The sequence below is a fragment of the Micromonospora thermarum genome, assembly GCF_012034245.1.
GTDB classification, from domain to species: Bacteria; Actinomycetota; Actinomycetes; order Mycobacteriales; family Micromonosporaceae; genus Micromonospora; species Micromonospora thermarum.
Map to the genome: position 1 here is coordinate 1 of NZ_JAATEO010000024.1, position 57259 is coordinate 57259.

Genomic DNA, 57259 nt, shown 5'->3' on the forward strand with positions numbered 1-57259 from the left:
TGGTCCCTGATATGGCCTGGTATGGGAGTTATGCCCGGGCAGAAAGCGCAAGATCGCGGGGAGGGGTTGGAGCGGCGCGCTCAGCTGACCGTCCACAGCAGGTGGTTCACCGTGAGGGCGGTGAGCGCTTGAGCCGTGAGCCACCAGCGGTGCGTGCGCGCCGGCAGGTGCGTGGTGGCGACGAGCAGCCAGACCGTGAACGGCAGCCAGATCCGCTCCACCTCGGCCTTGCTGAGGCCGGACAGGTCCGCCGCGACGATGGCCAGCGCCGCCGTCACCGGGAGCACCACCGCCGGCCCCGCCGCCCGGACGGCGTGCGCCACCGCCGACCGCCACCGCCCCACGTGCCCAGCGTGGGCGACCGAGCCCGACCGCGACGTCTTCGACGCCGGCGGGGCCGCGAGGGCGGCGCGTACCGGTCCGGTTGCCGCCACCAGCGCCCGGCGCAGCGCCGGCCCCACCGCCGGCCCGGCGGACAGCAGCAGCGCGGCCAGGTTCGCCCACACCCAGTAGACGTACGGGCGGTCGGCCGCCCACCCCTGGTAGTAGCGCTCGACCACCAGGCGGTAGCCGTCCCACCACCAGAACCCAGCGGCCGTGAACGCCACCACGACGGCGGCGACCCCGGCGACGGCGGCGGCCAGCGCTCCCCACCCGTCCCGGGCGCGCAACGCCAGCACGGCCACCGCCAGCAGCCCGACCAGCACGAACCCGTACGACAGGTGCAGCGCGAAGCCCAGCACGAGCCCGCCGGCGAAGGCGACCCGCCGGCCGCCGATCGCGAGCAGGGCCAGGCCGGCGGCCACCACGCCGGTGAACAGCCCGTCCGCCGACGCCCCCACCCAGACCGCGCCCGGCAGCAGCACCAGGAACGGCACCAGGGCCCGGGCGGCGCCGGCGGCTCCCAGCGCCCGCAGGGTCACCGGCACCGACACCGCGAGCGTCGCGCCGAGCAGGACGCAGGCCAGGCCGGCCGCCGCGCCGCCGCCCAGCCCGATCCGGTCGAGCCACACGAAGACCAGCAGCGCCCCCGGCGGGTGCCCGGCCGTGTGCGTCGACCACGAGTCCGGCTGGAAGTCGAGGATCCGCCCGGTGAAACCGGCCAGCACGGCGGACACGTCGGTGATCCGGGGCACCTCGTGCAGGTACTCCGCCTGCGGGGTCAGCCGCTCGGCGAGCCCGGCCGACCAGCCGTCCACCAGGGCCAGCGACAGCGTCCACGCGACCGAGGCCAGCCAGCCGGCGACGAGCAGCCGGCCCCAGCGGGCGGTCCGCGCCCACGGGACGCCCCAGCCGAGCACCGCCACGGCGACCAGCACCGCCGCCGGCGTCCCCCAGCCGACGTGCGGGCGCCAGGTGGCGTAGAGCGGGGCGGCGTCCGCGTACAGGCCGGAATCCCGCGCGTTGAGCGCCGCGCCCACCACCACGGCGGCCGCCAGCAGCGCCGCCTCCACGGCGAGCACCACCAGGTCGGCCCGGCCTCGGCGGGCGGGCGCCGCGGGGCCGGCGGCGGCTCGCGTCGGTGTGGACGTCATGACGACCGCACGGTACGGGCTCCGGCGCGGCGGCGCAGGCGAAGCGCCGTCCCGTCACCGGTCGGTAAGAATCTGTCGTCCGGTAAGCGGTCCGTAACCACGTTCCGGCCGCCGCCGGTCCGCGACCGCCCTAGCGTCGAGGCATGTCCACACAGATCGACGTGGTCCTGCCGTGCCTGGACGAGGCGGCGGCACTGCCGGGCGTCCTCGCCGCGCTGCCGCCCGGGTACCGGGCGCTGGTGGTGGACAACGGGTCGCGGGACGGGTCGCCCGAGGTTGCCGCCCGGCTCGGCGCCCGGGTGGTGCACGAATCCCGCCGCGGCTACGGCGCCGCCGTCCACACCGGGCTCCTCGCCGCCGAGACCGAGCTGGTGTGCGTCCTGGACGCGGACGGTTCGTTCGACCCGGCGGAGCTGCCGGCCCTGGTCGCCCCGGTGGCGGACGGCTCGGCCGACCTCGCGGTCGGCCGCCGCCGGCCCGTCTCGGCGTCCGCCTGGCCGTGGCACGCCCGGGCCGGCACCGCGCTGGTCGCGGCGCTGCTGCGCCAGCGCGGCGTCCCGCTGCGCGACCTGAGCCCGATCCGGGTGGCCCGGCGCGAGGCGCTGCTCGGCCTCGGCGTCACCGACCGGGCCTTCGGCTACCCGCTCGAACTGCTGATCCGCGCGGCCACGGCGGGCTGGCGCATCCGCGAGCTGGACGTCACGTACGCGCCGCGCGCCGCCGGCACCCGTTCGAAGGTCTCCGGCTCGGTCCGCGGCACCCTGCGGGCGACCCGGGACTTCGCCGGGGTGCTGCGCAGCATGGGCGGCACCCGGTGACCGTCCTGCTGGTCGTGGCGAAGGCGCCGGTGCCGGGCGCGGTGAAGACCCGGCTGTGTCCGCCCGCCACGCCCCGCCAGGCGGCCCGGGTCGCCGCCGCCGCGCTGCGGGACACGCTCGCCGCGGTCGCGGCGACCCCCGGCGTGACCCCGGTGCTCGCCCTGCACGGGCGGCTCGCCGACGGCGTGGACGCCGACGCGCTGCGGGCCGCCGTCACCGGCTGGACGGTCCTGCCCCAGCGCGGCGCCGGCCTGGGCGACCGGCTCGCCGCCGCGTACGCGGACGTGGCGGCCGCGTACCCCGGGCAGCCGGTGCTCCAGATCGGCATGGACACGCCCCAGGTGTCCCCGGTCCTGCTCGGCGCGGCGGCGCGGCGGCTGGCCGGCGCGGACGCCCTGCTCGGCCCCGCCGCGGACGGCGGCTGGTGGGTGCTGGGCCTGCGCGAGCCCGGACACGCGACCGCCCTTCGGGGCGTGCCCATGTCCACCCCGGCGACCGGGCGCCGCACCGTCGCGGCACTGGCCGCGCGCGGCCTGCGGGTGGAGCCGCTGCCGATGGCTCGGGACGTCGACGAGTGGGCCGACGCGCTGGCCGTGGCGGCGACCGTGCCCGGAAGCCGGTTCGCGCGGCAGGTCGACGCCGTCCGGCCGGTCGCGGAGACGGTCCTTCTGCCCGGCGGCCGGCGGTGACCGTCCTCGCCACCGACCCGGGCGGGTCCGGCTTCGCGGCGGCACTCACCACCCCGATCGGGACGCACTGGCTGGTCGACACGCACGGGCGGCGGACCCGCCTGCCGGTCGACCGCTGGCACGCGGCGGCGGAACCGGCGCTGCGGGCGGTGCTGCGGCGCTGCGCCGGCCCCACCCTGGACGTCGGCTGCGGGCCCGGCCGGGTCACCCGCGCGCTGGTGGAGGCCGGTGTGACCGCCGTCGGGCTCGACGTGTGCGCCGAGGCGGTCCGACGTACCCGGGCCCGGGGCGCGGTCGCGCTGCGCCGGGACGTGTTCGACCCGCTGCCCGGCGAGGGGCGCTGGGCGCACGTGCTGCTGATCGACGGCAACATCGGCATCGGCGGCGACCCGGTCGCCCTGCTGGGCCGCTGCCGCGACCTCCTCCGTCCGCGGGGCACCGTCGTGGTGGAGGTGGAGCCGGCCGGCCCCGGCCTGTGGCGCGGTGACAGCCATCTCGCGTACCGGACGGCCGACGGCGTGTCCCGGCGGGGCCCGTGGTTCCGGTGGGCCCGGCTCGACGAGCGGGCGCTGCCTCCCGTGGCCGCCGCGGTCGGCCTCGCGGTGCACGAGCTGGCCGACCGGGACGGCCGCCGGTTCGCCGTCCTTCGACGCCCCTGACGGCGACGGGTGGCGGGTGCCGGGATCAGCCGGGCGGGCCGGCCGCCGCGGCGCGTGGGTCGAGGGCGGGGGAGAAGGTGGTGAGGAAGCGGTCCCGGAAGGCGTCCATCCGCCACACCGGAGCGTCGGGTCCGGGTCGCAGGCCGTCCTGCCAGTTCCAGCCGGCGATCCGGTCGAGCACGGCCCGGTCCCGGGTGATGAGGTGGATCGGCACGTCGCGGCTGGCGTCCGGGCCGGTGACGATCGGCGCGGGCTGGTGGTCACCGACCACGATCAGCACCAGGTCGTCGTCGCCGTACCGCTGGACGTACGAGATGAGGGCGCCCAGCGTGTACTCGATCGACCGGCGGTACCCGAGCCGGGGCTGCTTGGACGAGCGGCGCTCGGTGGCGTCGTGGAACACGCTGCCGTCGCCGAGCGCGTTCCAGTCCAGCAGCCGGGGGATGTGCGTCCAGGGGGAGTGGCTGGAGATGAGGGCCAGCTCGGCCATCACCGGACGGCGGTCGGTGGCGGCGCGTTCCCGCTGGTGGAACACCGACAGCGTGTACTGGTCGGGCATCGGGGCGAAGCTGAACCGCGGTCCCCGGTAGCCGAGGCTGTGCTCGTCGTAGAACTGCTCGTAGTCGTAGAACGCCCCCTCCGGCCACGCCTGGTTGGCCGCCGGCATCACACCCACCGTCCGCCAGCCGGCCCGCCGGAAGGCGGTACCGAGGGTGCTGCGGTCGCTGGCCAGCAGCGTGCGGTGGCGCTGGTCGTTGTCGATCCACAGTCCGGAGAGCAGCGTGGCGTGCGCCAGCCAGCTGCCGCCGCCGGTGGTGGGCGAGGTGAGGAACGCGCTGCGGGTGCCGTAGCCGGCCGCGGACAGGCGTCGCTGTCCCTGGTCGAGCACCACGCCGACGTTGGCGAACTCCTCCTCCTGCACCGCGTCACGCCCGTAGCTCTCGACGAAGGCGACCAGCACGTCCTTGCCGCGCAGCGCGGTGAGCAGCCGGTCGCCGGGCGCGCCGCCGTACGGGTCGGCGTCGACCTCGCCGACGAACACCGCCCGGTCGCGCAACCGCGCCTGCACCTGCGCGGCGTGGGCGTTGACCAGCACGGTCGCGGAGGCGTCGGCCACCGGCCCGGCCGGCGCGATGCGCACCCCGGTGGCGGCGCCGACGAGCCAGAGCACCACCAGCGCCGCCAGCGCGCGGCGGGACCGGTCCGGATCACCGGCCAGCAGGCGGGACAGCCGCAGGACCGCCCAGGTCAGGGTGGCGAGCAGCCCGACGGCCAGCAGCACGGCGCCGACGGCGGCGGCGACGGCGCCGGCCCGTCCCACCGAGCCGCTCATGAAGGTGAACGCCTCGTCGAGCAGCGCCCAGTCGAGCACCAGGTCGAACGGCCGCCCGAGCGCCGACCCGAACCCGAGGTCGGCGGCCTTGAGGACCACCAGTAGCCCGAGCGCCACCCCGGCCAGCGTCGCCACCGGGCGGCGGGCCCGCGTGGGCAGGACGAGCAGGACCGCCGCCAGCACCAGGCCCTCCAGCGGGATCCGGACCAGCGCGGCGGGCGTCAGGTGACCGGGCCGGTGCGGCGCGCCCAGGGCGACCAGCACCAGCAGCACGGCCGCCGTCGTGGCCAGCCACCCCGCGACCCGCCGCCACCGCGCCGGCCGGTCCACGTGCCCGGGGGTACGCCCCGAGCCCGGCTCGGCGGTCGGGACGGTGGTCGCGTCGGGCCGCAGGGCGCTCTCGTCGGGCCGCAGGGCGCTCTCGTCGTTCTGCACGGTGCTCCTCGGTCAGTCGTGGACGGCGACGAGTTCCCGGCGCGTCGCCGGCCGGTCCGGGCGGGATTCCGCCGCCACCGGCAAGCCCGGGATCGGCGCGCCGGCGACCGGCATCGCCGGGTGCCCGACGGGTGCCGCGACCGGCGTCGGGTCCGGCGCGGACCGGTGCCGCCAGAGCCAGAGGACGTCCCGACCGAACGACTCCACCTGGAGCGCCAGTGCCCCGACGAGCAGCATCACCGCGGCCACCGGCGGCAGCACCCGCGACGCGGCGACCAGCAGCACCACGCCCAGCGCCGCCGCGGTGACCTTACGCCAGTACCGGGCCGGCAGCGGCCGGCACAGCCACGGCAGCGCCCAGCCGGCGGCGACGAACGCGTACCGCATCGCGCCGAGGGTGAGCACCCAGACCCCGACCGCCGGCGCGACGTGCAGGCTGAGCACGGCGACGAGGACGCTGTCGATCTCCATGTCGAACCGGGCGCCGAGCGCGCTGGCCGTGCCGGTGCGGCGGGCCACGTACCCGTCCACGCCGTCCAGCGCGAGTGCCACCGCGGTGAGGACGGTGAGCAGCCCGACCGGCACCGGCCGCCCGGCGAACCCGTCGGCGACCAGCCCGGTGACCGCCCCGACGAGCACCGCCCGGGCCAGGGTCACCCGGTCGGCCGGCCCGAGGGCGGTCGCACCGGCCCGGTGCAGGCCCAGAACGAGCGCCAGGCACACCACCAGCCCGTACGCGAGGCCGGCGAACCAGCCGGCGGGGCCGAGACCGACCGTCCCGGCGAGCCCGGCCAGCAGGACAATCTGGACGACCAGCCCGATCAGCGGACCGTTTCGAACCGTGGCCACCGTGCCTCCGTGTCTATGATCGACAGCTCCCTGACTGGGTAGTACGCACGAAACGACGGTCCGGTTCGCCCGGGACGCGGAAAGGAGCAGCCGGTGACGCGGACGGCCCGGGCCTTCTGGCTGCGGACACCCGGCCAGGGCGAGATCCGGCCGGCGCCGCTGCCCGCCCCCGTCCCGGGCGAGGTGCTCGTCCGGGCGCGGTACTCCGGCGTGAGCCGCGGCACCGAGACGCTGGTGTTCACCGGCGGCGTCCCCACCGGCCAGTACGCGGCGATGCGTGCCCCCTTCCAGGAGGGCGACTTCCCGGCCCCGGTCAAGTATGGCTACCTCAGCGTGGGCGTGGTCGAGGAGGGCCCGGAGGAGCTTCGCGGGCGCACCGTGTTCTGCCTGCACCCGCACCAGACCGCGTACGTGGTCCCGGCCGACGCCGTGGTGGTCGTACCCGAGGACGTGCCGGCGTCCCGCGCGGTGCTGGCCGGCACGGTGGAGACCGCGGTCAACGCGCTGTGGGACGCGCCGCCGCTGGTCGGCGACCGGATCACCGTGGTCGGCGCCGGCATGGTCGGTGCCACCGTCGCGGCCCTGGCGGCCCGCTTCCCCGGCGTACGGGTGCAGCTCGTCGACCTCGACCCGGCGCGGGCGGAGGTGGCGTCGGCCCTCGGCGTCGAGTTCGCCGCGCCGGCCGAGGCGGCCGGCGGGCGCGACCTGGTGGTGCACGCCAGCGCCACCTCCGCCGGCCTGCGGCGGTGCCTGGAACTGGTGGCGCCGGAGGGCACGGTGCTGGAGTTGAGCTGGTACGGCGACCGCGAGGTGACCCTGCCGCTGGGCGGCGAGTTCCACTCCGGGCGGCTCACCCTGCGCAGCAGCCAGGTGGGCCGGATCGCGCCGGCCCGGCGGGGCAGCCGCACCTACGCCGACCGGCTCGCGCTGGCGCTGGACCTGCTCGCCGACCCGGTGTTCGACGTGCTGCTCACCGGGGAGTCGCGCTTCGCCGACCTGCCCGACGTGCTGCCCCGGCTCGCCGACGGGCGGCTGCCGGCCCTGTGCCACCTCATCACCTACGACGGAGAGGGATAACCGTGTTCAGCGTGACCGTCCGTGACCACATGATGATCGCCCACAGCTTCCGGGGCGAGGTGTTCGGTCCGGCCCAGCGCCTGCACGGCGCCACCTTCGTCGTCGACGCCACCTTCCGCCGTGCCGACCTCGACGCCGACGGGATCGTGGTCGACATCGGCCGGGCCACCGATCAGCTGCGGGCGGTGCTCGGCGAGCTGACGTACCGCAACCTCGACGACGAGCCGGCGTTCGCGGGCGTGAACACCACCACCGAGGTGCTCGCCCGCACCGTCGCCGACCGTCTCGCTGAGCGGGTGCACGCCGGTGACCTCGGCGAGGGTGCGCGCGGCCTGGCGGGGATCACCGTGACCCTGCACGAGTCGCACGTGGCGTGGGCCAGCTACGAACGGCCGCTATGACGGGCACCGTCCACGCGGTGCTGCCGGGCGACATCGACGACCCGGCCACACCGAGCGGGGGCAACCGGTACGACCGGCGCGTCCTCGGCGGCCTGGCCGCCGCCGGCTGGACCGTGCACGAGCACCCGGTGCCCGGTGGCTGGCCGCACCCCGAGCCCGCCGACCGGGCCGGACTCGCCCGGGTGCTCGACGCGCTGCCCGACGGGACGGTCGCCCTGCTCGACGGCCTGGTCGCCTCGGCCGTGCCCGAGGTCCTCGCGCCGCGTGCCGGGCGGCTGCGCCTGGTCGTGCTCGTGCACCTGCCGCTGGACCACGACGCCGAGCGCGCGGCGCTGGGGTGCGCGGCGGCGGTCGTCACCACCAGCGGCTGGACGCGGCGCTGGCTCATCGACCGGTACGCGCTGCCCGCCGGGCGGATCCACGTCGCCACGCCCGGTGTCGACCCCGCGCCCCCGGCACCCGACTCGGCGACCGGCGGGGAACTGCTCTGCGTCGCGGCGGTCACCCCGCTCAAGGGGCACGACACCCTGGTCGACGCGCTCGCCCGGGTCGCCGACCTGCCCTGGCGCTGCGTCTGTGCCGGGTCGCTCACCCGGGACCCGGCGTTCGTCGACCGGCTGCGACGGCGCGTCGCCGACCAGGGCCTCGCCGGGCGGGTGCACCTGGCCGGCCCGTACGCCGGGGCCGAGCTGGACGCCGCGTACGCTGCGGCCGACCTGCTGGTGCTGGCGTCGCGCATCGAGACGTACGGCATGGCGGTCACCGAGGCCCTCGCCCGGGGCGTACCGGTGCTCGCGACCGCGACCGGCGGGCTGCCCGACACCCTCGGCCGCGCCCCGGACGGCACCCCGCCGGGGCTGCTCGTACCCCCCGGTGACCCGGCCGCACTGGCCGGCGCGCTGCGGCGCTGGCTCACCGACCCGGCGCTGCGCGGACGCCTGCGCCGGGCCGCGCACGAGCGGCGGGCCACCCTCGACGACTGGACGACCACGACCACCGCGCTGGCGACGGCGCTGAGAGGAGCGGCTTGACATCCTCCACCGCCCTGAAGGGCGGGGATCCCATCGGTCACCCGTGGGGGTTCCTGCTTCACCGGGTCGTGCCTTCACCGCTTATGCGGGTCGGGTCTTACCGTCCCTCCACAGGCGTTTTACCTCTCCGCCAGCCCGGCGGCGAGGATGTTCCTGGCGGCGTTCACATCTCGGTCGTGTACGGCATCGCAGCCGGGGCACGTCCAGGCGCGGACACTGAGGGTGAGGGTGGTGTTGATCCGTCCGCATGCCGAGCAGGTCTTGGACGAGGGCAGCCACCGGTCGACGGCGATCACCGTCCGCCCGTACCAGGCGGCTTTGTACTCCAGCATGCTTCGCAACTCGGCCCATGCCGCGTCGTAGATGGCGCGGGCCAAGCTGTGGTTGCGGACCATGTTGCGCACGCTGAGGTCTTCGATCACGACCGTTTGGTTCTTGCGGACGAGTCGAGTGCTCAGCTTGTGCAGGTGGTCCCGTCGCCGGTCGACGATGCGGGCGTGAATGCGGGCGACCTTGAGGCGGGCTTTGGTCCGGTTCGCGGAGCCATTCTGCTTGCGGGCCAGCGCCCGCTGCGCCTTGGCCAGCTTGCCCCGGTCGATGCGTTCGTGCCGCGGGTTGGCGATTTTCTCACCGGTGGAGAGGGTGACCAGGCTGGTGACGCCCGCATCCACCCCGACCGCGAACTCCGTGGCGGGCAGCCGTTCGATGGTGGTCTCGACCAGGATCGACACAAACCAGCGGCCGGCGGAGTCCCGCGACACGGTGACGGTGGACGGCTGCGCCGCCTCGGGCAGGGGCCGAGACCACACGATCGACAGCGGGGTGTCCATCTTGGCCAGCGTGAGCTGCCCGTCACGCCAGCGGAATGCCGACCGCGTGTACTCCGCCGACACCCGGGATTTGCGCTTGGACTTGAACCGCGGGTAGCGCGCCCGCTTGTCCCAGAACGCCGCAAACCCCGCCTGCAGGTGCCGCAGCGCCTGCTGCAACGGAACCGAGCTGACCTCGTTGAGAAAGGCCAGGCCTTCGGTGCGTTTCCATTCGGTCAGCCACGCCGACGTCTGCACATACGTGATGCGCTGCCGGTCCACCGCCCATGCCCGGGTACGCGCCTCCAACGCCCGGTTGTACACCAGGCGCACACAGCCGAACGTCCGGCTCAGCTGTTCGGCCTGTTCCGGCGAGGGATAAAAGCGGTACTTGTACGCCCGCTTCACCACCTCACCCACACCGCACATTCTAACAATCGTCCATACAAAACGATCATTGAAGGGAGGGAGCGGCGTTTCCTCACCCGCCTCAAGGCGAGGGTATTCACGCCGCGACCCCGATGACCACCGATGCGCTGCGGAACCCCGGACCCGTGGTGGACCTGCCCGCGGACTTCGCGGACTGGCTCACCCTGCGCGAGCCGGCCGACGCCGCGGCCCGCGCGACGGACCTCGTCGACCGGGTCCGGGCCCGGCTCACCGGCAACCCGCTGGTCGTGCACGACCTCGGCTGTGGCACCGGGTCGATGGGCCGCTGGCTCGCCCCGCTGCTGCCCGGTCCGCAGCACTGGATCCTGCACGACGGGGACGCCGGCCTGCTGGCCCGCGCCGCCGCCGACCTGCCCCCGGCGGCCGCCGACGGCGCCCCGGTGACGGTCGAGACCCGCCGCGGTGACCTGACCCGGCTCACCGCCGCCGACCTGGCCGGCGCCTCCCTGGTCACCGCGTCCGCGCTGCTGGACATGCTGACCGCCGAGGAGGTCGAGCGGGTCGTCGCCGCCTGCGCGGGCCGGCCCGTCCTGTTCGCCCTGTCCGTCGTCGGCCGCGTCCGGTTCGATCCGGTCGACGCCCTCGACGCCGAGATCGCGGGGGCGTTCAACGACCACCAGCGCCGTACCGTCGGCGGTCGTAGCCTCCTCGGGCCGGACGCCGTCGACGTGGCGGCCGCCGCCTTCGTCCGGCACGGTGCGGACGTCGTGCTGCGGCCGAGCCCGTGGCGGCTCGGCCCGAAGGAACCGGACCTGTTCGAGGAGTGGTTCGCCGGCTGGCTCGACGCGGCCTGCGAGCAGCGGCCGGAGCTGGTCGGCCCGGCCGGGGCGTACGCGCGGAGCCGCCGCGCCGATGTCGCGGCCGGCCGCCTCTCGGTGCTGATCGACCACCGTGACCTGCTCGCCCTGCCTACGGTGAACCCGTGACCGTCGCCGTACGTGCCTACCCACGGGGAAAGATCGTGAGGGAGGTCCGGATGGACACGGCGGCGACCACCGCACCCGCAGCGGGCCGGCGGGCGTGGGCATGGGCCCGGACGCTCGGCGGTCTCGGCATGCTGGCCGGGCTCCTCTGCTGGGTCGGCGCCGGCCCGTTCCTCGACGGGCTGCGCCTGATCGACGCTCCCGCGCTGGCGGCGGCGCTGGCCATCGGCGTGCTCACCACGGTCTGCTGCGCGTGGCGGTGGAGCCTGGTCGCCGGCGGCCTCGGCGTGCGGCTGCCGCTGCGTACGGCCGTGGCGCACTGCTACCGGGCGGTGTTCCTCAACGCGACGCTCCCCGGCGGGATCCTCGGCGACGTGCACCGTGCGGTCCGCCACGGGCGGGATTCCGGCGACGTCGGGCGGGGTATCCGTGCCGTCGTGTGGGAGCGAACCGCCGGACAGGTCGTGCTCGCCGCGGTGGCGATGGTGGTGCTCGCCGCGTTCCCGTCCCCGGTCCGGCCGTACCTGCCGGCGGTGGCGGCGGCCCTGGCCGCGATCGGACTCGGCGTGTTCCTGCTGGCCCGGGCGCTGCCGGTGGCCGGCCCGTCCCGCTTCGCGCGGGCGGTCGGCGCCGCCGTCGCCGACGTCCGCGCCGGCCTGCTGGCCCGCCGCACCTGGTGCGGGGTGCTGCTCGCCTCCGCGCTGGCGGTCGCCGGGCACCTGGCGACGTTCGTGCTCGCCGCCCGCACCGCCGGCTCGACCGCGCCGCTGTCCCTGCTGGTGCCGTTGACGCTGCTGGCGCTGCTCGCCATGGGCGTGCCGGCCAACGTCGCCGGCTTCGGGCCCCGCGAGGGCGTGGCCGCGTGGGCGTTCGGCGCCGCCGGCCTCTCCGCGGCCGAGGGCGTCTCGACCGCGATGGTGTACGGAGCCCTGGTGCTCGTCGCGAGCCTTCCCGGTGCCGCCGTCCTGGTGGCCCGTCGTGTCCGCGTGCCGGCCGTGCACCGTCGGATCGAGATGTGGTGGGCGCTGGCTCGGCCGTTGGGTGCCGGGTCGGCCCGTGTTGTTGTTCGACGTGGCGGCGTGGCGCTTCACGTACGGCCTGGAAGTAGGAGCGGTCTTTGGCTGCGGCGGTCTGTCGTGATCGACCCCGGGTTGGGGGATCGGGGGTGCGCAGGTCGATGCGGAGTGTCGGTGCGGTTGGGCATGATGTGCGGCGTGGGTAGGGGCAGGAAACGGCCGAAGGGCGCGCCGACGTTCGTGGCGACGTTTCGGATCGCGTTTTCTCCATCGCAGCGTCGTAGGGTCGGGGCGAGGTTCAACGCGGGTACCGCGCTGTATAACGCGGCGTTGCGGGAGGCCCTGGATCGGGTGGGGCGGATGCGCAGCGATTCCCGCTGGGAGAAGGCCCGCAGTCTGCCCAAGGGTGATCCGGAGCGTGGGCGGCTGTTCGCTGAGGCGCGGGCGGCTGCCGGGTTCGACAGGTCGGCGTTGGCATCGTTCGGGTCGCGGCTGCGGGTGGGGTGGCTGCGTGAGGGTGTGGCCGCGCAGGAGGCGCAGGCCCTCGCCGAGCGGGCGTTTGCCGCAGTCGAGTTGTGGGCGTACGGGTCGCGCGGGCGTCCGCGGTTCAAGTCGATGCGCCGCGGTATCCGGTCGATGTCATCGAAGGACCGCAACGGCGCGATCCGGATCGCCGCGACGGGTCGTCAGCTGCAGTGGGGGCGTGGCTTTGTCGCCCCGCTGGTTATCGACCCGGCCAACCCCGTCCACTCGCATGCTCTGGACGCGGTCGACGCCGAGCGGGTGTTGTCGGTGCGGGTCGTCCGCCGGGTGATCAAAGGCCGACAGTATTACGAAGCGCAACTGGTTTGTGACGGCCAGCCGGCCCAGCGCGACCAGGTGGCCGATGGCATGGTCGGGGTGGATCTTGGTCCGTCCACCGTGGCTGTCGTGTCAGACACGCGCGTCTTTCTGGAGCAGTTGTGCGCCGGGCTGGATGCCAATCACGCGGAGGTTCGGCGTGTGCAGCGCAAGCTGGACCGGCAGCACCGGCGCGGATCACCGGGCTGTTTCGACGGTGCAGGCCGGCATCGGGTGGGGCACTGCGCCTGGGTGCGGTCCGGTCAGGCAGGGGCGACAGCGGCCCGGCTGGCGGAGACGCACCGCCGGCAGGCCGAGCACCTTAGGTCACTGCAGAGCAATCTGGTCAACCGGGTGCTCGGGCAGGGCTCGACGGTGCATGTCGAGCGACTGTCCAAGATCGCATGGCAGAAGAGGTTCGGCCGCCAGGTGGGGTTCCGCGCGCCGGGAATGTTCGAAACCCTGCTGCGCCGCGAAGCCGCGAACGCTGGCGGCGCAGTCGTGTTGATCAACCCGTACCGCGCTCGTCTGTCGCAGGCGTGTGTTTGCGGGGCGATGGTGAAGAAACCGTTGCGCCAGCGTGTCCATACCTGCGTGTGTGGGGTGGCCGAGCAGCGGGATGTGTGGTCTGCATTCCTGGCCCGACATTCGTCGGGTCAGGCCCCTGATCTGGTCGCAGCTTCCCAGGAGTTGCGGCGCCGCCACGACGTCGGTGGGGCACCGGGATCGGGTGGGAGAAACCTGCGAGTGCCAGCCGCTCGTCGGCTGGTCCCGGCGGCGGCCGGCAGAGCGGGTGGTGCCGTATGAGCAGCAACCGGCGTGATACCGGACATCGTTCGGGGAGCGCACGGGGAGGCTCAGAAAACTCGGCCCATCAGGGCCGAAAGGACGTCAAGAGGAGTCTGATGCATCCCGTACCGCCCACCACCACGATCCGCACTCAGGTCACCGTCCCGCTGCGGTTCCCCGACGGGTACTCCACGACGGCCCGGGTCTTCACCTTCAAGGGCCTGGCTGATGGGCGGGAACACCTTGCGTTCGGGCTCGGTGACCGGTCCGATCCGGTCGACGCGGTGGCGGCGCGCCGGTCCGTGCCGCTAGTCCGCCCGCACAGCGAGTGCCTCACGGGGGACGTGTTCGGAAGCCAGCGCTGCGACTGCGGCCCGCAACTGCGAGAGGCGGTCGACCGCATTGCCAGCGCTGGCGGCTACCTGCTCTACCTGCGCCAGGAGGGCCGTGGCATCGGCCTGTACGCCAAGCTGGAGGCGTACGCGTTGCAGGAGGCCGGGCTCGACACGTACGAGGCGAATCTCGCGCTCGGCCACGGCGAGGACGAGCGGGACTACACCGTCGCCGCGCAGATGCTCACCGCCCTCGGCGTGGACCGGGTCAGGCTGCTCAGCAACAATCCCGACAAGGCCGGGCAGTTGCGCCGGCTCGGGATCACCGTCACCGAGCGGGTGTCCACCGGGGTGTACCTGTCGCCGGCGAACGCCGGCTACCTGGCGGCGAAGGCAACTCGCGGCGACCATGCCCTCGACCTGGCCTCCGTCCATGACCGAGACGTGGTGAGTGCAAGCTCGGCCATTCAGGGCAAGGGTTAGCCGTGTTGTGCGACGGAGCGGCGTGGGGCTTGGTCGCAGCTTTGCAGGAGTTGCGGCGCCACGATAGGGGCACCGGGATCGGGTGGGAGAAACCTGCGAGCACCACCCGCCCGTCGGCCGCTCACGGCGCGGCCGGCAGAGCGGGTGGTCCCGGATGAGCAGCAACCGGCGTGATTTCGGACACCGTGCGGGGCGCCCACGGGGAGGCTCAGAGATCTCGGCCCTTCAGGGCCGGGAGAACGTCGATGAGCGTCCCTACGTCCTGCTCAGCTGCGCGGCGTCGATCGACGGCTACATCGACGACGCCACCGGCCAACGGTTGGTGCTGTCCAACGACGCGGACCTGGACCGGATCGACGAGGTGCGGGCCGGGTGCGACGCGATCCTCGTCGGCGCGGGCACGGTCCGCCGGGACGACCCGCGCCTGCTGGTGCGCTCCGACGCGCGGCGCGCCGACCGGGTCGCCCGGGGGTTGCCGGCCTCGCCGGCGCGGGTGACGCTCACCGGCTGCGGCGACCTCGACCCGGAGGCCCGGTTCTTCACCGTCGGTGACACCGACCGGCTCGTCTACTGCGCGACGTCGGCCGTCGAGAAGACCCGCGAACGCCTCGGCGACCGGGCCACCGTGGTCGACGCCGGGGACCCGGTCGACCTGGCCTCGGCGCTGGGCGACCTGGCCGCCCGGGGCGTACGCCGGCTGATGGTGGAGGGCGGCGCGAGTGTGCACGCCCAGTTCCTCACCGCCGGGCTCGCCGACGAGCTGCACCTGGTGGTCGCGCCGTTCTTCGTGGGCGACAGCCGCGCCCCGCGCTTCGGCGGCGATGGCTGCTTCCCCTGGCACGCCGGCCGCCGCGCCCGCGTCGCCGAGGTCCGCCAGATCGGGGACGTGGCGCTGATGCGCTACGCGCTCTCCGACCGCTGCGCCGACTGAGCGGCAGCCAGCCCGGCTCACCGTGCCGTGCGGCAGCCCGGCCGACCGTGCCGTGCGGCCGGGCACCGCCGCCGCGCGCCGGTAGTTGTCACACGGCATACTTTCCCGGTCATGTTCGGGCCGGGGGGCGACGCCCATCGGCGGCTGCGCGAGGTGGTACGGGATGGTCGAGAAGACGGCGCCGCGGCGTGTCCCCGCTCCGGCTGGTCCGGCGGGGGTGGCCGACCCGGGGCTGCGTCAGCTCCTGGCCGGCCTGACCGCGGTCCGGGACGGCGACTTCGGCACTCGCCTGCCCGAGGACGCCGACGGCCTGCTCGGCGAGATCGCCACGGTCTTCAACGGGATGGTCGACCAGCTGTCGCTGTTCACCTCGGAGGTCACCCGGGTGGCCCGCGAGGTCGGCACGGAGGGCCAGCTCGGCGGCCAGGCCGAGGTGCCCGGTGTGTCCGGCACCTGGAAGGACCTCACCGACTCGGTGAACGCGATGGCGGGCAACCTGACCGACCAGGTCCGGGACATCGCGCAGGTGGCGACCGCGGTGGCGCGGGGTGACCTGTCGCAGAAGATCACCGTCGACGTGCGCGGTGAGATCCTGGAGCTGAAGGTCACCATCAACACGATGGTGGACCAGCTGTCGTCGTTCGCCGACGAGGTGACGCGGGTGGCCCGGGAGGTCGGCAGCGAGGGCCGGCTCGGCGGCCAGGCCGAGGTGCCCGGGGTGGCCGGCACCTGGCGGGACCTGACCGACTCGGTGAACTTCATGGCCGGCAACCTGACCAGCCAGGTCCGCAACATCGCGCAGGTGACCACGGCGGTGGCGCGGGGCGACCTGTCGCAGAAGATCACCGTCGACGCGCGCGGCGAGATCCTGGAGCTCAAGAGCACCATCAACACGATGGTGGACCAGCTGTCGTCGTTCGCCGACGAGGTGACCCGGGTGGCCCGGGAGGTCGGCACCGACGGGCGGCTCGGCGGTCAGGCCCAGGTCAGCGGCGTGGCCGGCACCTGGCGCGACCTGACCGACTCGGTCAACTCGATGGCCGGCAATCTCACCGACCAGGTGCGCAGCATCGCGCAGGTGGCGACCGCGGTGGCCCGGGGCGACCTGAGCCAGAAGATCACCGTCACCGCGCACGGCGAGATCCTGGAGCTGAAGAACACCATCAACACGATGGTGGACCAGCTGTCGTCGTTCGCCGACGAGGTGACGCGGGTGGCCCGGGAGGTGGGTACCGAGGGCCGCCTCGGCGGTCAGGCCGACGTCAAGGGTGTCTCCGGCACCTGGAAGGACCTCACCGAGTCGGTCAACGTCATGGCCGACAACCTGACCGCCCAGGTCCGCAGCATCGCCGAGGTGACCACCGCCGTCGCGAAGGGCGACCTCACGCAGAAGATCCGGGTCGACGCGCGGGGCGAGATCCTGGCGCTGAAGGAGACCATCAACACGATGGTCGACCAGCTCTCGGCGTTCGCCGACGAGGTGACCCGGGTGGCGCGTGAGGTGGGCACCGAGGGCCGGCTGGGCGGCCAGGCCCGGGTGTCCAACGTCGGCGGCACCTGGAAGGACCTGACCGACAACGTCAACGAGATGGCGAACAACCTGACCAACCAGGTGCGCTCGATCGCCCTGGTCGCCACGGCCGTCGCCCAGGGCGACCTGAGCCGGAAGATCACCGTCGAGGCGAAGGGCGAGGTGGCCGTCCTCGCCCAGACGATCAACACGATGGTCGACACGCTCGGCGCGTTCGCCGACGAGGTGACCCGGGTGGCGCGTGAGGTGGGCACCGAGGGCCGGCTCGGCGGCCAGGCGCGGGTGCCGAACGTGGCCGGCACCTGGAAGGACCTCACCGATAACGTCAACTCGATGGCGAACAACCTCACCGGCCAGGTGCGCAACATCGCCCAGGTCACCACGGCGGTGGCGCAGGGCGACCTGACCAAGAAGATCGACGTCGACGCCCGCGGCGAGATCCTGGAGCTGAAGACGACCATCAACACGATGGTGGACCAGCTGTCGTCGTTCGCCGCGGAGGTGACCCGGGTGGCCCGGGAGGTCGGCAGCGAGGGCCGGCTCGGCGGCCAGGCCGAGGTCGAGGGCGTCTCGGGCACCTGGAAGCGGTTGACCGAGAACGTCAACGAGCTGGCCGGCAACCTCACCCGGCAGGTGCGGGCCATCGCCGAGGTGACCAGCGCCGTCGCCACCGGCGACCTGACCCGCTCGATCACCGTGGACGCGCCGGGCGAGGTCGGCGAACTCAAGGACAACATCAACTCGATGGTGGAGTCGCTGCGCGAGACCACCCGTACCAACGAGGAACAGGACTGGCTCAAGACCAACCTGGCCCGCATCGCCGGTCTCATGCAGGGTCACCGGGACCTGGGCGTGGTCGCCGGCCTGGTGCTGAACGAGCTGGCCCCGCTGGTCTCCGCGCAGCTCGGCACCTTCCTGCTGGTCGAGGAGGGCGGGGTCGCGCTGCGCGTGGTCGGCGGGTACGGCCACGACGCCGCCGGCCGCCGGTACGCCCTGGGCGAGTCCCTGGTCGGGCAGGTCGCCGTGAGCAAGCGGGCGATCGAGGTGGACGCGGTGCCGGTCGACTACGTGACCGTCTCGTCCAGCCTCGGCGCCGCCGCGCCGCGGTACCTGGTGGTGCTGCCGATCCTCTTCGAGGACCAGGTCCTCGGCGTGATCGAGCTGGCCAGCATGAGCCGCTTCACCGACATCCAGCGGGCCCTGCTGGATCAGCTCACCGAGACCATCGGCGTCAACGTCAACACCATCATGGCCAACGCCCGGACCGACGTGCTGCTCACCGAGTCGCAGCGGCTCGCCGCCGAACTCCGGACCCGGTCGGAGGAGTTGCAGGCCCGCTCCGAGGAGCTGCAGCGCTCCAACGCCGAGCTGGAGGAGAAGGCGGCCCTGCTGGCCCGGCAGAACCACGACATCGAGACGAAGAACTCCGAGATCGAGCAGGCCCGCCAGGAGCTGGAGACCCGGGCGCAGCAGCTGGCGCTCGCCTCGAAGTACAAGTCGGAGTTCCTCGCCAACATGAGCCACGAGCTGCGGACGCCGCTGAACTCGTTGCTCATCCTCGCCCAGCTGCTCGCGCAGAACCCGAACCGCAACCTCACCGCCAAGCAGGTCGAGTACGCCACCGTCATCCACTCCGCCGGCACCGACCTGCTTCAGCTCATCAACGACATCCTGGACCTGTCGAAGGTCGAGGCCGGCAAGATGGACATCAACCCGGAGACCTTCGAGCTGGCGACGCTGCGCGACTACGTCGACCTGACCTTCCGGCCGCTGACCACGCCCCGGGGGCTCGAGCTGGAGATCAGCACCGGACCGGACGTGCCGACCGTGCTGCACACCGACGAGCAGCGCCTGCGTCAGGTGCTGCGCAACCTGGTCTCCAACGCGGTGAAGTTCACCGAGCGGGGCCGGGTGCAGCTGCGGATCGAGCGCGCCAACCCGGGTGAGCTGCCGGACTCCTTCGACCCGACGGAGCCGGTGATCGCGTTCCGGGTCGTCGACACCGGCATCGGCATCGCCGAGCAGCACCTCACCGCCATCTTCGACGCGTTCCAGCAGGCCGACGGGACCACCAGCCGGCGCTACGGCGGCACCGGCCTCGGCCTGTCCATCAGCCGGGAGATCGCCCACCTGCTCGGCGGGCGGATCACCGCGCACAGCGTGCTCGGTCAGGGCAGCACCTTCACGCTCTACCTGCCGTTGGCCGCCACGCCCACCGGGACCGAGGCGACGCCCACCCCGGTCTGGACGCCCCCGGCGGCGCTGCCGGCGGTCGCCCTTCCGCCGGGGGAGACCCGCCGGCTGCTGGTGGTGGAGCGGCACGCCAAGGGTCTGCTCACGCTGCTGGTCCAGGGTGTGGTGGCCGATCTCGGGGAGGCGCACCCGCCGGTCGAGGTGTCCACGGCCGTCGACGTCGCGTCCGCCGTCGAGGCGCTCGCCGACGGCCGGCACACCTGCCTGGTGCTGGATCTCCACCTGACCGAGGACAGCGGGACGGCCGTGCTCAAGGCCCTGCACGCCGACCCGGAGCTGCGTGGGCTGCCCGTCCTGGCGTACCACGCGTACCCACTGCCCCCCGGCTCCGCCGCGCTGCTCCAGGCGCTCGCCCAGGAGCGGCCGCTGGAACTGCTGAGCGGCCTGGACGACCTGCGCGAGCGCGTCGCCCTGCACCTGACCGCCGTCGCGCCGGAGCGGGTGCTGCCGGTCGCACCCGGCCCGCGCCCCGCCGACGACGTCAGCACGAACCTCGCCGGGCGGAAGGTGCTGGTGGTGGACGACGACGCCCGTAACGTCTTCGCGCTCACCAACATCCTGGAGCTGCACGGGCTCGACGTCGTGTACGCCGAGAACGGCCGGCAGGGCATCGAGACGCTGATGCGTCATGACGACATCGACCTCGTCCTGATGGACGTGATGATGCCCGAGATGGACGGGTACGCCGCCACCGCGGCGATCCGCGCGATGCCGCGCTACGCCGACCTGCCCATCATCGCGGTCACCGCGAAGGCCATGCACGGCGACCGGGAGAAGAGCATCTCCTCGGGTGCCAGCGACTACGTCACCAAGCCGGTGGACGCCGCCGACCTGCTCCAGTGCATCCACCGTTGGCTGGCCGGCTGACGGGGGACGGATCGCGGTGTCGGCCGGCGCCGGACGGTCAGCCGCCGGTCGCGGCGCGGTCGAGGAACATCAGCCGGGCCCGCTTGTCCGGCAGGTCGACCAGCGGGCCGTCGACGAAGCCGCTGCGGCGCAGGCGGGCCACCGCCCGGTCGTTGCGCGCGTCCGGCTCGGCGACGATCCGGCGGTGCGCCGGCTCGGCGAACACGAACGCGACCAGCACTCCGACCAGGTGGCCGGTGAAGCCGGGCTCGGGGCGGGCCGGCGGGCCGATCAGCAGGTGCACGCCGTGGTCGCCGGGCTGGACGTCGTACACCTCGCCGACCGGGTCGGCTTCCGGCTCGTACGTCTGGAACAGCGCCGCCGGCTCCCCGTCCCGGTGTGCCAGCCAGGCGTGGTGGGTGGGGAGCGAGTCCACGTACCGGTAGATCTCCGCCACCCGGTCCCGGCCGGCGTCGCGCATCCCCCAGAAGCGGGCCCGCTCCTGGCTGACCCAGCCGTGGATGAGGTCCGCGTCGCGGTCCGGTTCCACCGGCCGCAGCTCGACCCGACCGAACCCCGCGATGTCCTGTCCGTACACGGCGCGCTCGTCAGTCATTCCGCTCCTCGGTGAGGTCGTCCCAGTCCGTGACGACGGGCAGCAACTCCCCGTGCTGCCACGACGCGAGCTGGTCGGCGTGGTGCGCCGCGCCGGGCACCCCGTCGGCGCCGAGCGGCACGACCCACCGGCTGTCGTCGCGCCGTGCCAGGTCCCACGCGTACCGCGCCGCCGGCCCGCGCAGGCACAGGTCGGTGACGCCGGGGACGCTGGAGGTGGCGAGGACGCAGTCGTGGTCCCCGTCCAGCTCCGGCCCGCTCTCCGTGCCCGCGTCCGGCAGGGCGCGCCACGGGGCGAGGCGATGCCGCGCTCCCCAGCGGGCGCCCGCGCCGCCGACGGCCGGGTCCCGGTCACCGCCGGAGACCTCCACGAGCGCCTCCCGGATGAGCGCCGCCGCGTCCAGGCCGGGCAGCGTACCCGGAGCCAGGAGCGTGCCGAGCGCCGTCCCCACCCGCGGCGCCAGCGCCAGCCAGGGCGCGAACAGCTCCGGGTACGCCGGCGGCTCGGCGAGCGCCGCGAGGGCCGGGTGTGCGGCGATCCGCCGCACCAGGGCGGCCCGGACGGCGGCGTACGCGCCCGCGTCCCCGCTGTCGGCGGCCATCCGGCGGTCCCAGCCCAGCAGCCGGTCCCGGAGCGCGGCCGCCTCCGGCGGCAGACCGTCCAGGCCGGACAGGAGCGCGAGCAGCGGCTCGGCGGCGGCCGCGTACGTGTCGGTGTGCACCTCGCCCATCCGCCCGGCGGCCCAGCCGGCGGACGCGTCGAGCAGGTGCCGGATGCGCCGTGCGCGGTGCGGGGGCGCGAACTCCACCCCGAGTGGCGCGGAGACGCCGCGCTCGTTGGCCATCACCGCGACGTCGCGCACCTCGGCGCGGGGCATCGCCTGCCAGCCCTGCCAGGCGTGTCCGGGCTCCCAGCCGGGGACGACGCGCAGGCGGTTGTCCGGGTGCCGGTCCGGCACCATCCCGGCGGCGCGGTGCAGCAGGCCGCCGGCGGTGTCCGCGGCGAGGACGACGTTGACCGGCTCCACCCACCGGTCCACGGCGGCGTCCACGTCGGCGACGGTCCGGGCGCGCAGCAGCGCCGGCAGCGTGGCGAAGCCCAGCTCACCGGTGACGCGGGGCGGATAGCGGAGGCTGATCGCCTCGGGCGCGTCCGGCCCCCCGACCACCACCGGTCCCCGGTCGGTCTCGACGACCTCCACGTCGACCGGGTCGCCCCCGGCCACCATGATCGTCTCGGTGTGGGCCCGTGCCGGGCGCCACCCGTCCGGCCCGTACGCCTCGACGCCGCCGTCGTGGCGGCGCAGCCGCTCGGCGTAGAGGTCCTGGTAGTCGGCCATCGCGTTGGTGATCGCCCAGGCGACGTCGCCGGCGTGTCCGAAGTGGGCGGCGCCCGGCACCCCGGGCACCGCCAGGCCGACCACGTCGTACTCCGGGCAGGCCAGCCGGACCTGCTGGTAGATGCCGGGGTCCTCGATGTACCGGTGCGGGTCGCCGGCCAGCAGCGCGGCGCCGGTGGCGGTGCGGTCCCCGGCCAGCAGCCAGCCGTTGCTGCCGGAGCTGGTGGGCCCGTCGGCGTGGAACAGCGTCACGGCGTCCGGCCCGAGCCGCCGGGCGACGTGCTCGCGCCACAGCTTGGTGGGGAAGCCGGCGAACAGCACGTGGTGGGTGAGCCAGATCGCCAGCGGCGTCCACGGCTCCCACCGGCCGGGGGCGAGGCCGACGGCGGCGAAGCGGGGGTCGCGCGCCGCGCCGGCGGCCAGGCCGGCGTTGATCCCGTCGACGTACCGGGCCACCCAGGCGGCGGTGGCCTCGTCGAGCCGGGCGTGGCAGCGCCGGGCGGTGTCGTCGAGGCGGGCCTGCCGGGCGAACCGGTCCCACGGCACGGCGTCGGCGCCGAGGAACGCGGCGCTGGCGCCGAGCGACCGGTGCCGCTCGACCTCGATCTGCCACGCCCGGTCGTACGCGGTGACCCGGCCCTGCGCGTGGGCCAGTTCGCCGGGGTCGCCGGCCCGCAGGTGCGGCACCCCCCAGCGGTCCCGGAACACCCGGGCACCCACGCCGGCACTCCGCTGGGTGCCGACGCGCGAAGCCGCGCCGCCCGGTGGCGTGGTCCGCTCGGCCCGTCCGCTCACGCCGGGACCTCGCTCGCGGCCCGGCGGCGGGCCGCCGGCACGACCAGCGGGGTGCCGGTCTCCGGGTCGTCGATGACACGGCAGGGCAGCCCGAACACCTCCTCGACGAGGGCGGCCGTCACCACGTCGCGGGGCGGGCCGGCCGCGACCACCCGCCCGTCGCGCATCGCGACCAGGTGGGTGGCGTACCGGGCGGCGTGGTTCAGGTCGTGGAGCACCGCGACCAGCGTACGGCCCTGCTCCTCGTGCAGCCGTGCGCAGAGGTTCAGGATCTCGATCTGGTGGGCGATGTCCAGATAGGTCGTCGGCTCGTCCAGCAGGAGCAGGGGAGTCTGCTGCGCGAGGGCCATCGCCAGCCACACCCGCTGCCGCTGCCCGCCGGAGAGTTCGTCGACCGCGCGGTCGGCGAGGTCCGCGACGCCGGTGGCGGCCATCGACTGGGCGACCACCCGCTCGTCCTCGCGGGACCACTGCCGCAGCAGCCCCTGGTGCGGGTAGCGACCCCGGGCGACCAGCTCGGCGACGCCGATGCCGTCCGGCGCGACCGACGACTGCGGCAGCAGGCCGAGGGTCCGCGCGACGGCCCGCGCCGGCCGCCGCTGGATGTCCTCCCCGTCCAGCAGCACCGCCCCGACGGCCGGCTTGAGCATCCGCGACAGGGCCCGCAGCAGCGTGGACTTGCCGCACGCGTTCGGGCCGATGACCACGGTGAAGGAGTGGTCCGGGATGTCGACGGTCAGGTCGCGGGCGATGGTCCGCCGCTCGTACGCGAGGGTCATCGCGGTGCCGCGCAACCGGGACTGCATGCTCGGTGCTCCGTTCTCGTTCGTGGCCGTCCCCGCCGGCCCGGTCCGGGCCGTCACAGCCGGCCGGCCCGGCGCTCGCTGGCGAGGAGCCAGATCAGGTATCCGCCGCCGAGCACCCCGGTCACCACGCCCACCGGCAGTTGGTGGCCGGGGAAGCCGCGCTGCGCCACCTGGTCGGCGGCGACCAGCAGCAGCGCACCGAGGGCGGCCGAGGGCAGCAGGTTCGGCCCCGGCGCGCGGGTGAGCCGCCGGGCCAGGTGCGGCGCGGTGAGCGCGACGAAGTTGACCGGTCCGGCGGCGGCCGCCGCGAGGGACACCAGCAGCACCGCGGTGGCCAGCAGGGCCAGCCGCAGCCGCTGCACCGGGACGCCGAGCGCGCTGGCGGCATCGTCGCCCATCTCCACGAGCCGCAGCGCCGGCCCGGCGGCGGCCAGCACCGCCGTCCCCAGCACGGCCAGGGCGACCAGCAGCGGTACGGCGTGCGCCCAGCCGCGCCCGTCCAGGCTGCCGGTGAGCCAGAGCACGGCCCGGGCGGCGTCCATCAGCGGGGCGCGGGTGAGCAGCCACCCGTTGACGCCGGTGAGGATCGCGGCGACGCCGATGCCGACGAGGACCAGCCGGTACCCGTGCACGCCGCGTCGCCAGGCGAGCGCGTACACCAGCGCGCCGGTGGCGAGGCCGCTGGCCACGGCGGCGCCGGCCAGCATGGCGCTGGTGCCACCGAGGACGATCACGACGAGTGCGCCGGTGGCCGCGCCCTGGGTGAAGCCCAGGAGGTCGGGGCTGCCGAGCGGGTTGCGGACCAGCGACTGGAAGACCGCGCCGGCCAGCGCCAGCGCGGCGCCGACGGCGACGGCGGTGACCAGGCGGGGCAGCCGTAGCTCGTGGACGATGAAGTGCTCGGCCGGGGTGCCGCCGCCGGCCAGGGTGCGCAGCACGTCGGTGGCGCTCATCGGGTAGTCGCCGCTGCCCAGCGCGAGCACGCCCACCGCCAGGGTGAGCAGGGCACAGGTGGCGCCGACGGCGAGGGCGCGGGGACGCAGGCGCAGCGACAGCCCGCCGGGGGTACGCAGGACGATCACGGGTGCGCCACCCGCCCCCGCAGCACGAGCCAGAGGAAGAGCGGCCCGCCGAGCACGGCGGTCACCATGCCGACCTGGAGCTCGCCCGGCCGGCTCAGCACCCGGCCGACCACGTCGGCCCCGAGCAGGAGCACCGGCGCGAGCACCGCGCAGTACGGCAGCAGCCAGCGCAGGTCCGGCCCGGTGAGCGCGCGGACCAGGTGCGGCACGAGCAGGCCGACGAAGACGATCGGCCCGCAGGCCGCGGTGGCGGCACCGCAGAGCAGCGTGACCGCCGCGATGACCGCGCCGCGGATCAGGGCGGGTCGCGCGCCGAGCGCCCGGGCGGTGTCGTCGCCGAGCGCGAGCGCGTTGAGCGGCCGGGCGACGGCGAGGGCGACCAGCAGCCCCGCCGCGATGAACGGGGCGACCGTGCCGACGGTGGCGGCCTCGGCGCTCGCGAGGGACCCGACGGTCCAGAACCGCAGCCGTTCCAGCGAGGCCGTGTCGAGCAGCATGACCGCGCTCACGTACGAGTAGAGCGTCGCGTTGAGCGCCGCGCCGGCGAGGGCCAGCCGGGCGGGCGTGGCGCCGCGCCCGCCACCGACCACGTAGACGGCGGCCGTGACGGCGGCGGCGCCGAGCAGCGCGAACCAGACCTGCCCCCCGACGGTGGCGACGCCGACCAGCGCGGTGCCGGTGGCCACCGCCGCCGAGGCGCCGGCGTTGATGCCGAGCAGGCCGGGATCCGCGAGCGGGTTGCGGGTGAGCGCCTGCATGACCGCGCCGGCCACGCCGAGCGCGATGCCGGCGAGCAGGCCGAGCAGCGTACGCGGCAGCCGCATGCGGTGCACCACGGCGTACTCGGCGGCGGCCGGGTCGAACAGGCCCCGCCAGACGTCGGCGAGGGGGAGCGCCTTCGCGCCGACGGTGATGCTGAGCACCGCGACGGTGGCGAGCACGAGCGTGGCGGCGACGAGCCCGCCGGCCCGCGCGGCGGCACGACCGCGGCGCGACGGCGTGTCGGGGCCACCCGCGACGAGATCGGACAGTGGGGGGTGCGTGACGGACAGGGTGAACTCCGATGTGGTGCGGGACGCGGGGCTGGGCTTGACAGCGTCTTAGGTTAGGTTAACCTAACCCCGCTGTCCATGGTCATCGCGACCCCCGACCGAAAGACCTGCCATGTCGCATCCCGTGTCCGCCCGCCGACTCTCCCGTCGTGGCCTGCTCGCCGCCGCCGGTGGCGCCACCCTGGCCGCCCTCCTCGCCGGCTGCGGCCGTGACGACACCGACACCCCGTCCGCCGCCGCCACCTCGGGTGGGCCGTGGTCGTTCACCGACGACCGCCCGGAGAAGCTCACCGCCGCCACCCGCCCGACCCGGGTGGTCGCCTTCACCGGCGTGGCCGCCGCCCTGGTCGACTTCGGCCTCGACAAGCAGATCGTCGGCGTGTTCGGCGAGACCAAGCGTGCCGACGGCAGCAAGGACCCGCAGGCCGGCGACCTGAACGTCGAGGGCGTCGAGATCCTCGGCAACGTGTGGGGCGAGTTCAACCTGGAGAAGTACGCCGGCCTGCGCCCCGAACTGCTGGTCACCCACATGTACGACCCCGGTGCGCTCTGGTACGTCCCTGACGAGAGCAAGGACAAGATCGTCCCGCTCGCGCCGGTCGCCGCGATCACCACCGCGCGGGTGCCGATGACCAAGCCCATCGAGCGGTACGCGCAGCTCGCCGAGTCCCTCGGCGCCGACCTGTCGGCCTCGAAGGTCACCGACGCCAAGGCTCGCTTCGAGGCGGCCTCCGAGTCGGTCCGCCAGGCCGTGAAGGCCAACCCCGGCATCAAGGTGATGGCCTGCTCCGGCAGCCCCGACCTGTTCTACGTGTCAAACCCGAAGGTCAGCACCGACCTCATGTACTTCGCCGAGCTGGGCGTCGACATCGTGGTGCCCACCAAGCTGGAGGCCGGCGACTACTTCGAGGCGCTCAGCTGGGAGAACGCCGGGAAGTTCCCGGCCGACCTGATCCTGCTCGACAACCGCAGCACGGCGCTCCAGCCCAAGGACCTCGCCGCCAAGCCCACCTGGACCCAGCTTCCCGCCGTCAAGGCCAACCAGGTCACCGCGTGGGACGCCGTGCCGCGCTTCTCGTACGCGGGCGCCGCGCCGCTGCTGGAGAACCTCGCCACCGCCATCAAGGGCGCGAAGAAGGTCACCGCCTGAACCCGGAGCGTCCCGGCCGGCGGGGTCGCCGGCCGGGACGCCGCCTTTCGGGTCACAGTTCCTGGTACATGACGTGCAGGCCGACCCGGCCCAGCTCGGGGTGCCGGAACGCGCCCGGCACCGTGCCCACCACCGCGAAACCCTCCCGCCGGTAGAGGTCGACGGCCCGGGTGTTGCTCTCCACCACCGCGTTGAACTGCATCCCCGCGTACCCTCGGTCGCGGGCCCAGGCCAGGGCGTGCCGGCACAGCGCGGTCCCCACACCCCGACCCCGCGCCTCCCGGGCGACCATGAAGCTCGCCGTCGCGATGTGGTCGCCCGGACCGGGGCGGTTCGTGCCCATCTTCGCGGTGCCGAGCACCACGCCGCCGTCCACTGCGACGACCGTCCGGCCCGGCGGGGCCTCCACCCACATCGGGTACGCGGCCTCGGCGGTCAGGCCCGGATCGTACGGGAAGGTGTCGGCGGCCCGGACCACCTCCGCCACGATCGGCCACACCTGAGCCCAGTCGCCCTCGTCGAACTCGCGGATCCGCATCCGCTGCAAGCTAGGCGGCGGCGCGCCACCCCGCAACGCGATTCGCCGGCGGACGGCGGGCAAGATCGCGCTCGATCCGTGAAGTAGTGGCCTCAGGGCGTGTGGGCGTGTGCGATGCCACTACTTCCGTGTTCGAGCACGACCTTGCAGCCACGTGCCCCCGCGCCGGTCAGGAGCGGTCACGGTCGGACGCTACCCAGCCGCGGGGGGCGGCTCAGCCGGGGCGTACCCCGGTCGGCCGGTGGGTGGGCGTGCCGCTCGCGGCCCCGTTGCCGTCCGCCAGGCGGCTGAGTCCGGGGCGTACCCCGGTCGGCCGGTGGGCCGGGGCGCCGCCGTCGTGGTCGGCCGCCAGCCCGACGGTGGCCGCGGGGCGCAGCGGTGGCGCGGGCATCATCGGCGCGTCCCGGCCGGTGCCGCGACGGCCGTCGCCGTCCGGCGTCGCCGTCTCCTCGTGGTAGTCCTGCTCGACGTTGACCGCCCAGACGTCGTGACGCGTCCCCCGCGCGATGTTCTCGGCGGTCAGCATCGCCGTCAGCATCGAGTGGTCCTGGTTGTTGTAGCGGTGCATGCCGTTGCGCCCCACCGGGTGCACGTTCGGCACCTCGCGGGCCAGCCACTCCCGGATCACGTCGACGTTGCGCTGGTAGCGCTCGTCGTAGACCGGGTACGCCTTCGGCATCCGCACCACGTAGCCGGCCTCGACCACACCGGGGCGCACCAGCCCCAGCTTCTCCAACTCCGCCGTCGCCGAGGCGATCAGGTCCGCGTCGGGCGTCCGCCAGGTCTCGTCGTCCACCGACACGAAGTACTCCAGGCCGAGGCAGGTGCGGCCGTCCTTCACCAGGTGCGGCGACCAGGAGCCGAAGTTCTGGATCCGGCCGACCTGCACGCCCGGGTCGTGCACGTAGATCCAGTTGTCCGGGAACGAGAACTCGGCCGGGACCACCAGCGCCACGGTGAGGAAGTCCCGGTACCGCAGGTCCTCCGCGGCGGCCCGGACCTCCGGCGGCGGCGCCGGCCGCAACGCGGCCACCAGCTCGGAGATGGGCATCGAGGAGACGACGTGGTCGGCCGGCTCGGTCCGCCGCCCGCCGGCGCCCTCGACGCTGACCGCGACCGCCCGGCGGTGCTCCGGGTCCCGGTGTACGGCGGTGACCCACGTGCCGGTGTCCACCCGGCCGCCGCGCCGCCGGACCTCCTCCGCGCAGCGCTCCCACATCATCCCGGGCCCCAGCTTCGGGTACTGGAACTCCTCGATCAGGCTGGTCACGTCCTTGCGGTTGCGCTTCGGCAGCACCGCGTTGCGGACGGCCTTGGCCAGGGACAGGTTCTTGATCCGCTGCGCCGCCCAGTCGGCCTGCAACCGGTCGGCCGGCATCCCCCAGACCTTCTCCGTGTACGTCTTGAAGAAGATCGAGTACAGCCGCCAGCCGAACCGCGCCGACACCCACCCCTCGAAGTGCGACTGGTCCCGTGGCGGCCGCAGCCGGGCCCGCGCGTACGAGCCCATGCACCGCGCGGCCTCCCACAGCCCCAGGTTCCGCAGGGCGTTGGCGGCGCTCAGCGGATAGTCGTAGAGCGCACCCCGGTAGTAGATCCGGCTCATCCGCGGCCGGAGCAGGAAGTCCTCGTCGGGGAGGATCTCGTGCCAGAAGTCCTCGACCCGGGACACCTTCGTGAAGAAGCGGTGCCCGCCGATGTCGAAGCGCCACCCGTCCCGCTCCACGGTCCGGCTGATCCCGCCGACCACCTCGTCGGCCTCGAACACCCGCACCGGGGCGCCCCACCGGAGCAGTTCGTACGCTGCGGTCAACCCCGCCGGACCCGCACCGATCACCACGGTGCCGTGCTCGTCGCCCATACGTCCCGCCTCCGTACCCCGTCGACACCCCGTCGACCGGACGGCCGGCCGCTTACCCGGCACGGCGGCGATGTCACCTGCCGACCCGCAGGTGTCGACGGCCCTTATCGGGGTACGCGGCACCGTTCGTGAGGGGGACGCTCGGGGGACGAATGGCCGGCGGGGGACGGGTGCGACGACTGCTCGCGCGGGTGCCCGCCCCCTGGCCGTACGTGCTCGCGGTCTTCGTCGGCACGAAGGTCGTCCTCAGCCTGGTCGGCGTCCTCGCGCTCGCCGCCTTCGACGAGATCCCGTGGTCGCCGCCACCGGACGAGGGGGTGATGCGCCAGCAGCAGCGGGAGGTCTCACCGCACCGGTGGCTCTCGCTCTGGTTCGCCTGGGACTCGTTCCTCTACGACCACCTGGTCCGCGTGCCGCTGGACGAGCCGTGGCGGGACTTCGGCTTCCCCCTGCTGTACCCGTTCCTCGCCCGGCCGATCGCCCCGCTGCTCGGCGGCGACACCGCGCTGGCGTTGCTGGTCGTGGCCAACGCGGCCCTCGTCGGCATGCTGTACTACGCCCACCGCCTCGGCGAGCGCCTGCTCGGCAACGGCAGTGGCGGCAACAGCGGCAACGACCGCGGCGGCGCCGGCGGCACCGGCGACGGAGGCGACGACCGTGGCAGCGGCGACGCGGCCGCCCGGCGGCTCGTCCGCTACCTGGTGCTGCTGCCGGCCGCGTTCCTGTTCCACGCGGCGCTGACCGAGTCGCTCTTCCTCTGCCTGGCCCTGGCCACCTTCTACTACGCGGAGGACCGGCGCTGGCTGCTGGTCGGGGTGATCGGCTTCTTCCTGGCGCTGAGCCGGTCGGCCGGGTTCTTCGTCGTCGTCCCGCTGGCCCTGGTGCTGCTGCGGCAGCACGGCTACCGGCTCGGCCCACGCGTCCTCTGGACGTACCTGCGCACCGGCTGGCCGCTACTGCTGGTGCCCGCCGGCTGGCTCACCTTCATGGCGTTCTGCCGGTGGCAGAGCGGCGACTGGTTCGCCTACAAGCACACCCAGGAGGAGGGCTGGGGCATCCGCGTGCAGAACCCGCTCGGCGTGCTCTGGCACGGCCTGACCGGGTCGGCACCGCGCGACGCCCTACGGGTCTGGATCGCCGTCGTGGTCCTGGCCGTCCTGGTCGCCGGCGCCCGCCGGCTCGGGCTGCCCTACCTGGTGTACGGCGTGATGATGGTCCTCGTGCCGGTGTCCATGGGACCACCGGTCTACAAGAGCCTGCTGCGCTACCTGCTCGCGGTCTTCCCGGTGGCCCTGGTGCTCGCCCGCTGGGCCCGGCGGGTCACCGTCGACGTCTGGTTGACCGCCGCCCTCGCCCTGCTCCAGGGTGCGCTGTTCGTCGTGTGGCTCGCGTACTGGACGCACTTCATCATCTGACCGGGCCGGCGCTGTCGCGGCGGACCAGTTCGGCCGGGAGCACCTCGACCCGGGGGGCCGGGCCGCCCGCGTCCAGCGCCAGCGACATCGCCCGGACCCCCATCTCCACCAGCGGCAGCCGGACCGTCGTCAGGGCCGGGGTGACGTCGCGGGCGATGGGCATGTCGTCGAAGCCGGTCACCGTCACCTCCCGCGGCACCGCCACGGAGCGCGCGCGCAGGGCGGCGAGCGCCCCGATCGCCATGGTGTCGTTGAGGGCCACGATCGCGGTGATCCCCGGCTCCGCGTCGAGCAGGTCACCGGTCGCGGCGACCCCGCCGTCCCGGTCGAACTCCGCGTACCGGATGCGCCGCTCCGGCAGGTCGCGGCCGTGCTCGGCGAGCGCGGCGCGCAGCCCGGCGAGCCGGTCGGTCGTGGTGGTGAGCACCTCGGGGCCGGCGACCACGCCGATGGCGCGGTGCCCGAGCCGGCACAGTTCGGCGCCGAGCAGCCAGCCGCCGGTGCGGTTGTCCGGCATCACCGCGTCACCGGAGTGCTCGTGCCGCCCGATGACCGCCACCCGGCCGCCGGTCGCCTCGTACGCGGTCAGCTTCTCGTTGAGCAGGCGGGTGAACGCCGCGTCGTGGTACCCGGAGCCGGCCAGGATGATCGCCGCCACCTGCTGCCCCCGCAGCAGCTCGACGTACTCCAGCTCCCGGTCCGGGTCCCGGTAGCTGTTGCAGATCATCAGCAGCCGCCCCTGGGCGCCGGCGACCCGTTGCAGCCCCCGCGTGACCTCGGCGAAGTACGAGTCGGAGACGTCGTGCACGATCACGCCGACGGCGGTGCGCTGCGGGCGGGCGAGCAACTGGGCGTGCGCGTTCGGGACGTACTGCAACTCGGCGACGGCGCGCAGCACCCGCTCGCGCAGCTCGTCGGTGACCGGCTTGCTGCTGCCGTTGATGACCCGCGACGCGGTGGCGGGGGAGACGCCGGCCCGCCGCGCCACGTCCGACAGGGTCGCCATTCCCGCCCCTCTCGCTCCATCGACGGTCGTTTCACGGTACCGGATCAAGGAATGGGCCGGCCTGCACCGGATCGCCGGCCGGGCGACGATGGACCGATGAGCGAACGCCGGGTCGACCTCGACCGCCTCGGGGCGTGGCTGATCAAGGGCAACGCCGACCAGTCGGACCTGGCCGCCCGGTTCACCCGTGAGCCGCACGTGCGGAGCTGGTGCGTGCGGCCGGGGTACCGCGCACCGCTGATGGCCCCCGGGCAACCGGCCGTGTTCTGGGCCAGCGGTAGCCGGGGCCGGCTGCGGTACGGCGTGTGGGGCACCGGGCGGGTGGCCGGCGCGCCCGTACCCGGGGACGGCACCTGGACCGTACCGCTCGACCTGACCATCCTGCCCGAGTCGGACCGGCTCGCCCGCGAGGTGCTGCGCGCGGACGGGCGGCTCGCCACGGCGGAGGTCCTGCGCCAGCCGCAGGCGGCGAACCCGTCCTTCCTCACCGTGGCCGAGTACGCCGCGCTGTGCGAGCACCTGACCGCACGCCGGTGAGCCCGACCGGTGGCCTTCACGTGATCCACCTCCCGGCGTCGATCCGGTGGTGCCCCGGTTCCGTACCCCAGAACCCGGGCGCACCGGTCGGCGGACGGCCCCGGCAGCGACGGAGCGCGCATGGTGACGGTACGGGTCGGGCGGAACGCGGGACGGGCGCCGGTCCTTTCGGGCCGGCCGGCGGGGTGGCGGCGGTCCGTCCTGGTGGTGGCGGGCGACGCGGTGGAGGCCGCCACGACGCGGACGCACCTGGAACGGGCCGGCTACGAGGTCGGACTCGCGTCGGACGCGCGGCGCGGACTGGACCGGTGGCGCTCGGAGCGTCCGGACCTGGTCGTCGTCGGGCGGCGGCTGCCCCCGCTCGACGGGGCCGACTTCTGCCGCATCCTGCGGTCCCGGTCCGACGTGCCGATCCTCGTCCTCGTCGACCCGCCCGCACCGGACCGCCCGCCGGCGGGGCCGCCCGGCCGGCCACCGGACACCCTGGACACCGCCGACGACGCCGACGAGACGGTGCGGGCCCTGGACGCCGGCGCGGACGACGTGCTGGCCGTGCCGTACCCCGTTCCGGAGTTCGCCGCCCGGGTCCGGGCGCTGCTGCGGCGCGCGCCGGCGCCCGGCGCGGACGTCGTCCTTCGGGTCGGTGCCCTGGAGATCGACACCCGTGCGGTCGAGGTCCGCCTCGGCGGGGCCCGGGTCGACCTGACCGCGCGGGAGTTCGACATCCTGGTCGTGCTGGCCCGGGCGACCGGTCGCGTCCACAGTCGACGCCAGATCATCGACCTCGCGTACGGGGCCGACCGGCACGTCTCCGACCGGGCGGTGGACGCGCACATGGTCAACCTGCGGCGCAAGCTGGACGCGGTCACACCGGGCACGCCGTACCTGCGCACCGTGCACGGACGGGGTTACCTGCTGGCCGATCCGCCGTGACCGGCGCGGGATCTGTCGGTGGGCGTCCCTACAGTGCCCGGCATGGTGATGGTGAGGTTCGTCGACGAGACGACGTCCGGCGCCCGGGACGAGGCGTGGCATCTGGAGATCTTCGAGGAGCGGCTGTCGCTGCGGGAGCTGATCCGTCGCCGCGTGTTCCAGGAGGTGGCCGAGCACAACGCCCGCCAGCCCGAGGTGTTCCGGGGGCTGGTGCGGCCGGGTGGCACCGAGCGCACGCTGAACGGCTACCGGATGCCGGAGCGGCGCCGGGTCGACGCCGAGGAGCAGTTCGCCCGGGCGGTGGAGGCGTTCACCCGCAACGGGTTCGTGGTGCTCGTCGACGACCGGCAGGTGGAGGAGCTGGACGTCGAGGTCGACCTGCGCGCCGGCACCGAGGTGTGCTTCCTCAAGCTCGTCCCGCTGGTGGGTGGCTGATGGCCGTCCTGCCGTCTGTCCTGCGCCGACTCACCAGCACCGAGCAGGGCCTGCGCGAGCAGCTCGATGCGGCCTCCCGGTGTTGGACGTACTGGCCGCTCGACCAGCTCGCCTGGCTGTGCCGGGAGGTGCGGCGGGTCGACGGCGAGCTGCCCGGTCACGCCGTCGCGGTGGCCCGCCGCACGGTGCTGGCGACGTACCACACCAGCGGCCCGCTGCACGACGTGCTGGCCACGGTGGACGCGCCGCCGCTCAGCCCCGGCGAGGCGTGGGCCGACCGGGTGCTCGCCGACCTGCCCGGCCTCGGGGCGGGCTGGCCGGAGCTGGTGACCCACGCGCTGACCGCCACGTCGGCCCGCCCGTCGACCCGCTGGGAGCGGCAGGCCCGCGCCCTGCTCGACGAGGTGGGCCCCACCGCGTACCGGGAGACGGTGACCGGATGGCTGGGCCTGGTCGGGCGGCCCCGCACCTTCCCGCTCGACCGGGGTGAGTACGACCCGGACGTCGCGCACGCGTACGACCCGTACAACGCCACCGCCCTGCGGGGCCTGGTGTGGCTGCTCGCCCTGGCCGCCGACGGGCCGGCCGACGCCGCCACCGCGCGGACGCTCGGCGGCCTGGTGGAGACGTCGCTGCGCAAGGTCGCCGGCATCGGGCCGCGCAACCCGAAGGTCGCCAACGCCGCGGTGTGGGCGCTGTCCCGGCTGGACGGCGACGACGCCCTCGCCCAGCTCGCCCGTCTCGCCACCCGGGTCACCTACAAGGGCACGCTCAAGGAGCTGACCGCCGCGCTGGACCGGCGCGCCGAGGCCCTCGGCCTGTCCCGGGCCGAGGTGGAGGAGCTGGCGGTGCCGACGTACGGGCTGACCGAGGTGGGCCGCCGGGTGGAGCGGCTCGGCGACGCCGAGGCGGAGCTGACCGTCGCCGCCGGATCGGTGTCGCTGACCTGGCGCACCGCCGCCGGTCGGGTGGTGAAGAGCCCGCCGGCGGCCGTGCGGCGCGACCGCCCCGAGGAGCTGCGCGAGCTGAAGGCGGCGGTGAAGGACGTCGAAAAGATGCTGGCCGCCCAGGCCGAGCGCCTCGACCGGCAGCTCCTCGGCCGGCGCAGCTGGCCGTACGCGCCGTGGCGCGCCCGCTACCTCGACCACCCGCTGGTCGGCACCCTGGGCCGGCGGCTGATCTGGCTGGTCGACGGCCAGCCGTGCGGGTTCGCCGACGGCGCGCTGCGGACCCTCGACGGCGAGCCGGTGACGGCGGCCGACGACGCGACCGTGACGCTGTGGCACCCGATCGGGCGGGACGTGGCCGAGGTCCTGGCCTGGCGCGCGTGGCTGGAACGGCACGGCGTCGTGCAGCCGTTCAAGCAGGCGCACCGCGAGGTCTACCTGCTGACCGCCGCCGAGGAGCGCACCGGGGTCTACTCGAACCGGTTCGCCGCCCACGTCCTGCGCCAGCACCAGTTCCACGCGCTCGCCGCCGTGCGGGGCTGGCGCAACCGGCTGCGGCTGATGGTCGACGACGAGTACCCGCCGGCGACCCGGGAGCTGCCCGAGTGGGGCCTACGCGCCGAGTTCTGGGTCGAGGGCGCCGGCGACGAGTACGGCGTGGACACCAGCGAGTCGGGGGCGTACCTGCGGGTCGTGACCGACCAGGTGCGCTTCTACCCGCTGCGCGCTCCGGAGAACCTGGCCCACGCCGGCGGTGGCGGGTACGAGCAGTGGGTGCGCGGTGGTGACGGGCCGGTCGCGCCGCTGCCGCTGGACCAGGTCCCGGCGCTGGTGCTCAGCGAGGTGATGCGCGACGTGGACCTGTTCGTCGGTGTGGCGAGCGTCGGCAACGACCCGACGTGGTCCGACGGCGGACCCACCGGCCGGTACCGCGAGTACTGGCACTCGTACGGGTTCGGTGAGCTGTCGGCCACCGCGGAGACCCGCCGCGACCTGCTCGCCCGGCTGGTGCCCCGGCTGGCGGTGGCCGACCGGTGCCAGGTGGACGGCCGCTTCCTGCGGGTGCGGGGCGACCTCCGCGAATACAAGATCCACCTCGGGTCGGGCAACATCCTGATGAGCCCCAACGACCAGTACCTGTGCATCGTCCCGAAGCAGACGGTGGAGGCCGGGCCGACCGGCGTCTTCCTCCCGTTCGAGGGCGACCGGATGCTCGGCGTCATCCTCAGCAAGGCGCTGCTGCTCGCCCGGGACACGCAGATCACCGACCCGACCATCACCTCGCAGATCCGCCGCCGCTGACGGCGGACGGCCGGGGTGGTGCCACCGGCACCATCCCGGGCGGGGCTATTCCGTGCGAACAGACAACGGGCTGCGGCGGCGGCCATGATCGGCAAGGATGGAAGCCCGCCACCCGGGGGAGGTCTCAGTGTTCACGCTGCCGTTGACCGAGGACGCGGTCCTGCGTCCGCTGGAGCCCTGGCGGGCCGAGGAGTTCCTCGCCCACCTGGACCGGGCCCGGGAGCACATCCGGCCCTGGGTCGGGCCGTCGTTCGTGGCGACCGACCTCGACTCGGCCCGCGCGGTGCTCCAGCGCCACGCCGACCGCTGGGCCCACGACGCCGGCGGCATCTGGGGAGTGTGGGACCGGGGCACGCTCGTCGGCGGGGTGCTGTTCGTGTCCTTCGACGCCACCCTCGGGCTGTGCGAGGCGGGGTGCTGGCTGGAGCCCGCGGCCGAGGGGCGGGGGCTGGTCAGCCGAGCGGTGACCCACCTGCTCGACTGGGCCGTCCACGAGCGCGGCATCCAGCGGGTGGAGTGGCGCTGCAACGCGCGCAACGGGCGCAGCATCGCCGTGGCCCGGCGGCTCGGGTTCTCCCTCGACGGCACGCTGCGCTCGGTCTACCCGGCGCCGGCGGGCGAGGGGCGGGTCGACATGGAGGTCTGGTCGGTGCTCGCCGACGAGTGGCGGGCGCGGGCGGCGTCAGAGGTGGTCGAGCACCGCGTGCAGTGACCGGGGTGCCCGGTCCGGGTGCAGCGCGTCGACCAGCAGCCGCGCGTACGCGGCCTTGCGGCCCGAACGGGTGCCGATGAAGCGACGCAGCTGCGCCTCGACCGGTCGTCCCCGCTGCGCGGGCTGCCGCTGGAACAGGTCCCACGAGTGCAGATCACCGGCCGCCGTGAGGACCGCCCGTACCCCGTCCACCCCGGCGGCCCGGATCAGTTCGTCCTCCAGGTCGGCGACGCAGACGTGGAAGCCGCACGCCGCCAGGTCGGCGCGGGTGAGGGCGGCGCCGAGACCGGCGCGGGCCAGGCCGCGCCGGACGAACCCCTCCTCCGGCGCGTCGTAGAGGCCGGCGAGCCGAAGGCCGAGACCCCGTGGCCCGAGCGCGTCGAGGAAGTGGCCGACGTTGGTCACGCCGCCCATCGGCAGCACGCGGACCCCCTCGGCCGGCAGGTCCCGCCCCACCTGGGCGGCGAGCGTCTCCAGGGCGACGCGGTCGCTGGCGCCCTCGACGAGCACGACCGCGCGGACGTCGTCACCGAGAGCCGGCACGAGGGCCCGTGTGGACGGCCCGGGGCCGGGCGGTGACGTCGATACCGGTCCGTGCACGGGCACCTCCTCGCCCGCCATCATCGTGCGCGGGACACGGCCCCGCCCAGTGAATTCCGGGCGGGGCCACACCGGTGCGTCAGGGCAGGGCCTTGAGGAACGGCCCGTGGTTGAGCCGGAACTCCCAGTTGTAGTACCGGTCCCAGTTGATCGACCAGGTCATCAGTCCCCGGAAGTTCGGGTTGGTGCCGCTGCGCGGGGCGTACGAGCCGCAGCTCTGGCCCCGCACCAGGCAGGTGACGGCGGCCTGCACGCCCGCCGGCGCCACGTACCCGTTGCCGGCGCTGACCGACGACGGCGCGCCGAAGGCGACCTGGTCCTCGCGCAGCGCGGGGAAGACGCGCTCCGCGTTGCCGGCGACCGGGAAGCCGGCGAGCAGCATGTCGGTCATCGCGATGTGGAAGTCCGCACCGCCCATGGTGTGGTACTGGTTGTCGAGCCCGACGATCGGTCCGGAGTTGTAGTCCTGCACGTGCAGCACCGTGAGGTCGTTGCGCAGGGCGTGGATCACCGGCAGGTACGAGCCGGCGCGCGGGTCCTGCCCGCCCCACGGGCCCGGCCCGTAGAACTGGTAGCCGAGCTGCACGAAGAACGTCTCCGGCGCCATGGTGAGCACGAAGTTCGCCCCGTACCGCTGCTTGAGCGCGCGGATCGCGGCGATCAGGTTGACGATCACCGGCGTGGTGGGGTTGCGGAAGTCGGTGTCGCCGGCGTTCAGGTAGAGCGAGTGCCCCTCGAAGTCGATGTCGAGGCCGTTCAGGCCGTACCGGTCGATGATCGCCGAGACCGACCGGACGAAGGTGTCCCGTGCGGCGGTCGTGGTGAGCTGGACCTGGCCGTTCTGCCCGCCGATGGACAGCAGCACCTTCTTGCCCTGCTGCTGCTTGGCGCGGATCGCCGCGATGAACTCGGCCTCCGTCTCGACGCCCGGGCACTCGGCCGCCGGGCAGAGCTGGAAGCGGATGTCGCCCGAGGTCACGCTGGTGGGCTCACCGAAGGCGAGGTTGATGATGTCCCAGTCGGCCGGCACGTCGGCCATCCGCAGGTACCCGGAGCCGTTGGCGAAGCTCGCGTGCAGGTAGCCGATCAGGGCGTGCTTCGGCAACCCGCCAGGGGGCGGGGTGGTCGGCGGCGGCGTCGTCGGCGGCGGTGTGGTGGGCGGTGCGGTGGTGGGCGGGGGCGTGGTCGTGGGTGGGCTGGTCGGGGTGCCGCCGCCGCACGGCGCGCCGTTGAGCGTGCAGTCGGTGGGGGAGCCGGACCCGGTGGCGAGGAAGCCGAACGAGACCGAGGCGCCCGGCGCGACGGTGCCGTTCCAGGACCGGTTCGTGAAGGTGTGCCGCCCGCCGGAGCTGGTCACCGTGGCGTCCCAGTACGAGCCGAGGGTGGTGCCGGCGGGCAGGGTGAAGGCCACCTGCCAGCCGGTCAGTGTGCTCGTGCCGCCGTTGGTGATCGTGTACTTCCCCTCCCATCCGGTGCCCCAGTCGGAGGTCTTGACGAACGTGGCGGTGGGACCGGCCGCCCGGGCGGGCGCGGCCAGGACCAGCGTGGTGCCGGCGACGGTGACGAGGGCCGCGACGGCGGCCAGCAACAGATTTCGGGCAGGGCGACGCATCCGGACCTCCCGGTACGTGGGGCCGTCGGATCGACGGATGCACAATTATTAGGATTGTTAACTGTAGTTGTCCAGGCTCCGACATGGACGGTTTCTGTCGTACCCCGGAGGCACCATGCATCCATGGCTGTCCCCGCCCTCACCCCTGACGCCGGCCGGCCGCGCTCCGTGCCGCTCCGCGAGGCGCGCACCCGGTTCACCCAGCTCGTCGCCCTGGCCGAGCTGACCGACACGGTCACCGTCCTCACCCGCGACGGCGATCCCCGGCCGGTCGCCGCGATCGTCCCGGCCGCCGCCGCCCGCACCGCCGCCCAGGCCCGCGCCGACGCCGACCGCCTCGCCGCCGTCACCGCCGGCTGGGCCCGCCGGCTCGACGAGGCCCACCGGCGTGGTGCCCAACGGCATGCCGCCGAGCTGCGCGCCGTGACCGCCGCGCTCGCCGAGGCGTGGGCCGAGCTCGACCGGCGGGTCCCGCCGGGCACCGACCCGGCGCTCGCCCGGCTGCGTGCCGCCCACACCGACCTGCTGGCCGGCTGAGCCGCCGCACCGGGGCCCTGGGCCGCCGCGGGCCTGTGCCGGCGCCACGCCGCGGCTCACACCGCCGGGTACGCGTGCGTCTCCGCCGCCTTCACCGCGGCCCAGACCCGCTGGCCGGGCACCAGGCGTAAGGCGGCGACGGCGGCGGGCGTGACGTCGGCGGCGACGGTGATCGGCCCGTCCAGTTGGACGCGCAGGTTGTCGCCGTGCCGCTGCACGCCCGCCACGGTCGCCGGCCAGGTGTTGCGCGGGCTGCCGTCGGGCCGGGCGGGGTGCAGGGCCACCGCCGATGGCCGGAACGCCACGAAGGCGTCCCCGTCGAGCCGGTCGGCGACGGTGAGGACGAGCCCGTCGGCGACCCGGACGCCATGCCCCTCGGCGCGGCCCCGGTGCAGGTTGAGGCCGACCAGGCGGGCCACGTAGTCGGTCCGGGGCCGCGCGGTCACGCTCGCCGCGTCGCCCTCCTGCACCACGCGGCCACCCTCCACGATGACCAGCCGGTCGGCGAGCACCAGCGCGTCCAGCGGATCGTGCGTGACCAGCACCGTGGCGCCCGGGTGGGCGGCGAGGTGCCGGTGCAGCTCGGCGCGGGTGTCCAGCCGGGTGCGCGCGTCCAGCGCGGCGAGTGGTTCGTCCAGCAGCAGCAGTGCGGGCGCGACCGCCAGGGCGCGGGCCAGGGCCACCCGCTGCGCCTGCCCGCCGGAGAGCTGCCGGGGCCGCCGGTGGGCGTGCTCGGCCAGCCCCACCCGGTCCAGCCAGGCGCGGGCCGTCTCTCGCGCGGAGCGCCGGTCGGCGCCGTGCCGGCGCGGCCCGAAGGCCACGTTGTCCAGCGCGGTCAGGTGCGGGAAGAGCAGGTAGTCCTGGAAGACCACGCCGACCGAGCGCCGTTCGGTGGCGGTGAACGCGCGCCGGTCGGGTCGGTCGAGGTCGGTGCCGTCGACGGTGACGTGGCCGGCGGTCAACGGCTGGAGGCCGGCGAGCGCCCGCAGGGCGGTGGTCTTGCCGGCGCCGTTCGGGCCGAGCAGCGCCACCACCTCGCCGGCCGCCACGCGCAGCGGCACGTCCAGGCGGAACCCGCCCCGGTCCACGACGAGGTGCGCGTCGAGCAGGTGTGCGGTCACGGCGCGGTGATCCAGCGGTCGCGCAGGCCGGCCAGGATCGCGACCGAGACGACGAGCAGGATCAGGCTGAGCACGACGGCCGACTGCACGTCCGTCTCCAGCGCCAGGTACACCGCGAGCGGCATCGTCTGCGTCCGGCCCGGGTAGTTGCCGGCGAACGTGATCGTGGCACCGAACTCGCCCAACGCCCGCGCCCAGCACAGCACCGCGCCGGCGGCCAGCCCCGGAGCCACCAGGGGCACGGTGACGTGGGTGAACGTCGTCCAGCGGCCCGCGCCCAGGGTCGCCGCCGCCTCCTCGTACCGGCGGTCGGCGCCGCGCAGCGCCCCCTCCACGGCGATGACGAGGAACGGCATGGCGACGAACGCCTCGGCGAGCACCACCCCCGTGGTGGTGAACGGCAGCGTGATCCCGAACGTCGAGTCGAGCCAGCCACCGAGCAGGCCGCGCCGCCCGAACACCAGCAGCAGCGCCACGCCGCCGACCACCGGCGGGAGCACCAGCGGCACGGTCACCAGGGCGCGGACCAGGCGCCGGCCGGGGAACTCCACCCGGGCGAGCAGCCACGCCAGCGGCACCCCGAGCACCAGGCAGAGCAGCGTCGCCAGGGTGGCGGTGAGCAGCGACAGCCGCAGCGCGGTGAGCACCCCCGGTTCGGCGAGCCGTTGCGGCAGGGTGCTCCACGGGGTCCGGGCCAGCAGGCCGGCGAGCGGCAGGACGAGGAACACCAGGCCGAGCAGGGCCGGCAGCAGCAGTGCCACCGGTACGCCGCCCGCCCGCCCGCGTACGCCGATGGCGGGCCGCCGCCGCGCGGTCGGCGTCCCGGTGCCCGCGACCGTCACGGCGCCCGGAACCCGGCCCCGGTGAGCACCGCCTGCCCGGGCGCGGACCGCACGTACGCGACGAAGGCCCGCGCGCCGGCCCGGTTCGGGGCGTCGGCCAGGACGGCGATCGGGTAGTCGTTCACGGCCCGCGCGGACTCGGGGAACTCGACGGCCGTCACGTCGGCGCCGGCGGCGCGCGCGTCGGTGCGATACACGAGTGCGGCGTCCACCTCGCCCAGCCGCACCTTCGCCAGTGCCGCCTTCACGTCCTGTTCGAGGGTGACCGGGGTCAGCGTGACCCGGGCCGCGTCGAGGGCGGTGCGGGCCGCCGCGCCGCACGGGACCTGCTCGGCGCAGAGCGCCACCTTCAGCCCCGGCCGGGCCAGGTCGGGCAGGCCGCGCACGCCCTCGGGGTTGCCGGGCGCGACCGCGACGACGAGCTGGTTGCGGACGAAGACGGCGGGCTCGCCGTCGGCGCCACCGGCCTCGGTGACGGTAGCCATGTTGCGCGGCGAGGCGGAGGCGAAGACGTCGGCGGGGGCGCCCTCGGTGATCTGCGTGGCGAGGGCGGAGCTGCCGGCGAAGTTGAACACCACGGTGGTGCCGGGGTTGGCGGCCTCGAAGTCCCGTCCGATCCGGGTGAACGACTCGGTGAGCGACGCGGCGGCGAAGACGGTCACCGTCCCGGTCACGCCGCCGGCGGATCCGCCCGCGTCCGTGGACCCGCCGTCTCCGCAGCCGGCCAGGGCGAGCGTGGCGACGACGGCCACCGCGGCGGCACGGACCACACGTGCTCTCACGACGCGTGCCTTCCCCGGGGACCGGCCGCTGGCGTGGCACGCTCCACCACCACCGTCGTGGACTTGATCACGGCGACCGCGAGGGACCCGACCCGCAGGTCCAGCTCGTCGACCGCCTCCCGGCTCATCAGCGAGACGATCCGGAACGGGCCGGCCTGGATGTCGACCTGCGCCATCACGGTGTCCTTGACGACGTTGACGACGATCCCGCGCAGCCGGTTGCGGGCCGACGACGCGTCCGCCCGCTCGTCCGGGTCGGCCGCCTGGGCCCGGGCGAACGCGGCGAGGTCGGCCCCGTCGACCGTGCGGTGGCCGTGCTCGTCGCGGACCGCCCGCAGGCGGCCGGCGTCCACCCAGCGGCGCACCGTGTCCGCGCTGACGCCGAGCAGCTCGGCCGCCTCCCCGATCCGGAACATCGCCACGGAGGAGACCCTAATCTCTCGCATCCGCGAGCGAAACATCCGACTCCGGCTCGCTGCTGCACGCCCGCACACCCGACGGGCCCAGCATCCGCGAGAAGGGGGCCGGCGTGCCGGCGGAAGCCGCCGGTGCGGGCCACGTATCCACCGACGGCATCGGCCGGCGGCGGTCGTGGCTCTGGACAACAACCGGCGACCGGGCGCAACGGCCGCCACACCTGCGTGATCGACAGGGCTCGGCGCGGCCGGGTGAGGAGGGCCACCGCCGGTGGGCGCGGTCTCGTGGCGGGCGCGGCGTCCCGCTAGTGCGGTGTCCACTAACGTTCACCGGGTTTCGGTGGTCGCTGTGGATCCTCGCTTTTCGGGCGAGCGACTCCCCGCCGGTGTGGTGGGGCGGGCCCCCGCGGGCCAACTGGTCCTCGCGCGGCCCGGGGTGGGCGGCGGGGGTCACGCCGGGACCGACCGGCGCCCTGCCGCGATGTCGAGGACGCCGCGGGGGTCGCCGACGTGCAGCACACCAACCCGCTGGCGCACCGCCCACGAGACGACGGTGGCGGCGGCTTCGTGCTGGGCCTGGCGGACGCGGCGCCGGTGCCGGCCCTCCACCAGACGGGCACGGCGACGGTACTGGCGCCACCGCCGCGACCCCCGCTGACCCGGCTTCGGGGCCCGGCGGGCGGCGGCGCGGCGGCGGGCTTTGCTGTCGGCCAAATGCATGCGGTGCTCGGCGCGGATCGCCCGCCCCGACACCAACAACCCGTCCCCGTTCGGGCCGGCCACCGCATACGGGTGGATCACACCGAGGTCCACCCCGGCCACCCGGCTCGGATCCGGTCCTTCACCGCCCGGATAGGTGGCGACCGGGACTTCCGCGGTCACGTCCAGGAACAACCGGCCGCCCTCACACAGCAGCGTGATCGACCGGACCTGCTCGAGCGGGTACCCGCACCTCGCGGGCCAACCGCACCCACAACCGACCGCTCCCCGTCGCGGCCGGGACGCGCACCCGGCGCCCATCGAGGGTGAAGGTGCCGTGATACCAACGCACCGGCACCAGCCCACGCCGCCGACGCGGAAACCGCGCCGATGAATCACCGTCGCGGCGGCGTTTCGCCGCCGCGAACCACGCATCCGAAAACCGGCGCAACACCGACCGGGCACCCGTGCTGTCCAACTCGCCGAACGTGCCCGGCCCCGACCCCGCCAACTCCCGACACAACTCCTGACAGCCCACCAGCGGGCCGTCACCACGGCGACGCCGCCACGCGTTCACCTCCAACACACACGCCCACACGTCACCGGCCGAACGCAGCAGCCCGAAACACCGCCTCCACTGCCCCACCGTCACCCGAACCGCCACCCGGGCCGTGCGGTGCACCACCCGCCCAGCGGACCGATCCCGACGACGAGGCACGAACCATAGCCAACAACACCCGTACGACACTTCCGTTCCGACACCGCCCGGCGAACGTCTGTGGTCACCGCGCTAGCCTCGGCGGGGTGGCGCAGCGGCGCCGCCTTGAGCAGCGGAGGAAGCCCGTGCGTGCCACCGTGATCCACGCGCCGTTCGACATCCGGATCGAGGAGGTGCCGGACGCCGCCGTCCGGAACCCGACCGACGCGGTCGTCCGGGTCGTGCAGGCGTGCGTCTGCGGCAGCGACCTGTGGGCGTACCGGGGGGTGGCCGCGCGCCAGCCGGGACAGCGGATCGGGCACGAGTTCCTCGGCGTGGTCGAGGAGACCGGCGCCGAGGTGAGCTCGGTCCGCCGGGGTGACCTGGTGGTGGCGCCGTTCGTCTGGTCGGACGGCACCTGCGACTTCTGCGTCGAGGGCCTGCACACGTCCTGCCCGCACGGCGGCTTCTGGGGCGAGCCCGGCTCGGACGGGGGCCAGGGCGAGGCGGTGCGCGTCCCGTACGCCGACGGCACGCTGGTGCGGCTGCCCGCCGAGGCGGCCGGCGACGACCCGCTGCTCACCGCGATCCTGGCGCTGTCCGACGTGATGTCCACGGGGCACCACGCCGCCCTCGCCGCCGGTGTGCGGCCCGGTGCGACCGTGGCCGTCGTCGGCGACGGCGCGGTCGGGCTGTGCGGCGTGCTCGCGGCCCGCCGGCTCGGCGCGGAGCAGATCATCGCGCTCGGCCGGCACACCGCGCGGACCGACATCGCGCGCCGGTTCGGCGCCACCGACGTGGTCGCCGAGCGCGGCGAGGCCGCCGTCGCGGCGGTGCGGGAGCTGACCAAGGGGCAGGGCGCGCACGCCGTGCTGGAGGCCGTCGGCACCGAGGAGTCGATGCGGACCGCCATCTCGGTGGCGCGCGACGGTGGCGCGGTCGGCTACGTGGGCGTGCCGCACGGCGGCAGTGCCGGCGTGGACATCCGTCAGATGTTCGGCCGCAACGTGCGGCTCGGCGGCGGCGTCGCCCCCGCCCGCGCGTACATCCCGGAACTGCTCGCCGACGTGCTGGCCGGCCGGATCGACCCGTCGCCGGTCTTCGACCGCACGGTCACGCTCGACCGGGTGCCGGACGGCTACCGGGCGATGGACGAGCGCACGGCCCTCAAGGTGCGGATCAGGCCGTGAGGCGGGCGCCTGTCCGGCGCGCATAATGGTGGGCAGCCGGCGAGGGTGCCGGCCCGGGACCGCTGGAAGCGGTCGGAACGGCGGAGATGGCGGGAGCACGGTGACGCAGGCGATCCCGAACGTGACCCGGAACACCCGGCAGCGTGCCGAGGTGCTGGCGCTGCTGCGGGAGGTCGAGGGCTTCCACACGGCGCAGCAGCTGCACCGGATGCTCTGTGACCGGGACGCCCGGGTCGGCCTGACCACCGTCTACCGCACCCTCCAGTTGCTGGTCGACGCCGGCGAGATCGACTCCACCCGGCTGCCCGGCGGCGAGCAGCTGTTCCGCCGGTGCAGCCAGAGCCGCCACCACCATCACCTGGTCTGCCGCTCCTGCGGGCGGACGGTCGAGGTGGCCGGCCCGGCGGTCGAGCGCTGGGCCGACCAGGTGGCGGCCGAGCACGGCTTCACCGACGTCGACCACACGCTGGAGATCTTCGGCACCTGCGCGGACTGCGCCAGGGCCTGATCGGGAGAACCGGCCGCGCGGGGCGCGACCGCCCGCGCGGGCGGGGCCGCAGCACGCGCCCGCCCCGCCCGCCGGACCCGTCAGCAGTTGCGCAGCTCGGGGGACTGGTTCAGCAGTTGACCGCGGGGCGAGACGAACCGCCGGTACGCCTCGGAGTCGACCGCCGCCGGCCGGAACGCGGCGACCCGGTGGCAGTTCTGGAAGGCGAGCTTCACGCCGAAGTGCCGTTCCAGGCCGGCCCGGATCGCGTCGCTGGCCAGGGCGCGCAGGAGTTGCCCCCGCTCGGCCTCGCCCGGCGGCGGGATCTCGTTGTCGGCGTGGTCGGTGCCGTCGGCGGCCAACTCGGCGACGACCCGGCTGACGGTCTGCCAGGCGTACGGCAGCGAATCGCGGACGCAGGCGACGAAGTCGGCGTCGGAGACCGGGCCGCGCTCGGCGGCGTCGAGCAGGGCGGGCGGGACGGTGAGAGACATGCTCCTCCTCCGGGTCGAACGATAATGACTACGATTGTCATTATCCGGGCCTCCGCAGCACACCACGACCCGTCGACCCCGTCAACACACTCCGGGTGCGCCACGCCGACACGCCGTGACCACCCGTGCCCGGTCAGCTCCGGCGCTGCGGGCGGCCCTTGAGGCGACGACCCAGCTCCCGGGCGATCTCCCGCTGCGCGTCACGCTCGGCCAGCGCCTGCCGCTTGTCGTAGGACTTCCGGCCCCGGGCCAGCGCCAGCTCCACCTTGGCCCAGCCGTTCGAGAAGTACATCGACAGCGGCACCAGGGTGAACCCGCCGTCGCGCAGCTTCTCCCGGATCCGGTCGATCTCCACCCGGTGCAGCAGCAGCTTGCGGGTACGCCGGGGCGCGTGGTTCGTCCACGTGCCGTAGCCGTACTCGGCGATGTGCAGGCCGTACAGCATCAGCTCGCCGTCGCGCTCCTGCGCGAACGCGTCGACCAGGGACGCGCGTCCCTCGCGCAGCGACTTGACCTCGGTGCCGGCCAGCACGATCCCCGCCTCGTACGTCTTGAGGACGGTGTAGTCGTGCCGGGCCTTCTTGTTCGAGGCGATCAGCGTGCGGTCGGGCTTGCGGGGGGTGCTCACCCGGGCAGGATATGCCGCCTGGTCAGGCCGTCCGCCGCAGCCGGTCGGCCAGTTCACGGACGGCCTTGGCGAAGCGCGGATCGAACTCGCCCGGCCAGTGCCCCACGATCGGCGGTGGGACGCTGTTGCCCGGCGGGACGACGACGTCGCTCGGGTCGCGCAGCCGCCGGTCGACCGTTCCCGCCGGCCCGTAGACGGTGGGCGGCTCGCCCGGCCGGTGCGGCGAGAACATCCAGCCACCGATCGGGTCGGTGTCCCGCCACAGGTTGATCCAGCGCCACCCGACCCGCTCGCCCACCTCGCGCAGCACCTCCTCACCGACGTACGCGGGGAACCACCGGGAGTAGAGCCGGCGCAGCGGCGACCCGTACGTCAGCAGCGCAACCCGGTCACCGGCGCCCGGTGGGAGCTGGAGCACGGTCGCCGCGAGCAGCACCGAGCCGTGGCTGTGCCCGGTGAGCAGCACAGCGTGCCCCTGGCCGGTCAGCCAGGCGATCCGGCGGCTCAGCTCGGGCACCGTCCGTTCGGCGTAGCAGGGCGGGCCGAAGGGGTGCGCCGCCCGGGGCCAGAACGTGCCCAGGTCCCACAGCACGCCCACGTAGCGGCGGAACTCGGCCGTCCGGTACGCGAAGATGCCGCCCAGCACCAGGCCGAGGACGAGTGCGGCGATCACCCAACTGCCGAAATGGATGCCGAAGTTCACCAGACCGGCGGGAATCCCGAGCGACCGGTCGAGCGCCTCGCCGGGGTTCACCGCGAACATGCCGATGGCACTGGTCGCCATGCCGAAGCCGGCGAGCCAGGCGTACGTGAGGGCGAGCGGGGCGAGCCGCTCGGTGAACCGTGCCCGCGCGATGACCTTCTCGACCTGCCGCAACCGAGGCCCCGCCTCCGGCGGCGCGTCCGGGAAGTCCCGCGCCAGGGCCGCCGCCGCCGCCCGGTGCCGCGCCGGCCGGGACACCACCGCCACCACGGCGGCGACCGCCGCCGCGGTCACCACCGCCACGAAGAACCCGAAGATCGTCCACTTGTACGTCAAGGGCGGGCCGGTCGCCATCCGGTCACCGGCCGGGCCGTCGCCGCTTGCCAGGAGGTCCGCCACCCGGTAGACCAGCTCGGCGGAGAAGGCCACCGCCAGACCGGTCGCGACCGCACCGAACACGAGCGGGCCGGACGCCCGCCGCCCGACACGGCCCGGCGCCCACCTCGCCACCCCCCAGACCACGATCAGCAGGCAGGTCTGCGCGAGGAAGAGTCTGGCGACCGACACGCCGTACCCGGGCAGCCCGCCGTCCACCGACGGCCGCGCGGGATCGGCCGCGACCATGGCCAGGACCACCACCGTCAGCACGCACGCGAGCGTCCGCAGGATTCGGGTCATCCGGTCGATCGGTCCGGCCGCGGGTTGATCGATCAGCGGATGCGCGCAGACCAGGACGACGCAGGCGACCAGGACCGCGCCGGTCAGGATGCCGAGCGTCAACGTGGCGGGTGAGGCCCGGCCGTCGGCGTGGGCAGTGAGCAGGACGGCGTCCAGCGTGGCGAACGCGGCGGCGACGTGGATCGCGCGCAACCGCCCGACCAGCGGTGCCTGGTCCCACTGCCCGACGGCGGTGAGCTGGTGCGGGCCGGCGACGGTCGGGGGGGTGCGGAACGACGCGAACATCCGCTCCGGACGGGCTCCGAGCCACCAGACCAGCCCGATGGCGGCGGCCGGGACGAGCGCCAGCACCGCCAGCCGCAGCCCGACCGGCCGGCCGCCGAGCCAGGACAGCCAGCTCCGCCCGGCCAGGCACTGCGGCGCGGCCATGCACTTCCAGGCGATCAGGTCGAGTGCCACCCCGGCCACGGCGAGCACGTACAGGGCGGTGAGGGTCAGCGCGAGCACCCGGCAGAGGCCCTTGACGGTGGCGGCGCGGCGGTCTGAGCTGACCGGGCGCATCCAGAGCGCCACGTTGCAGAGCATGAACGGCAGAAGGAACACCAGCGACAATGTGCGGACCGCGGTACCCGACGGCAGCTCGCTCCAGCGGTACGCCTCCAGGACCACCCCACCCGGCCCGGTCGTGTCCGGGTAGCCGGGGCGGGGCCGGTAGAAGCCGCCGCTGTGGTCACCGGCGACCTGCCGGACGTTCGGGCGGTCCAGCACCTGTTCGGCACTGGCGCCGGAGGCGCCGTGCACGCGTAGTTCCACGACGTCGTCCGGGCGTCCGCCCGGAGGTGCTGGCGCGTCCGACATCGGCCCCCCGAGGCGTCGTACGGCGGCACGGCCGCCCGGGCCGCGCGGCGCCGTCTACCCGTTCGGCGCCCGGTCACGCCTGCCGCCCCGATGTGCGATCCGGGTGGCGGCCGGCCGGGGTGTCCGGCCACAATCCGGGCGTGGATGACCCGCGGCTGGTCCGGTTGAGCAAGCGCATGTCCCTCGCCCTGCGGCACCGTCCGGACCGCTTCGGGCTGGCCCCGGACCGCGCCGGCTGGGTGCCCGTCGACGACGTCCTCGCCGCGTTGGGCATCCGCCGCGCCGACCTCGACGACGTCGTGGCCGGCAACGACAAGCAGCGCTTCGCGGTGGAGCGCGGCCCGGACGGCGTGGAGCGCATCCGGGCCAACCAGGGGCACTCGATCCCGGTCGACCTCGGGCTGGCGCCGGTGGACCCGCCGGCCGTGCTCTACCACGGCACCAGCGCCGCCGCCCTGGACTCGATCCGGACGAGCGGCCTGCACCGGGGCGGCCGGCACCACGTCCACCTCTCGCCGGACGTGGAGACCGCGCAGCGCGTGGGGGCCCGGCGCGCCGGCCCCACCGTAGTCCTGACCGTCGACGCGGCCGGCATGGCGCGCGACGGCCACGCCTTCTACCACAGCGCCAACGGCGTCTGGTTGACCGACGCCGTCCCCGCCCGCTACCTGGGGGCCTGACCGCCCGCCGCTACCCGGTCCCGATCCGCGGCTCGCCCGCTACCCGGCCGCCGGCTTGGGCGGCCCGGACTCAGCCGGCGTGGCGGGCGAGGAAGTCGGCGAGCACCCGGGTGTGGGTCGAGAACGCCAACTCGACCGGCTCGGTGAGCACCAGCCACTCAGTCGCCTCCTCGGTGGGCGCCGACGGCGGGAGCGCCGCGGCCGGCCGGGCCGGCAGCTCCCCGAAGACCATCATCGTGCCGCCCGCCGGGGCGCTGTGCACCGCGAACAGCGTCGCGTCGGCCCGGTCGGCGAGCAGGCCGGTCTCCTCGCGGAGCTCCCGCACCAGCGCGTCCTGCCACTCCTCGCCGTACTCGATGAAGCCGCCCGGCAGCGCGAGCTGCCCGCGCGCCGGCTCGATGTCCCGGCGGACGACCACCACGCCCAGGCCCGCGTCGGTGTGCACCGGCAGCACGGCCACCGCCACCGGCAGCGGGTTGCGCCAGACCGTCTCGCCGCAGGCCGCGCAGAACCGGGGCCAGGGTGCCGCCGGCGGGTACGCCGTGCCGCAGTAGGAACAGTGCGAGTACGCCGTGCCGGTCATGCCGCCGCACGTTACCCGCCGCGCGGCTCGCGACGTGATCGTCCTCGGGCTCCGGGCGGGTCAGGTCTGCGGGGCGCCGGTGTAGAAGGCGGTGGTGTGCTCGGCGGCGGCCCGCGCGTCGGCCGCGTCGGTGCCGTCCGCGACGCTCGCCTCATCGGGAATGTCGCGGCGCGCTGTCGAAGCCCGCGGTGGCCGTTCGTGTAGAGGATGAGAGGCCGGCGCGGTGCCGGCCGCCCCCGCGAGGAGGAGCCATGAAGCAGTACCTGGTGAGCATCTACCAGCCCGCCGGCCCGGGGACCCCGGACCCGGAGTTCCTCGCCGGCGTCATGCGCGAGCTGGGCGCGATCCGGCAGGAGCTGGAGGCCAGCGGGTGCTGGGTCTTCGGCCAGGGCCTGCACGATCCGTCCACGGCAACGGTGCTGCGCCCGAAGGAGGGCGAGGTGCTGGTCACCGACGGCCCGTTCGTCGAGGGCAAGGAGTACCTGGGCGGTTTCACCATCCTCAGGGCACCCGACCTGGACGCGGCCCTGGAGTGGGGCCGCCGGTACGCCCTCGCCACGACCCTCCCGATCGAGGTGCGTCCGTTCCAGGGCGAGGCCGAGGACTGACCGTGCCCGACCTGGAAGCGGTGTACCGGGCGGAGTACGGCCGCGCGGTCGCCGTCCTCGTCCGCCTCCTCGGCGACATCGACCTCGCCGAGGAGGCGGTGCAGGAGGCCTTCGCCGTCGCCCTCGCCCGCTGGCCGGCGACGGGGACACCGCCCAGCCCCGCCGGATGGATCATCACCACCGCCCGCAACCGGGCGATCGACCGGCTGCGCCGGGAGGCGTCCCGGGGCGAGCGGCACGCCGAGGCCGCCCGGCTGCACACCGCCGACGGCCCGCCCGAGGAGGGTCCCGTGCGCGACGACCGGCTCCGCCTGATCTTCACCTGCTGCCACCCCGCGCTCGCCCCCGCCGCCCGGGTCGCCCTGACGTTGCGCCTGCTCGGCGGCCTGACCACCGCCGAGATCGCCCGCGCCTTCCTGACCCCGGAACCGACGATGGCGCAGCGGATCACGCGGGCCAAGGCGAAGATCCGGGACGCCGGCATCCCGTACCGGGTGCCGCGCGACGCCGACCTGCCCGACCGGCTGCACACCGTGCTCACCGTCGTCTACCTGATCTACACCGAGGGGCACACCGCCAGCGCCGGCCCGCGGCTCGTCCGCGACGACCTCTGCGTCGACGCGGTACGCCTCGCCCGGCTGCTGGCCGAGCTGATGCCGGACGAGCCGGAGGCGTTGGGGCTGCTCGCCCTGCTGCTGCTCACCGAGGCCCGCCGGCCGGCCCGCACCACCGCCGGTGGCGCGCTGGTGCCGCTGCCCGAGCAGGACCGGTCCCGGTGGGACGCCACGCTGACCGCCGAGGGGCAGGTCCTGGTACGCCGCTGCCTGCGCCGCAACCGGCCCGGCCCGTACCAGATCCAGGCCGCCATCGCCGCCGTGCACGGCGCCGCACCCGACGCCGCCGGCACCGACTGGGCCCAGATCCTCGCCCTGTACGACCAGCTCGCCGCCGTCGCCCCCGGGCCGGTGGTGGCCCTGAACCGGGCGGTGGCGCTGGCCGAGGTCGCCGGGCCGGCGGTGGCGCTGGCCGTGGTCGACGGTCTCGACCTCGCCGGCTACCACGTGTTCCACGCGGTCCGGGCCGACCTGCTGCGCCGGCTGGGCCGGACCGCCGAGGCGGTGGCGGCGTACCGGACGGCCGCGCGGCGAACGGACAACGAGGCCGAACGGGCCTTCCTCGCCGCCCGGGCGGACGAGGTGCACGGAAGGGCCCCTGTTGACGCCTCCGGTGGCGGAGGGATCCCTTCTTGACGGGGGCCCCGCCCCGGGCGTTTTCCGCCGGGGCGGGCGGGAACCCGGGAGCGAACGGCAGTGCGGCGCCCGGCGCGCCGCCCGACGAACGGACGCCGACCGCTCATGACGTACCGTCCGGCCACCACGCTTCCCGACCTCACCACGCTGACCCTCGGCGTCGAGGAGGAGTACCTGCTGCTGGATCCCGAGACGGGGGAGAGCCTGCCGGTCGCCGGACAGGTGCTCGACGGGCTGTCGGGCGCCGCCCGCGAGCACAGCCGGCAGGAGTTCCGGCACAGCATGGTCGAGATGGTCACGCCGGTCTCGTCCGAGCTCGCCGACGTACGCGAGCACCTGGTCGCACTGCGCGGGGCCGCCGCGGACGCGGCCGAGGCCGCGGGCGCCCGCCTCGTCGCCGTGGGGGCCACGCCCGTGCACGAACCGCACCGGACCGTGCCGGACAAACCCCGCTACCACGCGATGTCCCGGCGATTCGGGCCGGTCGCGCACGACCCGGCGGTCTGCGGCTGCCATGTGCACGTCGGTGTCCCGGACCGGGAACTCGCCGTGCAGGTCTGCAACCACCTGCGCCCCTGGCTGCCGGTGGTGCAGGCGATCACCGCCAACTCGCCGCTGCACGACGGCCGGGACACGGGACACGCGAGCTGGCGGTCGATGCAGCTGGAACGCTGGCCGAGCATCGGCCCCACCCCGCACTTCGAGTCGGTCGCCGACTACGACGCCACGGTGGAGGACCTGATCCGGGCGGGCATCATGCTGGACGCCGCGATGGTCTACTGGTACGCCCGCCCGTCCGTCGCGTACCCCACTGTGGAGGTGCGGGTGGGCGACGTCTGCCCGACCGTCGACGACACCGTGCTCGTCGCCGGGCTCGTCCGCGCCCTCGTCGCGACCGTGGCGGACGACGTCCGCGACGGGGTGCTCGCCCCGCGGATCCGGGACTGCCTGGTCTCCGCCGCGCACTGGCGCGCCGCCCACGACGGGCTCGACGGCGACCTCATCGACCTGCGCTCGGGCCGTGCCCGGCCGGCGTGGGAGCTGGTCGACGAGCTGTTCGCCACCGTCGCGCCCGCACTGGTGCGCCACGGTGACCTCCACTACGTGCTCGACCAGCTGAACCGGGTCCGCCAGGAGGGTACGGGCGCGGCCCGGCAGCGCCGCATCCTCGCCCGGACCGGTTGCGACGTCCAGGCGGTGCTGGACCACCTGGCCGCCCAGACCCGCCCGGCGGAGGCGTGAGGGCGGGCCCCCGTCCGACGCCAGGCGTCGACAAGGGTCAGCGGATGTCGTGCGTCTGGAGCCACAGCTCCAACAGCCCGAGCTGCCACAGCTTGTTGCTGCCGGCCGCCGACCGCGTCGCCTCGGGGTCGGCGAGCAGTTCCGTCACGTACTCCGGCCGGAACAGGCCCCGCTCCCGCGCCACCGGCGCCCGCAGCGCCTCGACCACCAGGTCGCGCACCGGGCCGTCGACGTTGCGCAACGCCGGCACCGGGAAGTAGCCCTTCGGGCGGTCGATGAGGTCGGCGGGCAGCACCTCCCGGGCGACCTCCTTGAGCACCCCCTTGCCGCCCTGCGCCACCTTGTGCTCGGGCGGGCAGGCCGCCGCGAGGGCCACCAGGTCCTGGTCGAGGAACGGGGTCCGCACCTCCAGCCCCCAGGCCATGCTCATGCTGTCGACGCGCTTCACCGGGTCGTCGGGGAGCATCCGGTGGGTGTCGAGGCGCAGCACCGCGTCCAGCGCGGTCTCCGCGCCGGGCGCGGCCAGCTCGGCGGTGAGCAGGTCCCGGCTGGCGTCGTGGTCGCAGGCGTGCGCCGGGTCGACCACCCGGGTCAGTTCGGCGTGGTCGTGGTCGAAGAAGGCCGCCGCGAACGCCGCCGCCGCGCCGTCGCGGGGCACCGCCGCGAGGGGCTGGTGGTAGCCGTACCCGGCGAAGACCTCGTCGGCGCCCTGCCCGGACTGCGCCACCTTCACGTGCTTCGCCACCTGCTGGCTCAGCAGGTGGAAGGCCACCACGTCGTGGCTGCCCATCGGCTCGGTCATCGCGGCCACCGTCGCCCGCACCGCCGGCACCAGGTCGTCGTTCGGGAGCCGGATGCGGTGGTGGTCGGTCTCGTACGTGCGGGCCACGAGGTCGGACCAGTGGAACTCGTCGCCGGCCTCGCCGCCGCGGCTGTCGAAGCCGATGCTGAACGTCCGGAGGTGGTGCTGGTTGGCCTCGGCGAGCAGCGCCACGATGAGGCTGGAGTCGAGCCCTCCGGAGAGCAGCACCCCGACCGGGACGTCCGCGACCAGCCGCCGCCGTACGGCGGTCCGCAGCGCGCCCCCGACGGCGGCCCGCCAGTCCCGGGCGTCCATGCCGGCGTGGGCGGGATCGCGGACGTACTCGGGCTGCCAGTACACCCGCTCCCGGCTGCGCCCGTCCGCCTCGACGACCCGCAGCGTCGCCGGGGGCAGCTTGCGGACGCCGCGCAGGACGGTCCGGGGCGCCGGCACGATCGAGTGCCAGGACAGGTAGTGGTGCAGGGCCACCGGGTCGATGCGCGTGTCGACGTCGCCGCCGCGCAGCAGCGCCGGCAGGGTCGAGGCGAACCGCAGCCGCCCGGGCGACTCGGCGAGGTACAGCGGCTTGATGCCGAGCCGGTCGCGGGCCAGGACGAGTCGCCGCCGCGCCCGGTCGACCAGACCGATCGCGAACATGCCGACCAGGTGGTCGACGAACGCCTCACCCCACTGCGCGTACGCCACCAGGATCACCTCGGTGTCGCTGGTGGAGCGGAAGGTGTGCCCGGCGGCGCGCAGCTCCTCGCGCAGTTCGGGATAGTTGTAGACGCAGCCGTTGAAGACCAATGCCAGCCCCAGGTCCTCGCGCACCATCGGCTGCGCCCCGGCGTCGGACAGGTCGATGATGGTGAGCCGGCGGTGCCCGAGGGTCACCCAGCCGTCGCCCCACAGGCCCTCGCCGTCCGGCCCGCGGGACCGCATCGCGTCGGTCATCCGCGCCACGGCGTCGGCGTCCGGTGTCGACCCGTCGAGGCGCGCCTCCCCGCCGATGCCGCACACGGTCAGCGCCCACCCGAACGCTGCCGGGTCGTCCGTACATCGACAACCGGACCCATCCGCCACCGTCCCGTCGCGCCGGCTGCGGGCCACCGTGCGGCGGCCCGGTCCCGTCCTCAGGACGACGGGTCGGCTACCCGCTGGGTGGGCCGTCAAACGGGTCTCAGAACCGTCTCGAAACCCGTCTCGTTATTCCGCTCCGGATCCCCCCAGGTGCCGGTACACCGTCGCCCGGGACACCCCGAGCGCGGCGGCGATGTCGTCCACCGAGTGGGTGCCGGCGGCGTGCAGCCGGTGGGCGGTGCGGACCTGCTCCGGGCCCATCGACCGGGGTCGTCCCGGCCGGCGCCGCCCGGGGGCGCGGGCGGCGTCCGCCGCCGGGTCCGCGCCGACCCCGGCCTCCGCGCCGCCGGTGTCGTCCAGCAGCCGGCGTACGCCGTCGAGCATGTCGGCGCGCAGGGTCTCCTCGGGTACGTCGACGAAGAAGACGATCGGGTCGCTGCACATGGCGATCGCCTGCACCGCGCGGACCCGCTCCCGGCGCCCGGCGTCCGGCCCGGCGACGATCTCGTTGGCCCGCATGGCGATCTGCATCAACCGGTGGTACGTCCGGCCCCGGCTGACCATCGCGATGTCGTGGAAGAGCATGCCGAGCGAGCGGCGGTGGGTGAGCATCGTGTCCACCCAGCCGGCGAGCAGCGCCTCCCGGGCCTGTGGCGGCGGGAGGGCGGCGGTGCGGTCCAGCAGCGTCTCCAGGTCCGCCAGCAGCGGCTCGGTCAGCGCGGTGAGCAGGTCCTCCTTGGCGGGGAAGTGGTAGAGGATCGCCGCCTTGGTCAGCCGCAGCCGTTCGGCGATCTGCCGCAGCGAGGTGCGCTGGTAACCGTGCTGGCTGAACAGGTCCAGCGCGACCCGCAGGATCCGGGTACGGGTGTCGTCGGGCGCCTCGACGGTCATGCCGCCCAGCGTAGCCGCCGTCCTGACCGCCGGGTTGATCTGGCTGACCGATGGTCAGTACGCTGGATGCGACGAACCGGCTGCCACAGGAGGTGCCATGCCCGTCATCGCGATCGACGGCCTGGTCAAGAGTTTCGGCGCGGTCCGCGCGCTCGACGGGCTCGACCTGCGGGTCGAGGCGGGGGAGGTGCACGGCTTCCTGGGGCCGAACGGCTCCGGCAAGTCCACCACCATCCGCGTCCTGCTCGGGCTGCTGCGGCGCGACGCCGGCGACGTCCGGCTGCTCGACGCCGATCCCTGGCGCGACGCGGTGGCGCTGCACCGGCGGCTCGCGTACGTGCCGGGCGACGTGAACCTGTGGCCCAACCTGTCCGGCGGCGAGGCCATCGACCTGTTCGGCGCGCTGCGCGGCGGGCTGGACCGGCGCCGCCGCGACGAGCTGCTGGAACGGTTCGACCTCGACCCGACCAAGAAGTGCCGCGCGTACTCCAAGGGCAACCGGCAGAAGGTCGCGATCGTCGCCGCGTTCGCCTCCGACGTCGAGCTGTACGTGCTCGACGAGCCGACCTCCGGGCTCGACCCGCTCATGGAGGCGGTGTTCCAGGAGGAGGTCCGGCGGCTCACCGACGGCGGCGCCACCGTGCTGCTCTCCAGCCACGTCCTCGCCGAGGTCGAGGCCCTCTGCGACCGGGTGAGCATCATCCGCGCCGGCCGCACCGTCGAGTCCGGCACCCTCACCGAGCTGCGGCACCTGGCCCGGACCACGGTCACCGTCGAGACGGCGCGCCCGCTCACCGGTGTCGAGGAGCTGCCCGGCGTCCACGAGGTCCGCCCCGTCGACGGCCGCACCCGGCTGGAGGTGCAGCCGGAGCACCTCGACGAGCTGCTGGCGTACCTGGTCCGCTTCGGCGTCCGCGCGCTCACCAGCGCCCCGCCGACCCTCGAAGAGCTGTTCCTGCGGCACTACGACGGCGCGTCCAACGGCCGGGTCCCGGCCGGCGCGGAGCGTGCCCGGTGAGCGCGTTCACCGGCACCGGCCGGCTGGCCCGGCTCGCCCTGCGCCGCGACCGGATCAAGCTGGGCATCTGGGTGCTCGGCACGCCGTTGCTCGGCGTCGGCCTCGCTGGCAGCGTCTCCGACTTCTACCCGGACGAGCCGTCCCGTGTCCGGTACGCCGAGACCGCCGCCACCAGCGTCGTCGCGCGCGCCTTCAACGGGCCGAT

Annotated in this window: 50 protein-coding genes and 3 pseudogenes (1 of these 53 cut by a window edge); 28 read left to right on the forward strand and 25 right to left on the reverse strand. The window is 74.7% G+C overall.

From position 1 onward, the window contains the following. Positions 1-80: 80 nt before the first annotated feature. Complete coding sequence (locus HCJ94_RS20845; protein WP_168002716.1) at positions 81-1535, reverse strand: hypothetical protein; 1455 nt, start codon at positions 1533-1535, stop codon at positions 81-83. Positions 1536-1678: 143 nt separating this feature from the next. Between HCJ94_RS20845 and HCJ94_RS20850 the strand changes: the two genes are divergently transcribed. The 3 genes from HCJ94_RS20850 to HCJ94_RS20860 are packed head-to-tail and all read left to right on the forward strand — an operon-like array spanning position 1679 to position 3701. Next, positions 1679-2353: a glycosyltransferase family 2 protein gene (locus tag HCJ94_RS20850; protein WP_168002717.1), complete on the forward strand. Its 675-nt coding sequence runs from the start codon at positions 1679-1681 to the stop codon at positions 2351-2353. Then, a complete protein-coding gene (locus HCJ94_RS20855) occupies positions 2350-3042 on the forward strand; it encodes a TIGR04282 family arsenosugar biosynthesis glycosyltransferase (RefSeq protein WP_168002718.1) in 693 nt (230 codons plus the stop codon). The genes HCJ94_RS20850 and HCJ94_RS20855 overlap by 4 nt, the downstream gene beginning before the upstream one ends. Continuing rightward, positions 3039-3701 carry a class I SAM-dependent methyltransferase gene (locus tag HCJ94_RS20860; protein WP_168002719.1) on the forward strand — a complete coding sequence of 221 codons (663 nt, stop codon included), beginning with the start codon at positions 3039-3041 and terminating at the stop codon, positions 3699-3701. The genes HCJ94_RS20855 and HCJ94_RS20860 overlap by 4 nt, the downstream gene beginning before the upstream one ends. A 25-nt stretch (positions 3702-3726) precedes the next feature. Here the strand turns inward: HCJ94_RS20860 and HCJ94_RS20865 are convergent. Together HCJ94_RS20865 and HCJ94_RS20870 are read right to left on the reverse strand one after the other, a co-directional pair. Further along, positions 3727-5397 (reverse strand): annotated as a pseudogene (locus tag HCJ94_RS20865) (sulfatase-like hydrolase/transferase); the annotation flags it as partial. Between the two features lie 186 nt (positions 5398-5583). Continuing rightward, positions 5584-6318, reverse strand: a pseudogene (locus HCJ94_RS20870) (CDP-alcohol phosphatidyltransferase family protein); the annotation flags it as partial. 93 nt (positions 6319-6411) lie between these two features. Here HCJ94_RS20870 and HCJ94_RS20875 point away from each other — a divergent pair. Genes HCJ94_RS20875 through HCJ94_RS20885 form a run of 3 tightly spaced genes read left to right on the forward strand, consistent with a single transcriptional unit; the run spans position 6412 to position 8827 of the window. Next, a complete protein-coding gene (locus tag HCJ94_RS20875; RefSeq protein WP_168002721.1) occupies positions 6412-7395 on the forward strand; it encodes a zinc-dependent alcohol dehydrogenase in 984 nt (327 codons plus the stop codon). Between the two features lie 2 nt (positions 7396-7397). Then, entirely contained in the window at positions 7398-7796 is a 399-nt protein-coding gene (locus HCJ94_RS20880; RefSeq protein ID WP_168002722.1) for a 6-pyruvoyl trahydropterin synthase family protein, read from the forward strand. After that, positions 7793-8827: a glycosyltransferase family 4 protein gene (locus tag HCJ94_RS20885; protein WP_168002723.1), complete on the forward strand. Its 1035-nt coding sequence runs from the start codon at positions 7793-7795 to the stop codon at positions 8825-8827. Before HCJ94_RS20880 ends, HCJ94_RS20885 begins: the two co-directional genes overlap by 4 nt. Before the next feature lie 119 nt (positions 8828-8946). On the opposite strand, the gene HCJ94_RS20890 is transcribed toward HCJ94_RS20885, so the two are convergent. Continuing rightward, positions 8947-10056 carry an RNA-guided endonuclease InsQ/TnpB family protein gene (locus tag HCJ94_RS20890; RefSeq protein WP_168002724.1) on the reverse strand — a complete coding sequence of 370 codons (1110 nt, stop codon included), beginning with the start codon at positions 10054-10056 and terminating at the stop codon, positions 8947-8949. Between the two features lie 101 nt (positions 10057-10157). On the opposite strand from HCJ94_RS20890, the gene HCJ94_RS20895 reads away from it, so the two are divergent. From HCJ94_RS20895 to HCJ94_RS20915, 6 genes and pseudogenes are all read left to right on the forward strand, one after another. After that, positions 10158-11012, forward strand: a complete 855-nt coding sequence (locus HCJ94_RS20895; protein ID WP_168002725.1) for a class I SAM-dependent methyltransferase — start codon at positions 10158-10160, stop codon at positions 11010-11012. A 50-nt stretch (positions 11013-11062) separates the two neighbouring features. Continuing rightward, positions 11063-12004: pseudogene (locus HCJ94_RS30395) on the forward strand (lysylphosphatidylglycerol synthase transmembrane domain-containing protein); the annotation flags it as partial. Between the two features lie 1311 nt (positions 12005-13315). Further along, positions 13316-13672 (forward strand): zinc ribbon domain-containing protein, encoded by a 357-nt coding sequence (locus HCJ94_RS31640; protein ID WP_240944389.1) that lies wholly within the window; start codon positions 13316-13318, stop codon positions 13670-13672. Between the two features lie 98 nt (positions 13673-13770). After that, complete coding sequence (locus HCJ94_RS20905; protein WP_168002727.1) at positions 13771-14469, forward strand: GTP cyclohydrolase II; 699 nt, start codon at positions 13771-13773, stop codon at positions 14467-14469. 154 nt (positions 14470-14623) lie between these two features. Continuing rightward, on the forward strand, positions 14624-15400 hold the full coding sequence (locus HCJ94_RS20910; RefSeq protein ID WP_168002728.1) for a RibD family protein: 777 nt from the start codon (positions 14624-14626) through the stop codon (positions 15398-15400). Positions 15401-15563: 163 nt separating this feature from the next. Continuing rightward, positions 15564-20051 carry a HAMP domain-containing hybrid sensor histidine kinase/response regulator gene (locus HCJ94_RS20915; protein WP_168002729.1) on the forward strand — a complete coding sequence of 1496 codons (4488 nt, stop codon included), beginning with the start codon at positions 15564-15566 and terminating at the stop codon, positions 20049-20051. Positions 20052-20088: 37 nt separating this feature from the next. On the opposite strand, the gene HCJ94_RS20920 is transcribed toward HCJ94_RS20915, so the two are convergent. The 5 genes from HCJ94_RS20920 to HCJ94_RS20940 form a co-directional block, all read right to left on the reverse strand. Then, positions 20089-20646 (reverse strand): GNAT family N-acetyltransferase, encoded by a 558-nt coding sequence (locus HCJ94_RS20920; protein WP_168002730.1) that lies wholly within the window; start codon positions 20644-20646, stop codon positions 20089-20091. After that, the gene (locus tag HCJ94_RS20925) at positions 20639-22705 is read right to left on the reverse strand and encodes a penicillin acylase family protein (RefSeq protein WP_168002792.1); all 2067 of its coding nucleotides are present in this window, start codon (positions 22703-22705) and stop codon (positions 20639-20641) included. The genes HCJ94_RS20920 and HCJ94_RS20925 overlap by 8 nt, the downstream gene beginning before the upstream one ends. A gap of 71 nt (positions 22706-22776) precedes the next feature. Then, positions 22777-23586, reverse strand: coding sequence for an ABC transporter ATP-binding protein (locus HCJ94_RS20930; protein WP_168002731.1), 810 nt, complete (start codon positions 23584-23586; stop codon positions 22777-22779). A gap of 53 nt (positions 23587-23639) precedes the next feature. Continuing rightward, a complete protein-coding gene (locus tag HCJ94_RS20935) occupies positions 23640-24668 on the reverse strand; it encodes a FecCD family ABC transporter permease (RefSeq protein WP_168002732.1) in 1029 nt (342 codons plus the stop codon). Continuing rightward, a complete protein-coding gene (locus HCJ94_RS20940) occupies positions 24665-25720 on the reverse strand; it encodes a FecCD family ABC transporter permease (RefSeq protein WP_168002793.1) in 1056 nt (351 codons plus the stop codon). The genes HCJ94_RS20935 and HCJ94_RS20940 overlap by 4 nt, the downstream gene beginning before the upstream one ends. A gap of 112 nt (positions 25721-25832) precedes the next feature. Between HCJ94_RS20940 and HCJ94_RS20945 the strand changes: the two genes are divergently transcribed. Further along, on the forward strand, positions 25833-26870 hold the full coding sequence (locus HCJ94_RS20945; RefSeq protein ID WP_168002733.1) for an ABC transporter substrate-binding protein: 1038 nt from the start codon (positions 25833-25835) through the stop codon (positions 26868-26870). A 52-nt stretch (positions 26871-26922) separates the two neighbouring features. Here HCJ94_RS20945 and HCJ94_RS20950 read toward each other — a convergent pair whose 3' ends face one another. Continuing rightward, positions 26923-27408 carry a GNAT family N-acetyltransferase gene (locus tag HCJ94_RS20950; protein WP_168002734.1) on the reverse strand — a complete coding sequence of 162 codons (486 nt, stop codon included), beginning with the start codon at positions 27406-27408 and terminating at the stop codon, positions 26923-26925. Positions 27409-27622: 214 nt separating this feature from the next. Continuing rightward, positions 27623-29269, reverse strand: a complete 1647-nt coding sequence (locus tag HCJ94_RS20955) for an NAD(P)/FAD-dependent oxidoreductase (protein WP_240944386.1) — start codon at positions 29267-29269, stop codon at positions 27623-27625. A gap of 170 nt (positions 29270-29439) precedes the next feature. On the opposite strand from HCJ94_RS20955, the gene HCJ94_RS20960 reads away from it, so the two are divergent. Next, a complete protein-coding gene (locus tag HCJ94_RS20960; RefSeq protein ID WP_309227363.1) occupies positions 29440-30684 on the forward strand; it encodes a hypothetical protein in 1245 nt (414 codons plus the stop codon). On the opposite strand, the gene HCJ94_RS20965 is transcribed toward HCJ94_RS20960, so the two are convergent. Then, positions 30677-31690: a LacI family DNA-binding transcriptional regulator gene (locus HCJ94_RS20965; RefSeq protein ID WP_168002736.1), complete on the reverse strand. Its 1014-nt coding sequence runs from the start codon at positions 31688-31690 to the stop codon at positions 30677-30679. The genes HCJ94_RS20960 and HCJ94_RS20965 overlap by 8 nt on opposite strands. A gap of 96 nt (positions 31691-31786) precedes the next feature. Here HCJ94_RS20965 and HCJ94_RS20970 point away from each other — a divergent pair, with 96 nt between their 5' ends. From HCJ94_RS20970 to HCJ94_RS20990, 5 genes are all read left to right on the forward strand, one after another. Continuing rightward, the gene (locus HCJ94_RS20970; protein WP_168002737.1) at positions 31787-32227 is read left to right on the forward strand and encodes a hypothetical protein; all 441 of its coding nucleotides are present in this window, start codon (positions 31787-31789) and stop codon (positions 32225-32227) included. Positions 32228-32347: 120 nt separating this feature from the next. Next, entirely contained in the window at positions 32348-33160 is an 813-nt protein-coding gene (locus HCJ94_RS20975; RefSeq protein WP_168002738.1) for a response regulator transcription factor, read from the forward strand. 42 nt (positions 33161-33202) lie between these two features. Continuing rightward, positions 33203-33595, forward strand: a complete 393-nt coding sequence (locus tag HCJ94_RS20980) for a hypothetical protein (RefSeq protein WP_168002739.1) — start codon at positions 33203-33205, stop codon at positions 33593-33595. Beyond that, the gene (locus HCJ94_RS20985; RefSeq protein ID WP_168002740.1) at positions 33595-35844 is read left to right on the forward strand and encodes a DUF4132 domain-containing protein; all 2250 of its coding nucleotides are present in this window, start codon (positions 33595-33597) and stop codon (positions 35842-35844) included. The genes HCJ94_RS20980 and HCJ94_RS20985 overlap by 1 nt, the downstream gene beginning before the upstream one ends. A 127-nt stretch (positions 35845-35971) precedes the next feature. Beyond that, positions 35972-36556 carry a GNAT family N-acetyltransferase gene (locus tag HCJ94_RS20990; RefSeq protein WP_168002741.1) on the forward strand — a complete coding sequence of 195 codons (585 nt, stop codon included), beginning with the start codon at positions 35972-35974 and terminating at the stop codon, positions 36554-36556. Here HCJ94_RS20990 and HCJ94_RS20995 read toward each other — a convergent pair. Further along, a complete protein-coding gene (locus HCJ94_RS20995) occupies positions 36527-37156 on the reverse strand; it encodes a TOPRIM nucleotidyl transferase/hydrolase domain-containing protein (protein WP_205801630.1) in 630 nt (209 codons plus the stop codon). The two genes, HCJ94_RS20990 and HCJ94_RS20995, sit on opposite strands and share 30 nt — an antisense overlap. A 79-nt stretch (positions 37157-37235) precedes the next feature. After that, on the reverse strand, positions 37236-38747 hold the full coding sequence (locus tag HCJ94_RS21000) for a chitinase (protein ID WP_168002795.1): 1512 nt from the start codon (positions 38745-38747) through the stop codon (positions 37236-37238). A gap of 144 nt (positions 38748-38891) precedes the next feature. Here HCJ94_RS21000 and HCJ94_RS21005 point away from each other — a divergent pair, with 144 nt between their 5' ends. Beyond that, entirely contained in the window at positions 38892-39305 is a 414-nt protein-coding gene (locus tag HCJ94_RS21005) for a type II toxin-antitoxin system Phd/YefM family antitoxin (protein WP_168002742.1), read from the forward strand. A gap of 56 nt (positions 39306-39361) precedes the next feature. Here HCJ94_RS21005 and HCJ94_RS21010 read toward each other — a convergent pair whose 3' ends face one another. The 5 genes from HCJ94_RS21010 to HCJ94_RS21030 form a co-directional block, all read right to left on the reverse strand. Continuing rightward, a complete protein-coding gene (locus tag HCJ94_RS21010; RefSeq protein ID WP_168002743.1) occupies positions 39362-40426 on the reverse strand; it encodes an ABC transporter ATP-binding protein in 1065 nt (354 codons plus the stop codon). Next, complete coding sequence (locus HCJ94_RS21015) at positions 40423-41268, reverse strand: ABC transporter permease (protein ID WP_373684376.1); 846 nt, start codon at positions 41266-41268, stop codon at positions 40423-40425. The genes HCJ94_RS21010 and HCJ94_RS21015 overlap by 4 nt, the downstream gene beginning before the upstream one ends. Further along, complete coding sequence (modA, locus tag HCJ94_RS21020; protein WP_373684378.1) at positions 41265-42050, reverse strand: molybdate ABC transporter substrate-binding protein; 786 nt, start codon at positions 42048-42050, stop codon at positions 41265-41267. The genes HCJ94_RS21015 and modA overlap by 4 nt, the downstream gene beginning before the upstream one ends. Beyond that, positions 42047-42472 (reverse strand): TOBE domain-containing protein, encoded by a 426-nt coding sequence (locus HCJ94_RS21025; protein ID WP_168002744.1) that lies wholly within the window; start codon positions 42470-42472, stop codon positions 42047-42049. The genes modA and HCJ94_RS21025 overlap by 4 nt, the downstream gene beginning before the upstream one ends. Positions 42473-42916: 444 nt before the next feature. Then, positions 42917-43348: a transposase gene (locus tag HCJ94_RS21030; RefSeq protein ID WP_168002745.1), complete on the reverse strand. Its 432-nt coding sequence runs from the start codon at positions 43346-43348 to the stop codon at positions 42917-42919. Between the two features lie 660 nt (positions 43349-44008). On the opposite strand from HCJ94_RS21030, the gene HCJ94_RS21035 reads away from it, so the two are divergent. Next, positions 44009-45052, forward strand: coding sequence for a zinc-dependent alcohol dehydrogenase family protein (locus HCJ94_RS21035; protein WP_168002746.1), 1044 nt, complete (start codon positions 44009-44011; stop codon positions 45050-45052). A 100-nt stretch (positions 45053-45152) separates the two neighbouring features. Then, a complete protein-coding gene (locus tag HCJ94_RS21040; protein WP_155331811.1) occupies positions 45153-45560 on the forward strand; it encodes a Fur family transcriptional regulator in 408 nt (135 codons plus the stop codon). An 80-nt stretch (positions 45561-45640) separates the two neighbouring features. Here the strand turns inward: HCJ94_RS21040 and HCJ94_RS21045 are convergent, their stop codons facing one another. The 3 genes from HCJ94_RS21045 to HCJ94_RS21055 form a co-directional block, all read right to left on the reverse strand. Beyond that, positions 45641-46033 (reverse strand): SCO5389 family protein, encoded by a 393-nt coding sequence (locus tag HCJ94_RS21045; RefSeq protein ID WP_168002747.1) that lies wholly within the window; start codon positions 46031-46033, stop codon positions 45641-45643. Positions 46034-46166: 133 nt separating this feature from the next. Beyond that, on the reverse strand, positions 46167-46661 hold the full coding sequence (gene smpB, locus HCJ94_RS21050) for an SsrA-binding protein SmpB (protein ID WP_168002748.1): 495 nt from the start codon (positions 46659-46661) through the stop codon (positions 46167-46169). Between the two features lie 22 nt (positions 46662-46683). After that, positions 46684-48855: a hypothetical protein gene (locus HCJ94_RS21055; protein ID WP_240944388.1), complete on the reverse strand. Its 2172-nt coding sequence runs from the start codon at positions 48853-48855 to the stop codon at positions 46684-46686. A 185-nt stretch (positions 48856-49040) separates the two neighbouring features. Between HCJ94_RS21055 and HCJ94_RS21060 the strand changes: the two genes are divergently transcribed. Continuing rightward, a complete protein-coding gene (locus HCJ94_RS21060) occupies positions 49041-49580 on the forward strand; it encodes an RNA 2'-phosphotransferase (RefSeq protein WP_168002750.1) in 540 nt (179 codons plus the stop codon). 70 nt (positions 49581-49650) lie between these two features. Here HCJ94_RS21060 and HCJ94_RS21065 read toward each other — a convergent pair whose 3' ends face one another. Then, entirely contained in the window at positions 49651-50163 is a 513-nt protein-coding gene (locus HCJ94_RS21065) for an NUDIX domain-containing protein (RefSeq protein ID WP_168002751.1), read from the reverse strand. Positions 50164-50414: 251 nt separating this feature from the next. Here HCJ94_RS21065 and HCJ94_RS21070 point away from each other — a divergent pair, with 251 nt between their 5' ends. The 3 genes from HCJ94_RS21070 (at position 50415) to HCJ94_RS21080 (ending at position 53263) form a co-directional block, all read left to right on the forward strand. Beyond that, positions 50415-50771, forward strand: a complete 357-nt coding sequence (locus HCJ94_RS21070; RefSeq protein WP_168002752.1) for a YciI family protein — start codon at positions 50415-50417, stop codon at positions 50769-50771. A 2-nt stretch (positions 50772-50773) separates the two neighbouring features. After that, positions 50774-52021: an RNA polymerase sigma factor gene (locus HCJ94_RS21075; RefSeq protein ID WP_168002753.1), complete on the forward strand. Its 1248-nt coding sequence runs from the start codon at positions 50774-50776 to the stop codon at positions 52019-52021. A 105-nt stretch (positions 52022-52126) separates the two neighbouring features. Then, positions 52127-53263 carry a carboxylate-amine ligase gene (locus HCJ94_RS21080; RefSeq protein ID WP_168002754.1) on the forward strand — a complete coding sequence of 379 codons (1137 nt, stop codon included), beginning with the start codon at positions 52127-52129 and terminating at the stop codon, positions 53261-53263. 37 nt (positions 53264-53300) lie between these two features. Here HCJ94_RS21080 and HCJ94_RS21085 read toward each other — a convergent pair whose 3' ends face one another. Then, on the reverse strand, positions 53301-55085 hold the full coding sequence (locus HCJ94_RS21085; protein WP_168002755.1) for an N-acetylglutaminylglutamine amidotransferase: 1785 nt from the start codon (positions 55083-55085) through the stop codon (positions 53301-53303). A gap of 186 nt (positions 55086-55271) precedes the next feature. After that, on the reverse strand, positions 55272-56036 hold the full coding sequence (locus HCJ94_RS21090; RefSeq protein WP_168002756.1) for a TetR family transcriptional regulator: 765 nt from the start codon (positions 56034-56036) through the stop codon (positions 55272-55274). A gap of 97 nt (positions 56037-56133) precedes the next feature. Here HCJ94_RS21090 and HCJ94_RS21095 point away from each other — a divergent pair, with 97 nt between their 5' ends. Then, positions 56134-57054: an ABC transporter ATP-binding protein gene (locus tag HCJ94_RS21095; RefSeq protein WP_168002757.1), complete on the forward strand. Its 921-nt coding sequence runs from the start codon at positions 56134-56136 to the stop codon at positions 57052-57054. Further along, positions 57051-57259 carry the 5' portion of an ABC transporter permease gene (locus HCJ94_RS21100; protein ID WP_168002758.1) on the forward strand. Its footprint extends 1411 nt past the window's final position, so the window shows 209 of its 1620 coding nt (coding positions 1-209); its start codon is at positions 57051-57053; its stop codon lies off the right edge, out of view. Before HCJ94_RS21095 ends, HCJ94_RS21100 begins: the two co-directional genes overlap by 4 nt.

Coding starts and splice junctions, on each gene's coding strand:
- HCJ94_RS20845 (WP_168002716.1), bottom strand. CDS start 1,535: ATGACGTCCACACCGACGCGAGCCGCCGCCGGCCCCGCGGCGCCCGCC.
- HCJ94_RS20915 (WP_168002729.1), top strand. CDS start 15,564: ATGGTCGAGAAGACGGCGCCGCGGCGTGTCCCCGCTCCGGCTGGTCCG.
- HCJ94_RS21095 (WP_168002757.1), top strand. CDS start 56,134: ATGCCCGTCATCGCGATCGACGGCCTGGTCAAGAGTTTCGGCGCGGTC.
- HCJ94_RS20965 (WP_168002736.1), bottom strand. CDS start 31,690: ATGGCGACCCTGTCGGACGTGGCGCGGCGGGCCGGCGTCTCCCCCGCC.
- HCJ94_RS20920 (WP_168002730.1), bottom strand. CDS start 20,646: ATGACTGACGAGCGCGCCGTGTACGGACAGGACATCGCGGGGTTCGGT.
- HCJ94_RS21005 (WP_168002742.1), top strand. CDS start 38,892: ATGGCTGTCCCCGCCCTCACCCCTGACGCCGGCCGGCCGCGCTCCGTG.
- HCJ94_RS21045 (WP_168002747.1), bottom strand. CDS start 46,033: ATGTCTCTCACCGTCCCGCCCGCCCTGCTCGACGCCGCCGAGCGCGGC.
- HCJ94_RS21065 (WP_168002751.1), bottom strand. CDS start 50,163: ATGACCGGCACGGCGTACTCGCACTGTTCCTACTGCGGCACGGCGTAC.
- HCJ94_RS20945 (WP_168002733.1), top strand. CDS start 25,833: ATGTCGCATCCCGTGTCCGCCCGCCGACTCTCCCGTCGTGGCCTGCTC.
- HCJ94_RS31640 (WP_240944389.1), top strand. CDS start 13,316: ATGTTCGAAACCCTGCTGCGCCGCGAAGCCGCGAACGCTGGCGGCGCA.
- HCJ94_RS21080 (WP_168002754.1), top strand. CDS start 52,127: ATGACGTACCGTCCGGCCACCACGCTTCCCGACCTCACCACGCTGACC.
- HCJ94_RS20885 (WP_168002723.1), top strand. CDS start 7,793: ATGACGGGCACCGTCCACGCGGTGCTGCCGGGCGACATCGACGACCCG.
- HCJ94_RS20905 (WP_168002727.1), top strand. CDS start 13,771: ATGCATCCCGTACCGCCCACCACCACGATCCGCACTCAGGTCACCGTC.
- HCJ94_RS21070 (WP_168002752.1), top strand. CDS start 50,415: ATGAAGCAGTACCTGGTGAGCATCTACCAGCCCGCCGGCCCGGGGACC.
- HCJ94_RS20950 (WP_168002734.1), bottom strand. CDS start 27,408: ATGCGGATCCGCGAGTTCGACGAGGGCGACTGGGCTCAGGTGTGGCCG.
- HCJ94_RS20980 (WP_168002739.1), top strand. CDS start 33,203: ATGGTGATGGTGAGGTTCGTCGACGAGACGACGTCCGGCGCCCGGGAC.
- HCJ94_RS21090 (WP_168002756.1), bottom strand. CDS start 56,036: ATGACCGTCGAGGCGCCCGACGACACCCGTACCCGGATCCTGCGGGTC.
- HCJ94_RS20955 (WP_240944386.1), bottom strand. CDS start 29,269: ATGGGCGACGAGCACGGCACCGTGGTGATCGGTGCGGGTCCGGCGGGG.
- HCJ94_RS20970 (WP_168002737.1), top strand. CDS start 31,787: ATGAGCGAACGCCGGGTCGACCTCGACCGCCTCGGGGCGTGGCTGATC.
- HCJ94_RS20985 (WP_168002740.1), top strand. CDS start 33,595: ATGGCCGTCCTGCCGTCTGTCCTGCGCCGACTCACCAGCACCGAGCAG.
- HCJ94_RS20930 (WP_168002731.1), bottom strand. CDS start 23,586: ATGCAGTCCCGGTTGCGCGGCACCGCGATGACCCTCGCGTACGAGCGG.
- HCJ94_RS20910 (WP_168002728.1), top strand. CDS start 14,624: ATGAGCAGCAACCGGCGTGATTTCGGACACCGTGCGGGGCGCCCACGG.
- HCJ94_RS20850 (WP_168002717.1), top strand. CDS start 1,679: ATGTCCACACAGATCGACGTGGTCCTGCCGTGCCTGGACGAGGCGGCG.
- HCJ94_RS20895 (WP_168002725.1), top strand. CDS start 10,158: ATGACCACCGATGCGCTGCGGAACCCCGGACCCGTGGTGGACCTGCCC.
- HCJ94_RS20975 (WP_168002738.1), top strand. CDS start 32,348: ATGGTGACGGTACGGGTCGGGCGGAACGCGGGACGGGCGCCGGTCCTT.